Origin of the sequence: Rothia sp. HMSC08A08 (assembly GCF_001808385.1) — a bacterium.
GTDB classification, from domain to species: Bacteria; Actinomycetota; Actinomycetes; order Actinomycetales; family Micrococcaceae; genus Rothia; species Rothia dentocariosa.
Genome location: NZ_KV793079.1, coordinates 104,016 through 154,545 on the forward strand (window position 1 = coordinate 104,016; position 50,530 = coordinate 154,545).

The 50,530-nt window shown below is 54.6% G+C and carries 44 protein-coding genes and 2 pseudogenes; 11 read left to right on the forward strand and 35 right to left on the reverse strand.

The annotated features are described in order from the left end of the window. The first annotated feature begins 309 nt into the window (after positions 1–309). Positions 310–906, forward strand: a complete 597-nt coding sequence (locus tag HMPREF3164_RS09230) for a TetR/AcrR family transcriptional regulator (protein WP_070450659.1) — start codon at positions 310–312, stop codon at positions 904–906. A 124-nt stretch (positions 907–1,030) separates the two neighbouring features. Here HMPREF3164_RS09230 and HMPREF3164_RS09235 read toward each other — a convergent pair whose 3' ends face one another. From HMPREF3164_RS09235 to HMPREF3164_RS09245, 3 genes are all read right to left on the reverse strand, one after another. Further along, positions 1,031–1,780 (reverse strand): DUF6891 domain-containing protein, encoded by a 750-nt coding sequence (locus HMPREF3164_RS09235; RefSeq protein ID WP_070450661.1) that lies wholly within the window; start codon positions 1,778–1,780, stop codon positions 1,031–1,033. Positions 1,781–1,959: 179 nt separating this feature from the next. Next, positions 1,960–3,621, reverse strand: a complete 1,662-nt coding sequence (locus HMPREF3164_RS09240) for a glycerophosphodiester phosphodiesterase (protein WP_070450662.1) — start codon at positions 3,619–3,621, stop codon at positions 1,960–1,962. Positions 3,622–4,023: 402 nt separating this feature from the next. After that, positions 4,024–4,536, reverse strand: coding sequence for a PTS sugar transporter subunit IIA (locus HMPREF3164_RS09245; protein WP_041321625.1), 513 nt, complete (start codon positions 4,534–4,536; stop codon positions 4,024–4,026). Positions 4,537–4,884: 348 nt separating this feature from the next. Here HMPREF3164_RS09245 and HMPREF3164_RS09250 point away from each other — a divergent pair, with 348 nt between their 5' ends. Beyond that, positions 4,885–5,487, forward strand: a complete 603-nt coding sequence (locus tag HMPREF3164_RS09250; RefSeq protein ID WP_048753563.1) for an arsenic metallochaperone ArsD family protein — start codon at positions 4,885–4,887, stop codon at positions 5,485–5,487. A 115-nt stretch (positions 5,488–5,602) separates the two neighbouring features. Here HMPREF3164_RS09250 and HMPREF3164_RS09255 read toward each other — a convergent pair whose 3' ends face one another. The 4 genes from HMPREF3164_RS09255 to fbaA form a co-directional block, all read right to left on the reverse strand. Beyond that, positions 5,603–6,322, reverse strand: a complete 720-nt coding sequence (locus tag HMPREF3164_RS09255; protein WP_239664813.1) for a hypothetical protein — start codon at positions 6,320–6,322, stop codon at positions 5,603–5,605. Positions 6,323–6,337: 15 nt separating this feature from the next. After that, the gene (locus tag HMPREF3164_RS09260) at positions 6,338–7,144 is read right to left on the reverse strand and encodes a hypothetical protein (RefSeq protein ID WP_048755363.1); all 807 of its coding nucleotides are present in this window, start codon (positions 7,142–7,144) and stop codon (positions 6,338–6,340) included. 272 nt (positions 7,145–7,416) lie between these two features. Then, positions 7,417–8,166: a hypothetical protein gene (locus HMPREF3164_RS09265; RefSeq protein ID WP_048755364.1), complete on the reverse strand. Its 750-nt coding sequence runs from the start codon at positions 8,164–8,166 to the stop codon at positions 7,417–7,419. Between the two features lie 174 nt (positions 8,167–8,340). Further along, complete coding sequence (gene fbaA, locus HMPREF3164_RS09270) at positions 8,341–9,366, reverse strand: class II fructose-bisphosphate aldolase (protein ID WP_048755365.1); 1,026 nt, start codon at positions 9,364–9,366, stop codon at positions 8,341–8,343. A 207-nt stretch (positions 9,367–9,573) separates the two neighbouring features. Between fbaA and HMPREF3164_RS09275 the strand changes: the two genes are divergently transcribed. From HMPREF3164_RS09275 to HMPREF3164_RS09285, 3 genes are all read left to right on the forward strand, one after another. Next, on the forward strand, positions 9,574–9,879 hold the full coding sequence (locus HMPREF3164_RS09275) for a hypothetical protein (RefSeq protein WP_013398058.1): 306 nt from the start codon (positions 9,574–9,576) through the stop codon (positions 9,877–9,879). 370 nt (positions 9,880–10,249) lie between these two features. Next, positions 10,250–11,833: an amino acid permease gene (locus HMPREF3164_RS09280; RefSeq protein ID WP_048755366.1), complete on the forward strand. Its 1,584-nt coding sequence runs from the start codon at positions 10,250–10,252 to the stop codon at positions 11,831–11,833. A 176-nt stretch (positions 11,834–12,009) separates the two neighbouring features. Then, positions 12,010–13,050, forward strand: a complete 1,041-nt coding sequence (locus HMPREF3164_RS09285; protein WP_048753558.1) for an ornithine cyclodeaminase — start codon at positions 12,010–12,012, stop codon at positions 13,048–13,050. 106 nt (positions 13,051–13,156) lie between these two features. Here HMPREF3164_RS09285 and HMPREF3164_RS09290 read toward each other — a convergent pair whose 3' ends face one another. From HMPREF3164_RS09290 to HMPREF3164_RS09315, 6 genes are all read right to left on the reverse strand, one after another. After that, on the reverse strand, positions 13,157–13,897 hold the full coding sequence (locus tag HMPREF3164_RS09290; RefSeq protein WP_070450664.1) for a TrmH family RNA methyltransferase: 741 nt from the start codon (positions 13,895–13,897) through the stop codon (positions 13,157–13,159). A gap of 123 nt (positions 13,898–14,020) precedes the next feature. Next, positions 14,021–14,602, reverse strand: coding sequence for an orotate phosphoribosyltransferase (gene pyrE, locus HMPREF3164_RS09295; RefSeq protein ID WP_070450667.1), 582 nt, complete (start codon positions 14,600–14,602; stop codon positions 14,021–14,023). A gap of 161 nt (positions 14,603–14,763) precedes the next feature. Beyond that, positions 14,764–15,474: a C4-dicarboxylate ABC transporter permease gene (locus HMPREF3164_RS09300; protein WP_070450669.1), complete on the reverse strand. Its 711-nt coding sequence runs from the start codon at positions 15,472–15,474 to the stop codon at positions 14,764–14,766. A gap of 197 nt (positions 15,475–15,671) precedes the next feature. Next, positions 15,672–16,463 carry an HAD-IIB family hydrolase gene (locus tag HMPREF3164_RS09305; protein ID WP_070450671.1) on the reverse strand — a complete coding sequence of 264 codons (792 nt, stop codon included), beginning with the start codon at positions 16,461–16,463 and terminating at the stop codon, positions 15,672–15,674. Further along, the gene (locus HMPREF3164_RS09310; RefSeq protein ID WP_070450673.1) at positions 16,460–17,965 is read right to left on the reverse strand and encodes an anthranilate synthase component I family protein; all 1,506 of its coding nucleotides are present in this window, start codon (positions 17,963–17,965) and stop codon (positions 16,460–16,462) included. The genes HMPREF3164_RS09305 and HMPREF3164_RS09310 overlap by 4 nt, the downstream gene beginning before the upstream one ends. Positions 17,966–18,142: 177 nt before the next feature. Further along, entirely contained in the window at positions 18,143–18,475 is a 333-nt protein-coding gene (locus tag HMPREF3164_RS09315; RefSeq protein ID WP_070450675.1) for a rhodanese-like domain-containing protein, read from the reverse strand. Positions 18,476–18,719: 244 nt separating this feature from the next. Between HMPREF3164_RS09315 and HMPREF3164_RS09320 the strand changes: the two genes are divergently transcribed. Then, positions 18,720–20,174, forward strand: a complete 1,455-nt coding sequence (locus tag HMPREF3164_RS09320) for a peptide MFS transporter (RefSeq protein ID WP_070450677.1) — start codon at positions 18,720–18,722, stop codon at positions 20,172–20,174. Positions 20,175–20,317: 143 nt separating this feature from the next. Here HMPREF3164_RS09320 and HMPREF3164_RS09325 read toward each other — a convergent pair whose 3' ends face one another. Continuing rightward, entirely contained in the window at positions 20,318–21,514 is a 1,197-nt protein-coding gene (locus tag HMPREF3164_RS09325; protein ID WP_070450679.1) for a Fic family protein, read from the reverse strand. Positions 21,515–22,071: 557 nt separating this feature from the next. On the opposite strand from HMPREF3164_RS09325, the gene HMPREF3164_RS09330 reads away from it, so the two are divergent. From HMPREF3164_RS09330 to HMPREF3164_RS09340, 3 genes are all read left to right on the forward strand, one after another. Continuing rightward, positions 22,072–22,596, forward strand: a complete 525-nt coding sequence (locus HMPREF3164_RS09330; protein ID WP_070450681.1) for a DUF4242 domain-containing protein — start codon at positions 22,072–22,074, stop codon at positions 22,594–22,596. Positions 22,597–22,631: 35 nt separating this feature from the next. Next, positions 22,632–23,714: an acyl-CoA dehydrogenase family protein gene (locus HMPREF3164_RS09335; protein ID WP_070450683.1), complete on the forward strand. Its 1,083-nt coding sequence runs from the start codon at positions 22,632–22,634 to the stop codon at positions 23,712–23,714. Positions 23,715–23,885: 171 nt separating this feature from the next. Then, a complete protein-coding gene (locus tag HMPREF3164_RS09340; protein WP_070450685.1) occupies positions 23,886–25,220 on the forward strand; it encodes a uracil-xanthine permease family protein in 1,335 nt (444 codons plus the stop codon). 114 nt (positions 25,221–25,334) lie between these two features. Here the strand turns inward: HMPREF3164_RS09340 and HMPREF3164_RS09345 are convergent, their stop codons facing one another. The 9 genes from HMPREF3164_RS09345 to HMPREF3164_RS11235 form a co-directional block, all read right to left on the reverse strand. Further along, entirely contained in the window at positions 25,335–25,877 is a 543-nt protein-coding gene (locus HMPREF3164_RS09345) for a hypothetical protein (RefSeq protein ID WP_006888496.1), read from the reverse strand. A 685-nt stretch (positions 25,878–26,562) separates the two neighbouring features. Next, entirely contained in the window at positions 26,563–26,874 is a 312-nt protein-coding gene (locus tag HMPREF3164_RS11095) for a DUF6355 family natural product biosynthesis protein (protein ID WP_141744127.1), read from the reverse strand. A 15-nt stretch (positions 26,875–26,889) separates the two neighbouring features. After that, entirely contained in the window at positions 26,890–27,183 is a 294-nt protein-coding gene (locus HMPREF3164_RS11575; protein ID WP_371440324.1) for a DUF6355 family natural product biosynthesis protein, read from the reverse strand. Between the two features lie 552 nt (positions 27,184–27,735). Continuing rightward, positions 27,736–28,938 (reverse strand): type II toxin-antitoxin system HipA family toxin, encoded by a 1,203-nt coding sequence (locus HMPREF3164_RS09360; RefSeq protein WP_048753525.1) that lies wholly within the window; start codon positions 28,936–28,938, stop codon positions 27,736–27,738. Between the two features lie 2 nt (positions 28,939–28,940). Continuing rightward, positions 28,941–29,255, reverse strand: a complete 315-nt coding sequence (locus HMPREF3164_RS09365) for a helix-turn-helix domain-containing protein (protein ID WP_048753615.1) — start codon at positions 29,253–29,255, stop codon at positions 28,941–28,943. 211 nt (positions 29,256–29,466) lie between these two features. Next, on the reverse strand, positions 29,467–30,300 hold the full coding sequence (locus HMPREF3164_RS09370; protein WP_070450687.1) for an HAD-IIB family hydrolase: 834 nt from the start codon (positions 30,298–30,300) through the stop codon (positions 29,467–29,469). Between the two features lie 14 nt (positions 30,301–30,314). Then, the gene (locus HMPREF3164_RS09375; protein ID WP_080513858.1) at positions 30,315–30,893 is read right to left on the reverse strand and encodes a YbhB/YbcL family Raf kinase inhibitor-like protein; all 579 of its coding nucleotides are present in this window, start codon (positions 30,891–30,893) and stop codon (positions 30,315–30,317) included. 32 nt (positions 30,894–30,925) lie between these two features. Further along, positions 30,926–31,861 (reverse strand): carbohydrate kinase family protein, encoded by a 936-nt coding sequence (locus HMPREF3164_RS09380; protein ID WP_070450689.1) that lies wholly within the window; start codon positions 31,859–31,861, stop codon positions 30,926–30,928. A gap of 131 nt (positions 31,862–31,992) precedes the next feature. Continuing rightward, positions 31,993–32,172 carry a hypothetical protein gene (locus tag HMPREF3164_RS11235; protein WP_168160766.1) on the reverse strand — a complete coding sequence of 60 codons (180 nt, stop codon included), beginning with the start codon at positions 32,170–32,172 and terminating at the stop codon, positions 31,993–31,995. Here HMPREF3164_RS11235 and HMPREF3164_RS09385 point away from each other — a divergent pair. Further along, positions 32,153–33,595 carry a glyceraldehyde-3-phosphate dehydrogenase gene (locus HMPREF3164_RS09385; protein ID WP_048755381.1) on the forward strand — a complete coding sequence of 481 codons (1,443 nt, stop codon included), beginning with the start codon at positions 32,153–32,155 and terminating at the stop codon, positions 33,593–33,595. The two genes, HMPREF3164_RS11235 and HMPREF3164_RS09385, sit on opposite strands and share 20 nt — an antisense overlap. Before the next feature lie 162 nt (positions 33,596–33,757). On the opposite strand, the gene HMPREF3164_RS09390 is transcribed toward HMPREF3164_RS09385, so the two are convergent. The 12 genes and pseudogenes from HMPREF3164_RS09390 to HMPREF3164_RS09435 all read right to left on the reverse strand — a co-directional run bounded on the left by HMPREF3164_RS09390 (position 33,758) and on the right by HMPREF3164_RS09435 (position 49,764). Next, a complete protein-coding gene (locus HMPREF3164_RS09390; protein WP_048755382.1) occupies positions 33,758–34,546 on the reverse strand; it encodes a carboxymuconolactone decarboxylase family protein in 789 nt (262 codons plus the stop codon). 124 nt (positions 34,547–34,670) lie between these two features. Beyond that, complete coding sequence (locus HMPREF3164_RS09395; RefSeq protein ID WP_013398083.1) at positions 34,671–35,255, reverse strand: NAD(P)H-dependent oxidoreductase; 585 nt, start codon at positions 35,253–35,255, stop codon at positions 34,671–34,673. A 372-nt stretch (positions 35,256–35,627) separates the two neighbouring features. Beyond that, a pseudogene (locus HMPREF3164_RS11580) lies at positions 35,628–35,750 on the reverse strand (hypothetical protein); the annotation flags it as partial. 218 nt (positions 35,751–35,968) lie between these two features. Next, a complete protein-coding gene (locus HMPREF3164_RS09400) occupies positions 35,969–37,081 on the reverse strand; it encodes an MFS transporter (protein ID WP_141744128.1) in 1,113 nt (370 codons plus the stop codon). Positions 37,082–37,520: 439 nt separating this feature from the next. Further along, positions 37,521–38,738: a putative glycoside hydrolase gene (locus HMPREF3164_RS09405; protein ID WP_013398084.1), complete on the reverse strand. Its 1,218-nt coding sequence runs from the start codon at positions 38,736–38,738 to the stop codon at positions 37,521–37,523. After that, complete coding sequence (pelF, locus tag HMPREF3164_RS09410; RefSeq protein WP_048755385.1) at positions 38,735–40,423, reverse strand: GT4 family glycosyltransferase PelF; 1,689 nt, start codon at positions 40,421–40,423, stop codon at positions 38,735–38,737. The genes HMPREF3164_RS09405 and pelF overlap by 4 nt, the downstream gene beginning before the upstream one ends. Positions 40,424–40,455: 32 nt before the next feature. Then, positions 40,456–41,814, reverse strand: coding sequence for a hypothetical protein (locus HMPREF3164_RS09415; RefSeq protein WP_239664803.1), 1,359 nt, complete (start codon positions 41,812–41,814; stop codon positions 40,456–40,458). Between the two features lie 504 nt (positions 41,815–42,318). Continuing rightward, entirely contained in the window at positions 42,319–47,196 is a 4,878-nt protein-coding gene (locus HMPREF3164_RS09420) for an NAD-glutamate dehydrogenase (RefSeq protein ID WP_246822668.1), read from the reverse strand. Positions 47,197–47,628: 432 nt separating this feature from the next. Then, positions 47,629–48,258 carry a zinc-binding dehydrogenase gene (locus HMPREF3164_RS11430; RefSeq protein ID WP_239662006.1) on the reverse strand — a complete coding sequence of 210 codons (630 nt, stop codon included), beginning with the start codon at positions 48,256–48,258 and terminating at the stop codon, positions 47,629–47,631. A 77-nt stretch (positions 48,259–48,335) separates the two neighbouring features. Further along, positions 48,336–48,608, reverse strand: a pseudogene (locus tag HMPREF3164_RS11435) (alcohol dehydrogenase catalytic domain-containing protein); the annotation flags it as partial. A gap of 255 nt (positions 48,609–48,863) precedes the next feature. After that, positions 48,864–49,265 (reverse strand): ImmA/IrrE family metallo-endopeptidase, encoded by a 402-nt coding sequence (locus HMPREF3164_RS09430; RefSeq protein WP_048755387.1) that lies wholly within the window; start codon positions 49,263–49,265, stop codon positions 48,864–48,866. Further along, positions 49,258–49,764 carry a helix-turn-helix domain-containing protein gene (locus HMPREF3164_RS09435; RefSeq protein WP_070450695.1) on the reverse strand — a complete coding sequence of 169 codons (507 nt, stop codon included), beginning with the start codon at positions 49,762–49,764 and terminating at the stop codon, positions 49,258–49,260. The genes HMPREF3164_RS09430 and HMPREF3164_RS09435 overlap by 8 nt, the downstream gene beginning before the upstream one ends. 219 nt (positions 49,765–49,983) lie before the next feature. Here HMPREF3164_RS09435 and HMPREF3164_RS09440 point away from each other — a divergent pair, with 219 nt between their 5' ends. Beyond that, positions 49,984–50,235 carry a hypothetical protein gene (locus HMPREF3164_RS09440; protein ID WP_048779555.1) on the forward strand — a complete coding sequence of 84 codons (252 nt, stop codon included), beginning with the start codon at positions 49,984–49,986 and terminating at the stop codon, positions 50,233–50,235. Positions 50,236–50,530 lie beyond the last annotated feature (295 nt).

The window sequence follows — 50,530 nt, forward strand, 5'->3', positions numbered from 1 at the left end:
GACGGGTAGGTTCGTCTCCATGGCTTTAGTGGGCCACGTGAAGGCGAGAATCACGATGCTGACGATGACGGATGCCAGCGTGGCGATGGCGATAACTTTACGCCAGGATGAGGGCGTAATCGCCTCCGGTGTGCGTGCCATGAAACTCTCCAAACAAAATATATGTTTTGTTTATCAACACGTAAGACTCTACTCTGAATAAAGACCGGATGCAAACACAATAATCATTTTGTTTATAATCTCACAACAGAGAATAAACATTCTATTTTTATCTAGCGCAAACTCCTCGGAAAGGTATAGTCTTAAGGCATGCCACGTCTGACCGAAGCCACTAAACAGGCACGTCGACGCCAAATTATCGACGCCGCCTTCACATGTTTTACCGCCAAGGGGTACACTCACACCTCCATGACGGACATCATCAAAGAATCCGGGCTCTCCTCGGGTTCCATCTACTCGCACTTCAGCGGCAAAGGCGACATTCTTTACGCCACTGTTCAACAGCGTATCGATATGATCGCCGCAGCTTACGGGGAACTCAAAGACCCCTCCCCGCGCGATATTATGCGCATGATCTTCGCCACCTCAACCGTCGAAGCGAACTTCACCTCGATGCTGCGCATCCGTCTGGAATCGTTTACCGTTCCCGAGGTGCAAGAATCCACCAACACGCTTTTTACCACTCTGCACGATATCGTTGCCCAATCGCTCATCCCCTGGGGTCAGCGGTATCTTGAGGCAGAGAATAAACGCAAACCTTCTGCCGACGAACTTCAAGCCTTCGTCAGCGACACAGCGGATGCGCTCATCCTCACTTTCCAGGGGTTTATGGTGCGCTCAACCCTGTCCCCCTCGACCGACCGTGAGCACCTTTTCCAGATTGCGCTGAGCCTGCTGCCCGAATAACCTCCCCGAGAGCACCGGTAAGAAAATACAAAAAGCTAGAGGGGCGCATCCCGTATAACATACAGGATGCGCCCCTCAACTCGCGCGCGACTCCTCCGGCGGACCGCACGCACGGTTTTATAGCTTACGGAATCTCGTAGACCTCAACGTTATCGAGGCGCGGGCGGGTATCGTAGCTACCGTTCCAGGTCACCTTAACGCCGTAACGTTCCAGCGTGGGGATCACGGTGTCAAGCATCAACGCGAGTGATAGTTCCTCATGTTTGCGGGTGACGGCCGCGCGCTGCTCATCACTGAGTTTCTTCCACGCCTCTTCATCAGAGGGGTACGCCTCAAACGAGCCGAAGCCAATGTAAGTGCTCCCGCTTTCCGCCAGATTCTCGGCATCCTGCTGGTGATAGTAGATATAGCCCTTCCATCGGTCAGAGCCCTCACGCTCATCCCAGATTTCGGCGCTGGCGCAGGTTCCGCAGCACGAAAATTTACCGCGCGCAAGCACGCCGTGCGCCTCCAAATCAGCGAAAGCCGCAGCCAAGTTGCCAGAATCACCCGTAACACCCAAACGCTCGGCGAGCGCACGGCGCTCCCTCACGACTTTCTGAGCGTATTGTTCAATATCGTGGTAGAAGTCGCCTTTGACCTGCGATTCGCCTAGAAATTCTTCGAGGCAGTCGTTGAGGTAATCCGCATATTCGCTGGCGTCCTCGCCGGTGAGGAGCAGGAGCATGATTGCATCTTCAAAGTCTTCTCGTGCTTCTTCGGGCAGTTCCCATGAGGTGGGAACGGGTGGAGTGAGTTGCCATTTAAACCATGCGTCCCGAGCTTCGGGGCTCACAGTCGTTACAGCTTTTTTATCGGTGAATGAAGTTGTCATGCCCCTAGAGTAGCACCTAGATCAGCATCGCCTTAACCCCGCCCGAATTGCTACGGTAACCTGTACCTGACGTCAAACAGTTTTTGTGCACTGCCCAACTTATTCTTGGCGAACCCGCGGCGGCTTATCCATCTAATTTTCCGGGTGAATAAGCCGCCCAGGCAGCCTGATTCAAAGGCTTATACCCAAGACTCACGGGCAAGTGCGCGGGTGAGCACGAGCGGACCGCCGGTTGCGTTGCCGTGGTAGCGGCCGAAATGCACGTAGGGGCCGCGGTAGGCGGCATCATGAATCTGCGCGGAATACTGGCCGTTAATCACAAAGTAGAAGTACTTGCCCTTCACCACAATTTTGCCTTCGATGCTCTCGTTGGGCTTGATAGGCTTTTTCAAACTCATGGTGTGCAGAACCTTACCTTCGCGAGACGCACCCGGCCCGCCGTCAAGACGAATCAGCTGTGCAAGATCGCCCGTCCGGTATTTGCCGTGCTCGTCCCGAACCTTCGCGCCGGGGCGAAGAGCGAGCACATAGCAGCCGTCCTCGGATGCACCCCGGAACTTCCCGGCGATACCGAGCGGACCGTCGTGGCTGCGACCGAACGCCATGTACCCGTAATTCCAGGTGGTTGTGGGCAGTTTCTTATCCCAGTGCATAGCGAATTCGAGGGTGTACTGTTCCCTGTCAGTGGCAGCAGCGAGCGGCCCCAGCAGCAAGGATTCGTCGTAATTCTGCCGGTGCACGATTGCCCCGCGGGTGAAGTCGGGATAATCCTGGGCGTTGGTGATGCTAGAGGGCAGCATACCGTGCTCCCGACGGCCGCTCTCAACGTTGATCGTGGCCTGTTTTTTCCATCCGCACACCCATGACGGGTCGGGACTCATAAACCCGCGCACGCCCAGGCTCTTGTAGTGTTCGTAGGTGCTTCGGCGGTGCACCTCCCAAACAATCACGGGCTTGCCGAAGCCGACAATGGCACGCACCTTATCATCCGCCATGGAACCGTACCCGGGACCGCGCACGGATTCAAAGTAGGGCACGCCGAGCGCATCCACGTTGTTGGATCCCGCCAGCTGACGGATTCCTTCAAGGCTGTCGTTGGCGTCGAAGTAGCACCAGGTCTGGCAGCCCGCGGCTTTCGCTTGGGCCAGATACTTTGAGTTGGGGTTGAAACCGCCGTGACCGTCGCGGTACATCTTGATCACTACACGATGCGCCAGCCCGCGTTCTTTGATAGCTTTCAACAGATGACCCTGTGCGCGCCAGTCTTTCGCTTCGATGAAGAGGGGAAGGCGCTTGCCGGTGGGGGCGTTGTTGATCGCATCCACGGCCTCTTCAAATGTGGGAATCTGCTCCAGCGGTGTACCTTCACCGAGAGTCTTGCGCATATTGACGTAAACGCCACGCAGTTTTTGCAGGGTAAGATCACGTACTTTGCGATTAAGTCCGGTAACGCGCATCAGCGATTCATCATGAATGCAAACGGGAATATTATCAGCCGTGGTTCGCAAAGAAATTTCGATAGCATCGGCATTTCTTGCAGTTTGAGTATATGCGTATGCGGTGTGTTCGGGATTAATATCGCCCGAACCACGATGTGCTACAAAGAATTCTTTTTGTCTAAGAAAGGTCCAGGCCGCATGTTCCGGGTCAAATTCAATATCTTCATCGAGGATAGGCTGCTGTTCATCATTGACAGGCTGTTCCTTCTCGCCGGGAAGACTTCCTTGAATTCTCGCCTCTGCTGCGGATGCGCCCACCACGGGCATCATAGCGGCGGCAGCGCCAAGCGTGGTGGCGCCAAGAACGGTACGTCGGTTGAGTTTCTGCGAAGAAAGGCTCATGGGTATGAACTCCCAAATACTATATGTTGCTGAGTGAATGAATAGGCGGATGCGTTAAAAAACATTTTCTTGACGCGTCACATAAATAGCATAACTATTTTTTACCTGTAAATCACTTTTGCTTGAGCGAGAAAATTTATCTTTGTCAAATATTTTCCCACGCCTATTTCTTCGAGACAATATCTTTTGCCCGTTAAAAAGTTTTTGTTAAAAAAATATGGTTCCACCGAAAATCGGTGAAACCATATGAGAAAACCTCTTTCGTGAGGTCTGCTCGTCGGCAGCTGCGGCACAAGACCTTACGTAAAGCGAGGCTGCGTAAAGCCGGAGCATCGTGCCAGACAGAGCGAGAAAACCAGCGCCTTCTGCCCTGTCGAAGCATCACAAGGCTCTACGCGTCTTCTACTTCTTGGTCGCTTCCGCCACGTGATCGCCCGCGTTGACGGTGCGGCGCTCTTCGGAGTCCTTCACAATATTGAATTTGGGGGTGTTGGTCACCATCACCATCGTCTCCTTGGAGGGAATACGATCCTTAATGGCCTCCCAATCAACCTCAATAATGGGGGCGCCCGCCTCAACCTTATCGCCCACCTTAGCGTGCGAGGTAAAGCCTTCGCCATTGAGATCTACAGTATCGATACCGATATGCACCAGCACCTCGCCGCCGTTATCGGTGCGCAGCATAAAGGCATGCATGGTGTCTTGAATCAAGGCGATCGTACCTGCCGCAGGGGCAACGATCATATTCGATGTAGGGTTAACGGCGTAGCCATCCCCCATGACACCCTGCGAAAATACGGGGTCAGAAACTTCAGACAGCGGAAGGTACTCTCCCGTCACCGGTGCCACATAAATATCAGCGGTTGCGGTCGATTCCGTCGGTGCCGCTGCTTTTTTCTTCCCGAAACCAAACATAAGATCTCCTTTGATGTAGTAAACACCCGAAAGATGTCGTTTGTGTAACGACACAGGCAAATACATGTATTTTCCCTTTAGAATACCGTACTCGTCAGGTTTTTGTTACTGTGTCCACCACAGGTCGAGGGATTTTGAAAAAATATTCCCAGCCTGCATAATATGCCGAATTTCCAGAGTATATTTCATGATGCAGTCGCTCAATCAGGCGGCAGACACAGCACTAGAGCTCTGGAGGATTTCGCCGATCGCTCAGTATTTTTGTAAGCCCTCCCTGCATAGGGTAAACACGAGTACACTTAGAGCATATTGAAGGCTTGAACCCTAACAACGAGAAAGTGTTCCCGCATGAGTGAGCAAACCGAAGAACTAGCCGGCACCATCCTTGAGGTTTTCATTCCGGGTCCGGGCGAGAATCCTGAGGACCCTAACGATATGGAACGAACCCTCTTTTTGGGCGCTGCGCAGGAAGCACTCGATTCGGGGGTAGATATTGAGGTTTACTCAACCGATAGTTACCCTTCAGCATTTGAGGAATGCGAGCCCGTCGCCGAGCAGATTGCGATGAGCGGTGCCGACGTTCTACCGATTATGCTCGTCAATGGCGAGGTCAAGGTCTCGTTTATGTACCCGACCGCCGAGCAGATTACGCGCTTCTCGAAAGCCCACAAGGTCAAAAAGCCGAAGGCGAATGCGGCTGCGGCGGCATGCGGCCCGAGCGGTTCCTCAGGCTTCACTCCCATTCCCGATTTGGCACCCGGTGCTCTGCGCGAACCCGCCGGTTTCGCGGCGACCCTCGCCGGTAAAAAGCCCCAGGTGGTAGGTGGTCCCGATATTGGTAACCGCGTGAACCTCATGGGCGGCGACACCGGCGATGGCATTCCCTCTGAGGGTTCAGTCGCCACCAAATCCGGCGGATGCGGATGCGGTGGCTGCGGATGCGGCGGCTAAAGCGCGCATCCCCGCACGAGTAGTTCCCGCCCTGAATATGTTTAGATGCGAGTGCCCCGGACTCCTTGATAAAGAGTCTGGGGCACTCTCATATGTTTTCACAACTGGCTACCGGCTACATTAGAGGATCCGGCGGGTTCTGAGGCTGTGCATGCTGAGGCTGTGCGGTTTGCGCTTGTACTCCCTGAGTCCAAACCGTTTTATTCTTTCGGCGGCGGGAATATTCTTGATTCGCCATGACGATAAAGACGATGCAGAGGGCTACGTCTATGAAATATAGAACCCAGTAGAGGTACGCCAAGCCATTGGCGTACTGGAAGAATTCATCCATATGGGTGATCACATCAATTAGCGTTGGTATTTCTAGAGCTTGACGGATCAGACCAATAATATTGATGCCCAAAATAAATCCCAGCGCTTTAGACCTGAGGTAGAAGATACCGGCGAGTATCTGAAGGCCATAATATGCCAGAAATGCACACATCAATGGAATGTGCAGAAAATCTTCTGCATCCCAATACTCGAATCCATACTTAGCCATAAACTCCACATAGTTATATAGACCCCACACGGAAATCCCCAGGCTCACCAGCATGAACGCGATACGTACCCCGTACAGCCAACGGAATGGAAATTTGGGGTCTGCCGTCGTCACGGCTATGGACGCTTCCGTTTGGTTCGCGGCTCCCGGGTGCGCATACTGCCCCGGTACCGTCGAAGCCTGATCGTCGGAAGACTGCGACGCCGCCCAGGGTTTTACCGCATCCTGTGGATTCTGTCCGGCAGAGTTTTTTCTCGATGATTGCTCGCTCATAAGTTCAAAACTATCACGCATATCGTTCACATCCCGCTATTTTTCTGCCTCTTCGTCACTGAGACTGTTGTTTGAACTTTCCTTACTATCGAGGTCTGCGATATTTAGGGGTCGGGCGGCAGGTTTAGTTTTTGCCGTCCCTGAACCCATCATTTTCACGAAAACAATGCTCACCCCAAGGTCAAAAAGAACCATAAGACACCCAAAGGGGTTATCGTATGCAACGGTAACCATGGTCATCGCGAAAGAGAATACAAGACCATAGTTATTCACCTTTTCAACCCAGGGGTAATCTTTGTGCCGTATAAATTTTGCGCAGGCGCGGGTCTGTACAGCCGTAATATATACTGCATAAGGAATCATCAGAAACCCAAGAATTGCTATATGGGATAATGGCCGTTCAACCGATAACAGATTTACAGAAGTTTCTTCGCGATATGAAGTTGAATACCGCGCCATAGAGTTTATCCACGAATAAGCTATAACTACTATCGGAATATACGCCAGAGCTATACGAAGAACATAGAATATCTTGAGATTCTCAAGCCCTAGGGGTTTTGCCGCAGAGACTTCCACTGAATCGTGCGCCTTCTCCGGCGATTTTACGGGACTTCCTGAACTTGTGGGATTTTCCGGCTTTTCGGCATCTTTTTCCGGCTCTCCACTAGGGCGGATAACAAGTTCCTCATCCCCCAGCTGACCGTAAAGTGCTGTATACGCAGGAAGTTCATGACCTGCCGAGGCGCTATTGGCTACATCCGACCAAGGAACCTTGCGGCTGCTTTGAGCTGCAGGCGCATCGCGAGCAGAACTATGGGGTGAAAAGTCATGGTCAGTACTCATATTTTCACCCTAGGATTACACCCTGGATATTCTATGAAAACCCCCTGAACATTCTCAATGAATATATTCCTTACACATTTTCTAATGCTAAAAGGCTCTTTACGTCAATAAAGCATCGGAAAACCTACTCCATTGACATAAGCAGATACGGCGGCTAAAGCGCGCATTCCCGCACGAATAGTTCCCGTCCCCCATGTTTATATGAGAGTGCCCCGGACTCCTTGAAGGAGTCCGGGGCACTCATGTATTTCACAACCTACGGAGTATAGAGACTACATTAAGGGCGGCTCCGGCGGATTCTGAGTCTGTGCTGTCGGTGCCTGTGCTGGCGCTTCAGGGTTGTGCGGCATGACGGTCGGCGGTACAGAAGTATATGGAGCCGCCGCGTAAACAGGCTGAGCTTGAGCCGTCTTCATTTTCTGGCGGCGAGAATATTCGCGAATTGTAATGACAATAAAGAATATGCACAGGGCTACGTCAATAATGTACAGTCCCCAGTCTAAGTACGTTGAAGCTTCGGCATATTCAAAGAAAATATCTAAGCGCAGAAGATTCTCAATAAGTTTAGGTAGCGAGGGCAACTGGACGATTAAACCGAGGATATTCACGCCCAGAATATAGCCAAGCCCTTTGGACCGCAGGTATAGTACTGCCGCGATAATCTGCATGATTTCGTAGACCGGATATCCAATAACCTGCGCCACTTCGATAAAATTTTTGAAAGCAAACCACATATAATCATCAAGCATTATGGTAATAAGGATGTAGAAACTCCGTACACTAAACCATAAACTCGCCGCCATGATTATGATGCGCACCCCATACAGCCAACGGAACGGGAATTTAGGGTATGCCGTCGTCACGGCTATGGACGCCTCCGTTTGGTTCGCAGCTCCCGGGTACGTATACTGTCTCGGTACCGTCGAAGCCTGATCGTCGGAAGGCTGCGACGCCGTCCCAGGTTTTACCGCATCCTGTGGATTCTGTTCGACAAAGTTTTCTCTCGATGATTGCTCACTCATAAATTTAAAACTACCATGTACACCGTTCACGACGGCGACTATTTTCGCCGGATTCGCCCGGCAGACCTCTCACACACATACTAAAAAGGCTCTTTATTCCAATAAAGCGGTGGAAAACCCGCTTTATTGGAATAAAGAGCCTTCTGATGCCGGGGCAAACCGGCTAAGCATTACCTACTTGTTCAGCGAGGTGCCTGCCGAGCCGAGCTGCTGGCAAGCCTCAACCACGCGAGCTGCCATGCCCTCTTCAGCCTTAGCGCCCCACACGCGGGGGTCGTATGCCTTCTTGTTGCCGACCTCGCCGTCAACCTTGAGCACGCCGTCATAGTTGGTGAACATGTGACCGGCGACCGGGCGAGTGAAAGCGTACTGGGTATCGGTATCAATGTTCATCTTGATCACGCCGTAGGAAACCGCATCCGCAATCTCCTGAGCGGTCGAACCGGAACCACCGTGGAACACGAGCGAGAACGGCTTCTCCTTACCGTACTTAGCGCCGATCTCGTCCTGAATCTGCTTGAGCAGTTCGGGTCGCAGGTGCACGTTACCGGGTTTGTACACGCCGTGCACGTTACCGAAGGTCAGCGCCGCAATGTAGCGCCCCTTCTCGCCCAGACCCAGAGCCTCAACGGTCTTCACCGCGTCATCAACGGTGGTGTACAGGGTGTCATCAATAGCGCCTTCAACGCCGTCTTCCTCGCCACCGACGGCACCGATCTCAACCTCAAGCACGATCTTTGCCTTGTTGGTGCGCTCCAGAAGCTCAGCCGCAATTTTGAGGTTCTCGTCAAGATCGATAGCGGAACCATCCCACATATGGGAGTTAAAGATGGGGTCTTCGCCGCGCGCCACAGCCTTTTCAGACTCGGCGAGCAGGGGAAGAACAAAGCCATCCAGCTTGTCCTTGGGGCAGTGGTCAGTGTGCAGTGCGATGTTCACGTCGTACTGTTTGGCGATCTCACGAGCGTATGCCGCGAATGCCAGGGAACCAGCGACCATATCTTTCTTCGATGCTCCCGACCAGTACGCTGCGCCACCAGTGGATGCCTGAACAATACCGTCAGAACCAGCCTCAGCGAAACCGCGAAGAGCGGCGTTGAGGGTCTGCGAGGAGGTGACGTTTACTGCCGGGTAGGCGAAGCCTTTTGCTTTCGCGTTCTCCAGCATCTCTGCGTAGACTTCGGGGGTTGCAATAGCCATGCTGACTCCTTGACTAGGGTGCGGGAAAACGTAAATTCCCGTGGTTTTGTCGGCGTGTCTGAACGCCATCTACAGAGACTATTTTACCAAGGGGGTTAGGGTTTTCTGTAGACTGAAAGCGCCGGTTTTTCGGCTTATTTCGGGCTTTGATGAGGCATTTTAGTCCGTAGTTGAGAGTCATTGTCATCATAATGAGGGGGACGCCGAATGGGTGAAAATAACCCTAAGAACGCACGGCTGGCACGCCTGCAAGAACGCCGCGCGGCGATTCAAGCCCGCATGGACGCGCACGTCATCGGCGGCGGACCCGTCGCCAAATCCCTCGCCCTCATTGAACGGATGCGCGCCGAAGGTGCCACCGATCTTGAGATCGACACCACCCTCGCCAAGAAGAAGCTCCCCTCCGTCATCGAGGTGGGGCGCAAATCCGCGCTTCACGTACCCGGCTGGTGGCTGCTGACCCGCCGCAAGAAGCGCCTCGACCGAAAGATTCACGCACTAGGCGGCAGCTAAACCCACGACAAGCGAGCGCCGTCTCCTCGCATCCTGTACACCCTGCCTGTATACATACACGCATTTTTTCTGTGAGCCAGGGATAATTTTATGTTCCCTGCTATAGCAGGGAACAAACTGTATTTATTAAATTCCAATAACAATTTTCGGAATATTCCCGGCATCACAGCAGTACGTACATTATGCATTGACACGCATATTATCGGGGTGTGCTCCCCGTAACATTCTTATACTTGGTCTGCTATAGTCTTAAAAAACTCCATGCGGTTTCCGGGATTTACTATATATCCGCATGGAACAATACCGTATTGTGGCGCCTGAGAAGGTACACCATCGTTCCCGCTGGGCGCTGCAGGTCATAAGGAAAAATATGAGTCTCGATTCACCTAAAAAACCTATGACGCGACCAGACCACGAAGACGCCTTCGCTCATGAGCAGGAAGGTCTGCACAAGGGGCTAGGCGCTCGACAACTTCAAATGATTGCGATCGGTTCCGCTATCGGTACCGGTCTATTCTTGGGGACAGGCGGGCGCCTCGAAAAGGCCGGTCCTATGCTTGCGATCATTTTCGCCGTCTGCGGGTTCTTCGGCTATCTGATCCTGCGCGCACTGGGCGAGCTGATCCTGCACCGCCCCTCCTCTGGTTCGTTCGTCTCATACACCCGCGAATTCTACGGCGAAAAGGCGGCGTTCGTCTCCGGCTGGCTGTACTGGCTCAACTGGGCCATGACAGCGGTGGCGGATGCGACCGCAATTGCTATCTACATCTCCTGGTTTGGGCGATATAACCAATTCTTTGCCGACCTACCACAATGGCTCACCGCCTTCATCGTGGTGATTGTGACCGTGTCCCTGAACCTAGTCTCGGTTAAGCTCTTCGGCGAGCTGGAGTTCTGGTTTGCACTCATCAAGATTCTGGCACTGCTGACCTTCATGGCGGTTGGTATTTGGTACCTCATCTTCGGACAGCCCATCAACGGCGTGCAGCCCGGTATTCCGCTGATTATGTCACATGACGGGCTCTTCCCGCAGGGTGTTCTTCCGGCGTTAATTGTTGTGCAGGGCGTTGTGTTCGCATACGCCGGTATCGAACTGGTGGGCACCACCTCCGGCGAAACAAAGGACGTCAAGAAGATTATTCCGCGCGCTATCAACGCTGTGGTGTGGCGCATTGCCATCTTCTACGTGGGCGCCGTAGTGCTGCTGTGCCTGCTCATGCCGTACACCGTCTACAGCGATGACGAGTCGCCCTTCGTAACCTTCTTCGACAATATTGGCGTGACCGCAAGTGCCCCAATCATGCAGCTGGTCGTGATTACCGCCGCCGCATCGTCGCTGAACGCAGGCCTGTATTCGACTGGTCGTATTCTGCATTCGATGGGTGTTGCCGGGTCTGCGCCGAAGTTCGCAACTAAGGTTTCTAAGTCCGGCGTTCCGGTGGCGGGTATTCTGCTGACCGGCGTGGTGGGGCTTTTCGGTGTAGTCCTGAATTTCATTGTTCCCGAACAGGCGTTTGAGGTCGTCCTTAATATTGCGGCCTTCGGTACGATGGCGTCCTGGGTTGCTATTTCGCTCTCGCACCAGAAGTTCCTCAAGCTGGCCAAGGAAGGAAAGTACACACGTCCCGAGTACCGTGCTCCCGGCGGGCGCTTTGCCGACTGGTCGGTTCTGGCTTTCATGGCTATTGTTATTGTGCTGATGGCACTCGACTACCCCGTGGGCACATGGACTCTTATCTCGCTTCTTTTCGTGATTCCGCTGCTCATTGTTGGTTGGTTTGTGGTGCGTGATCGCGTGAATGAGATTGCGCGTGTTCGTGAGGGCTTCACGGGCGCTGTTCCGGTGATTGCGGCTCCTCCGATGGCGCGTAAGCTCTCGAATGAGGGCGTGTACAAGAATTACTTCACGGAACTTGCCGAACACGACGATGATTCGGATGAGGATCGGAAGTAGCTTTTTACACACATTATTTTCCGGATATTGCACACACTACGCTGACATAATGTCATGCATATTGTCAGCGTATTCCGGGGAATATTATATACATCACAGTAATAATCTATACATTTGACCGCTGATATACTGGTTCAGTATTTCATGTCAGCCTCTCACGACTAAGGAGATTTATCGTGACCGACCACAGGGTTGAATTTGTTGATGTTGCATCCATGGCACAGTGGATTCAGCGTGACGGCGTTGGGAATATTATTGCCGGTATGGTGAATTTCTTGGAAGAAGATTTCAAGAAATGGCAGAGCTTCGATAAGATTCCGCGCGTGGCATCCCACACCCCCTTCGGCGTGATTGAGTTAATGCCGACCTCAGATAACATCACCTATTCCTTCAAGTACGTGAACGGGCACCCCTCAAACCCTGCACGTGGATACCAGACCGTAACCGCGTTCGGTCTGCTGGCTGATGTGGATAACGGATACCCCGTCTTCCTCGCGGAGATGACCCTGCTGACCGCCCTTCGTACCGCCGCTGTTTCTGCCATGGTGGCTAAACATCTAGCACGCAAGGATTCGCGGAAGATAGCAATGATCGGCGCCGGTTCACAGTCCGAGTTCCAGGCCCTTGGGATGCGCGCCGTCCTCGGCATCGAAGACCTTGTGGTGTACGATGTTGATCCTGCCGCTATCGAGAAGTTCCGCCGTAATCTGGAGCCGCTGGGGTTCAGGATTCATGCCGCATCCAGCGTGGACGAGGCCGTTGCAGATGCCGATATTATTACCACCTGCACCGCCGATAAGCAGCAGGCAAAGGTGCTTCTAAATTCGCAGGTGAAGCCCGGCGTGCATCTGAATGCTATTGGAGGCGACTGCCCCGGCAAGACCGAGCTGGAGAGCGAGATTTTGGATCGTTCGACCGTGTTCGTGGAGTTCCCGCCGCAGACCCGCATCGAGGGTGAAATTCAGCAGAAGGATCCGGACTTCCCCGTGGTGGAGTTCTGGAAGGTGCTGACTGGCGAGGAACCCGGGCGCGTCTCGGATGAGCAGATTACTCTCTTCGATTCGGTGGGCTTTGCGATCGCTGATTTCTCGGCGCTGCGCTATGCACGCGAGGCAACCCGGGGAACCGATCTGCAGCAGTTCATTGACCTGGTGGCGAACCCGGACGATCCGAAGGATCTTTTCTCGCTCGTGAACGTGAACGTTCCGGTGGGCTAGGGGTTCACTCCCCTACACAACACCGCGAGCAGGTGGTTTTTGGTTCGAGCAGGTAGGATTTTCCTACCTTTTCGGCAAAATCCTACCTGCTCGCGGTGTATTTGCTTTAAGGTTTCTGTCCGAAAACGTGGCGGCGCACCCAGGCGTGCATCGCGATCCCGGCGGCGGTTGCCGCGTTCATCGACCGGGTTGAACCGAATTGTTCGATCGAGAGCGTATCGCGTGCGGCGGCGTGAATTTCCTCCGACAACCCTGGGCCTTCCTGCCCAAAAACCAGCACACAGTTCTTCGGCAGATCGTAGGTTTCAAGCGGCACCGAATCCGGAAAAATATCGATACCGATAATGTCCAGCCCTTCGCCCTGCGCCCACGCCACAAAGTCCTCAATCGTGGGGTGATGCCGCACATGCTGATACCGGTCGGTCACCATCGCACCGCGTCGGTTCCAGCGTTTCTTACCAATAATGTGCACTTCCTTCGCCAAAAAGGCGTTTGCGGTGCGCACCACGGTACCGATATTCAGATCGTGCTGCCAGTTCTCGATCGCGACGTGAAAATCATGGCGGCGCGTGTCAAGGTCGGCGATAATCGCCTCCATGCTCCAGTAACGGTACTTATCCACCACATTGCGGCGGTCGCCCTCGCGCAGAAGCTGTTCATCCCAATGCTCACCCTCAGGCCACTCACCCTCCCAGGGGCCGACGCCAACCTCAAACCGGGGAGTTCCGAAAGCCTCGCTTTCGGGGTACTCCTGCGGTGTATTCTGCGGCTCTGCAGACTCGTTCACACGGGAATCCTGCCCGGAATCTGAGGGGTCAAGGGGGGTCTGATGGCTTGGGGAACTCATGGTTTCTTTCTGATGGCGCGTACATATAGTGCCGGATGCGCGGCGAATGAATCTGGGCGGCGGGCGGTGCGGCGATGCCCGCACGCCACTGGTTGCCAGCACGCACGGGCATCTACAAAGCCCCTAGTCGAGCCCTAAATCATCCTTGGAGTAGGCGTAGAAGCAGGGAACCCCGGCAACCTCCTCGATATGTTCTTTCGCCCCGGTTGCACGATCTACGATGACGGCGACGGCGACGACCTCGGCGCCCGCTGTGCGCAGTGCATCCACGGCGGTTAACGCGGACCCGCCGGTGGTGGAAGTATCTTCGACAGCAACCACGCGGCGACCCTCAACGCTGGGCCCCTCAACCTGGCGACCCATGCCGTAGGACTTTTGCGCCTTACGCACCACAAACGAATCGATAGCGCGGTCCTGATCGCCCGCCGCGCGCATAATTGCGGAACCAACCGGGTCGGCGCCCATCGTCAGACCCCCGGAGGCCTCAAATTCGATGCCGTTACGATCGAGCAGATCGAGCATCACCTGACCGACCAAACGCGACGCTTCGTGATGCAGGGTGATACGGCGCAAGTCGACGTAGTAGTCGGCTTCTTTCCCGGAGGCAAGAGTCACTTTACCGCGCACCACGGCAAGCTCGGAGATGAGCTGGCGCAAACGTTCGCGGGCTTCTTCGATGGGCAGGGTTTCGGAAAGTTTAGTCATATTTCAAGTTTAGCGGGTTACCCCGGGCACGGGCTGGCGGTGGGTGTCCAGGGCTATGCCTTAGGTGCCTTAGGGGTGCGTCCCGGCTCTCTGCCGCGTAAAAAAGGCTCTTTATTCACATAAAGAGCCTTTTTAGCACCTACTGCCCCTAAATATGCAGGTTAGTTCTGGTGCGGCGCCTGGGGCTGAACGGGCTGCGCCTGTACGACTGTGGGCTGAGCCATCGGATTCTGTGCCAGACGGTACGCCTTGGAGTCACGCATAAACCTGTTGGTCCCGGGCAGCCACAAGAAAACAATCAGGGCAACGTTAGCAATAAACAACACCACGTAGATCACAATGAGCGTGGAAAGGGAAGACGTAAAACCGGGCGCGAGCGATGACCTTTCTTCATTCATGCCGCTCAAAGCCGCCGATGTGATAAACGTGTGCAAAACAATACCGGCAAGAGCCAAAATAGCGATAACGGTCATGACGATACGCGACCAGTTGTATCCTCGGTAGATGAAAACACCGAACAGGACGTACAGAATAATGCTGAGGAACAGCGGAAGAGAAATAAAGGACACAAACGATTCTAGAGTACTGTAGTTTCTGAGTGACTGCCCGCCATTCATCGCAGCCACAGTCTGCAGAGAGCTCATGGCAGACCTCATGGTACCGAACTCAACGAGGCGTAAGAGCGCGCACGCCAGACTGACTATAAAAGCGGTCATAGCCAACGCCGTAATTTTGGGTCGAATGGCTGGTATTGAAGCTGCAGAGGCGTAAACTGTCGGTGCGGGCTGCATCATAGGCTGCTGAGAAGAAGTTTGCTGAACAGACGGGGAATTCTGCGGTTTTTCTTGACCGGACGTAATGTTTTCACTCATCGGTAATGCTCCTTCAAATATTGTGTGCGGAAAGATGGCTTTGTGAAACCACCTCTAGAGCATAGCCGAAATTATGTGAAATAGGGGTATTCTGCGATGGTTCGTCGGATTTCAGACTGCACCGAACATGCCGCATCAAAAGAGCCTTGATAGTGAATAAAGCGTTAAAAACTGCTTGATATAAATAAAGAGCCTTTTTACAAGGCGGGCGGGGACGCGAGTGCGCGAATGGCGGCGGCGACCGCATCCGGATGCGGGTCCACCGTCAGATCTGCGAGCGGCAGCAAGGATTCATGCGAGCCCACCGCAACCGCATACTGAGCACTCTCAAGCAGCCCTACATCGTTCATGTCGTTCCCAAACGCGATATAGGGGTCGGGTTTTTCGCCCGGACGCGCGCCAAGCGCCTGCGGAAGAGCCGAAACTTTATGCACTCCCCCGGGTGCCAAGTCAATACTCGTGGTGGCATCCTGGTGCTTAGTCACATGCAGGTTTAGGCTCGCAATAGTCTCTTCAAGCTCGGCGTAAAGATGCGGATTATTGATGTCAAGCAGAATTATTTTGACAGGATTCTCCAGGTCTTTCAAAGAAACTAGGCGGTCGGTTCCCTCGGGGTTTAGCCGCTCCACGAGCACATGCGCATCGGGCAAATCAAAGGCGTAAGAGTCCAGGGAATCCGCAATATAGTGCAGTCCATGACGTTCGATAAGGTCCCGAATTTTCGCATAACTATGCGCATCCAGGTGTTCCCGCGCCCGCAGCTGCCCGTCCCGATACAGCAGCGAACCGTTCGCGCCGATCAGCGCCAGCCCGCTATGCGTGCGCACATCCTCAGAGAGCATGGGCAGAATATCGCGCACCGGTCGGGCGGAGGCAAAAACTATGCGGTGTCCCGCCCGCAGCAGCGCATAGATTTCGCGCTCAATGGCGGGCTCAATCACCATGCCGTTAAAGCTGGTGGTGCCGTCAATATCGAAGACAAAATTCATAATATTCCTGGGCTTTCCCGGTCGGTCGCGGCGACGCTCTGCTTACTCACACCCTTTTCAACGATGCGCCCCACACTCGGCGGAAGCGCCGCACGCAGTTTCGTCAGCATTTCTTCGTACTCGGCGTTCGGGTCTGAATCGGCGACAATCGCGCCGCCAGCGGCAAGGGTTATAAGCCCGTTATCGTGCGCAACCAAGGTGCGTATGACAATAGAGAGATTGGCACCGCCATCCGCCGAGAAGAATCCGAGAGCACCCGAGTATACGCCGCGGGGGCGCGCCTCTAGATCCTCAATAATATTCATTGTTGAGGGCTTGGGTGCGCCGGTCATAGATCCGCCAGGGAAGCACGCCGCACTGGCATGCACCGCGGAAATTTCGGGTTTAAGACGCGCAGTGACGGTAGAAACAAGCTGATGCACCGTTGCATAACTTTCCACGCTCATGAGTACAGGAACCTGCACGCTCGCGGGGTCACTCACCGTCGAGAGGTCGTTGCGCAAAAGATCGACGATCATCAGGTTCTCGGCACAGGTTTTCGCATCGTGCCGCAGCCAGTGAGCCGCGGCGGCGTCATCCTGAGGATTCGCACCGCGCGGGCACGTCCCTTTAATCGGCTTCGTTTCGGCGTTTCCGTGCGTATCAACCATCAGAAAACGCTCAGGAGACGAAGAAAGCACAGAGAAATCGCCGCACCGCAAATAGGCGGCATAGGGTGCGGGATTGTGCCTGCGCTGAGTGCGGTACAGCTCAAAAAGCTGATCTGGCGTGAGAGGATGTTCTACCCGCGCGGTACTTTCGGCGCTCAGGCACACCTCATAACTATTCCCCTCGTAAATATGCCATTGTGCGCGCTCAATATCTGCGCAATAGCTTTCACAATCCGGGGCTTCAAAAAGCAGATGCTCCACATGCTGGATCAATGGTTTATCGCCACTAGGCGCGTTATTGCTCTGTGCCTCGTCGCGCAAAGAATCTTCCCGCGCCAGTTCGCGCAAACGCGGCTCGATTTCCTCAAGCCAGGGTTCATCACCAAGCAGCCACGCGCGGCGGGTTTCATGTTCATAGGTCAGGTACCGCACGGCGGGCATCCAGAGAGAATCCGGGGTTTGCGCCGTGTGCCGGGGTGTGTATCCGATGCGCCCGGGGTGCAGGGCGGCACGCGCCTCGTACCCGAAATAACCCACGTAACCACCGCGCAAGCCTTCGGGCAGCTCGGCGATATTGTCGGGTTCAGCCATGCTGGCAAGCGCAGTGTCGAGGGCATCCCAAGGTGTCGGGTTTGTTGCCTCGCGTGCGTTTTCGATGCGCAACACAGCCGCCCAGTGCGGGACGACCCCTACATACGAGACGCGAGACATGGGCGATTCTTCTCGTGCAGAATCAAGCCAATAGGCGTACCGAGCACCCGCAGCGATCACGGGGTATGCAGCCTCGGGCGTTATCTCGAAGTCGAGGGCACGCACGTGCAGCGTTGGGTATTGATCGTGCTGAAGAATCACGTTTCCTATTGTAGAGTGCTTTACCGTCGGTCTTGAGCGGCGTGGTTTTGACCCGAATACAAAGGATGCGGCACCAGCAGCCATTTCGGGGGCTGGGGTGCCGCATCTTTATATGTCGTTTTGGCTATATACACTAGTTAAACCAGATATATTCCAAATTTTTAGGGTATAGCGTCATTAGTGAACGACGGCAGGTTCCTGCCCGTTTTCGCTTTCCATGGGCAGCTTTGCGGTGAACCAAGCACTTGTTCCGCCAGCAATATTTTTCGCCTGGTATCCGTTCTGGCGCAGGTATTCAGCCGCACGATTTGAGCGCCCACCACCGTGGCAGATTACATAGAATTCTTCATCTTTGCCGGGCAGCTCTGCAAGTCGTTCGGTCAGCGTTCCTAGGGTGATGTGCTGGGCACCAGCAACGTGGCCGCCTTCCCATTCGTAGTCTTCGCGCACATCAATAATCTTGGCACCGGCAGGAACATCGGCAGGGGTTACCTGGGGTACGTTATTCATGGATTCTCCTCTGTAGTCTCGTGAGATACATTATCAACTCTACAAAATTTTGAGGTCATAAGGCACGCGCGCGTGCACGCAATACACCCCAGCCCCACCATTAGACATGAGATTTCATGCAGAGTAAATACGGAATTTATGCCTAATTTCTGCACAAACATCTGTATACATATGCATTTTACAGGTATACACTAAGGAAATATAACCTAGAACACTTCCGGTCTGTGTATTCTTGGGAGGCTTTATGGTAGCCACGCAACCAGCGGCGCATAAGCCGCGAACATTCTTTGGGCATCCGCCGATGCTCGCCAATCTTTTCACCGTGGAAATGTGGGAACGGTTCTCATTCTATGGGATGCAAGCTCTTGCTCTCTACTACCTGTACCACTCTATCGAAGACGGCGGATTAGGGATCCCCAAAGAAGCAGCCACCGGCGCTATGGGAGCGTATGGTGCAACCGTTTACCTCATGGCGATCCTCGGCGGTATTTTGGGCGACCGCGTCCTAGGCCCCGAACGCACCCTCTTTTATTCCGCTATCGGTATTATGGCGGGGCACATTGTCCTTGCGGTCATGCCCGGCGCAGCTGGCGTGATCACCGGTCTGCTTCTGGTCGCGATCGGTTCAGGGTGTCTCAAAAGCAGCGCATCGGTTCTGGTCGGTTCGCTCTACAGCAAAGACGACCCCAAACGCGAAGCGGGGTTCACGCTTTTCTATATCGGCATCAACATCGGTGCGCTTTTAGGCCCGGCACTAACCGGCTGGGGATGGGGTTGGCTAGGCTTCCACTTCGGCTTCGGAATCGCGGCTATCGGCATGGCGGCCGGGCTTATTCAATATGTACTCACTCGCAAGAACCTGCCCGAGTCGGTGCACGAGGTAACCGTTCCTTTCACCCCACGTCAGAACGGTATTCTAGCCGGTGTTCTGGCAGGTATAGCTCTCATAACATTCCTGCTGGTCATGATGGGCTGGATGACTACAGGCAACCTCGCCACGTGGGTGGTAAGCGCCGTCGGCATCGGGGCCATAGCTCTCTTTATTCAGTTGCTCACCGCCAAGAACGTAACCAACACCGAACGCTCGCGGGTGTGGGCGTTTATTCCCCTCTGGATTGCCAACGCTATTTTCTGGGCGCTCTACCAGCAGCAGTTCACGGTCATTCCCATCTATTCTGATGAGCGACTCGACTGGCATATTCTGGGCATGGATCTTCCTCCGACCCTCGTCAATTCCCTTGCCCCTATTTTCGTGATTCTTCTGGGGGCGGGGTTCGCCGCCATGTGGACGAAATTGGGCGATCGGCAGCCGCGCACAACCACCAAGTTCTCACTCGCGCTCGTGATTATCGGCCCGGCATACTGGGTTTTCCTCACGCAGGTGGGTGTCTCTCGCGTGGCGGTCTACTGGATGGTTATCATCATGTTCATCTTCACTGTTGCCGAGCTTACGATTTCGCCCACGGGTATGGCGCTGACCACCAGGCTCGCGCCCGAAGCCTATAAGGTGAACATGATGGCGCTTTACTGGACCTCGCTGGCGATGGGTACCGCATTCGCGGGTTGGTGCGCGCAGTTCTACAGCCAAGACACTGAGGCTTCTTACTTTGTTTGGGTGGGTGCCGTTTCGGTTATTGCTGGTATTGTCCTCTTCCTCTGCCGTGCACCCATCCAGAAACTTATGCGCGATGTGAGGTAGTATTCCGTTTTAGGCATATATAGCGGTGGGTGCATCTTCAACACTTGAAGATGCACCCACCAGTTTTAATTTCTGTGGTTTGACTTGGGTATATGCCGCCTACGTTATATTCCAGGAGGGGTATAGAGCCTCTCACAACATGATTATTCAGCCTGGATGCGCCGCCCGGCACGCGCCGCGAATGCATCAAGCGCATCGTTAAGGTGAGGAACCGTCCATACGCGCTGACCCGCAACAAAGGTTTTCTCACGGCGTATCACCCCCGCTTTCTCAAGGGTTGCGATAATGCGGTATATCGTTGCCGGTGCCACAGACGTATTCTGCTCCACCATCTGTACCGTAAAAGCCGGTTCGGTGCAGCAAAAATCGGCGACCGCCTTCAAAGCGGATGTTGTTCGACGTGCTGTTCCCAGAATTTTATCGCGCAATCCGGAGATATCCTCTGCCAGAATACGAGCGTTCTCGACAGCAGCATTTGAAGCTTGAATAAAGCACCGGATCATAGGCTCTATATCTCCAGCGCGGTATGCGGTAAGCGCCGCAATATAGTCTGCGACGTCATGCAGAAGCCCCGAAGAAATTGGCAGCACAACATGTTCGGTGACTCCACGGGCCATGAGCAAAGCCGAAATAAGCGCCCGACCGGTACGCCCATTCCCATCAGTAAAAGGGTGAATAGTCTCAAATTGTGCATGAGCGATGGCAGCCTGCACCAGCGGGTCAAGATCACGACGCGCCATAAATTCAACGAGGTCATTCATGGCGGCGGGTACTAGCTTCCAGTGCGGTGCCACATAATCTGCTGTTACAGGCGACTGCCCGCCAACCCACACCCACTGTTGGCGGAATTTCCCGGCGTCATCTAGGGTGCCAGCCGTCAATTCATGGTGCATATGCACGATAGATTCAATGGTCAGGCTCTCTGCCGCCCCTAAAGCTGCCTGCATGGCGCGAACATTGCGTGCCACCAACTCGGCATTATGCCCCACGGCAGAGCTGGAAGCGCCCACCACCGCCAACGATAACCTACGTGCTGAAACCGTCAGGTTTTCAATCTGCGAACTTGATGCCGATTCACCCCGCAAAAGCACCGCCGCAAATGGCACACCACCTAACGCCGCATGCTGCTCGTCGAAGCGAGTAATCGTGCGCGTGCAGTCCTGCACCAGAGTATGTAGCTGCGGGGAAAGCTGAGGTGTTTGCTCGGCGATGCGCGGTGTAACGGCACTTTTAAACTCGCCAGTGTTCCGCTGACGAGCACGACGGGATACGAGTGGGTCACGATGCTGCCACAGAGGCTGCTGTTCCCAATCAAGAGAAGCCCATGAGATGGCTGGCATACCCCACGCTCCTTTCTGCTGCATGATAGGGAATGCCCTAAAAAATGAGGTAAGTACGGGCAGTTAATGAGAATTTGAACCTCTATTTTCTCATTAAGAATACTATTGAGAAAATAGAGGTCTCATTTCTCGCTAGGGCAAGCTACTGCACGCTATTTAGCCAGCAGGGGCATAAGGGCAGAATAAGCCCCTCATCAGCAGATCTGACAAAACACGTATTTTCACTAGTCAGATAGTAAATAGAGGCATTCTACGCTACCAAAAGTCAGCCAGTTACGCTACCAAAAGTCAGGTTTTGCTCGCTGCGTATCCTAACCGTCAGGATCTTAAACCCGCCCCGAACATTAGACGCCGTATAAATATTCCCGTCACCGCTGTAACATGACGTTTTGTGTCTCCGCATTACTTCATGTGACGGGTGAAGGGTTCTTAAATCTTCGTTTTAGGACTCATAGCGAAAAACATTATGCGCCGCGCCCGCGACCGGTTTAGGGTATATGCCAGACCCGCCGCACAGGCAGGTAAAAGACAACGTCCTATCTAAGGAGAAAACAGACATGGCACTGTACCTGATCGAGCTGACCCCAGCAACCGCATCCAAGGACGAGGCAACCGCACTCATCGAAACCGTTTCTAACTCCCTGAACGAAGGCGCGGAGCTCATCGAAACCCAGGTTTCCGCCGATCACAAGCTGATCTTCGCTATCATCGAGTCTGAGAATACCGCGTTCGCACCCGCCCTCACTGCGGCCATTGGCGAGCGCGCATCCGTGGTTGGCCCCGACGAGGTTCGCTTGGTGGGCGCAGAACTCGACGACATCAAGAAGCTCAAGAAAGATGCAGACTACCTGGTTGAGTGGGATATTCCCGCCGAAATCACAATGGAGCAGTACCTGACTCGCAAGAAGGCGAACGCACCCAAGTACGCCGAGGTGCCCGAGGTTTCCTTCCTGCGAACCTATGTGCGTGAGGATACCGCCAAGTGCCTGTGCTTCTATGACGCACCCGATGAGGATGCGGTACTTCGCGCCCGCAAAGCCGTGAGCACCCCCATCGACCGTCTCTTCAAGCTACACGCATAAGCACACCTGCACATTGCATATAGGAGCTCTCTACCATGTCTGAATTCACTCTTGAACCTCTTGAGGATTATCCTCAGCGCGAGCGCGTGCTTGCGCTTGCCGCCGAACACGCAGATGCCGTCGATGCCGGTGAGCGTTCCCCGTTTGAGAATCTGCGCGAGATTGCGAAGGATGGTCTGCTGACTCTGGGGCGCACCGGGTCTTTGCTTCCGCAGGTTTCGGTTGCTTTTGACCTTGCTTCGCAGGATGCGACAACCGGGTTCTCGCTGTGGGCGCATCGTTCTACGATTGCGTTCTTTGATGCGGTGAACCGTGAGCTGCCCGAGGGTTTGGCTGAGGCCACGACGAGCGGTACGAGCGCGATGGCGGCAGCGTATAAGGAGGCTTCGGGGCTTGCACCGATCAAGGTTTTGGGCACTTTGGTAGAGGGCGGTGTGAAACTCAACGGCACGGTGTCGTGGGCTTCTAACCTGTACCCGGGCGGCGTGATTGTGCTGCCGGTAGCTGTGCAGAATGCGCAGGAGGGGCATCCGAACCGGTATATTGTGACGGTTCGCCAGGATGTTCCGGGGTTGAAGGTTGTATATCACCGTAACCTGCTGGCGCTCAACGGAACCGAGTCTGGCACGATCATTTTTGAGGATGTTTTTGTGCCGACCGAGGATATTCTGACCGATAATTTTGAGGGCTTCCTTAACGATGTGACCGCGCCGTTCTTGCTGGTGCAGTCCGCATTCTGCTTGGGTCTTGCCGCCGGTGCGCTGGTGGAGGCTTCGAAGCATCTTGAGGCTTCGCAGGGTATTTTCAGTTCTGAGTTCCCGCTGATTGTAGGCGAGTACGAGAGCTTGCGCGATGAGCTGGTGCGTTTGGCGCGTGAGCCGCAGCGTGCCGAGCGTCGCGATTTGTTGAGCTTGCGTCTAGGTGTTTCGCATCTGGCAACGATTGCTACGCATTTTGAATTGCAGGTTGTTGGAGGCGCCGGTTACGTTGCTTCCTCGCCGACTGCGCGGCGTTTACGTGAGGCTTCTTTCCTGCCGGTGCAGTCGCCGACTGAGGGACATCTGCGTTTCGAGCTCTCAAAGTACGACCACTTAGAGGATTTGCAGGCGGCACTGTAGCGGCAACCTGCCACCGCCTCCCCCAACCCTAAAAAGGCTCTTTATTTGAATAAAGCGGCAAAAAACACTCTTTATTCAAATAAAGAGCCTTTTTACAATGCGCACACCAGGCTCAACAGGTGTAAAATTACTGGGAATTTTGTCCTCACCTTCACCTGGAGATCGCATCCCATGAACACACAGAAATCCGGTTTTGGCTGGCGTCTGCACGGCGACGGCAGAAGTATTAAACCCGGCTCGGTCGTGGCGCCGAGCGAACGCCTCGCCTGGCCTATTACGATCGGCATCGGCGCCCAGCATGTGGTGGCGATGTTCGGCGCAACCTTCCTCGTCCCGCTGCTGACCGGTTTCCCGCCCGCAACCACGCTGTTCTTCTCGGGTGTGGGCACCGTCTTATTCCTGCTCATCACGCGCGGGCGTGTGCCTTCGTATCTGGGCTCTTCCTTCGCATTTATCGCACCCCTGGCGGCGGCGACAAACCAGCACGGCCCGGCGGGTGCGCTCGGCGGCATCGTCATGGCGGGCCTGTCGCTCTTCCTGGTGGGTGTTATTGTGCAGTTTGCAGGTACCGGCTGGCTGACGAAGCTCATGCCGCCCGTGGTGACCGGCGCGATCGTGGCGCTCATCGGCTTCAACCTGGCACCGAGTGCGAAAGCGAACTTCATGAAGGCGCCCATCACCGCGCTCGTAACCCTTATCTCGATTATCCTGATTTCGGTGCTGTTCAAGGGTATTATTGGTCGCCTCTCGATTCTGTTGGGCGTGATCATCGGGTATGTGACTGCGGTTGTGCGCGGCGAGGTAGACTTCTCGACCATCGAAAAGACCGTGCAGCAGCAGGGCATTATCGGTCTACCGCATTTTCAGAGCCCCGAGTTCCACTGGGAGCTTGCCGGGCTGTTTATTCCCGTGATTCTGGTGCTGGTTGCTGAGAATATTGGGCACGTGAAGTCGGTGGCGCTCATGACGGGCGAGAACCTGGATGAGTACTCGGGTCGCGCGCTCATGGCGGACGGTTTAGCGACCACTGTCGCCGGTTTTGGCGGCGGTTCCGGTACGACCACCTACGCCGAGAATATCGGTGTCATGGCGGCAACCAAGGTGTATTCGACGGCGGCATACTGGGTAGCCGCGATTTTCGCGATCGCTCTCTCGCTTTTCCCGGCGTTTGGCGCGGCAATTGCGACCGTTCCGGCGGGTGTTCTTGGAGGTGCCGCAACCGTGCTCTACGGCATGATCGGGATGCTCGGCGTGCGCATCTGGAGCGAAAACCGTGTGGATTTCTCAAATCAGATTAACCTGACGACCGCCGCTGTTGCACTGATTGTGGGCATCGCAGATTACACCTGGGAGTTCTCGGGCTTGTCGTTCGCGGGTATTGCACTCGGCACGGCGGCGACCTTGATTGTGTTCCACCTGATGACGTTCATCGCCAAACGCACTAGGGCGGCGGGCGACCCGCTGGAACCCTTCACTGACAGGGACCACGACGAGCTGGGACACTAACTGCTGGGCTTGCCCACAATCCCTTGAGTTCCGGGAGCGTTTTCTTCATTCGGGAGCGGTTAAAGTGCTCCCGAATGAAGAAAACGCTCCCGCTTTTTGTCCCATCAAGAAATATCAGTAGTTTGCCCTCCGGTTAGCAGCGTCCTCATGAGCATGAGCAACAACGAGCTTGAAGTTCTCTTCGGAGTCCTTCATGTACTCAACTGCGGGGCGATTATCGTAGAATTTCGACGGACGAGCAAGCCAAAAAGCTACACCCCACTCGGTAAGACCGCTATCTAACAATATTTTAATAACCTGCCGAACCTGCGGATCCACTGCCCCGTCTTTGAACTGAAAAACCGGATATCCGTTACGCCCCGCCTTGTTTTTGAGGCGCAGAATATTGTTCTTGCGCACCCTATCGTTGAGGGCCTGCAGACTGATGCCGCCAAGGTATTCGCGGGTGCTGCGGCTGTCCTTCACCTTGCCAATATACTTCCCAGACCCCCGCGCACCCTTGCGCACTTCAACCGTATGCGAGAGCGCGTTCGAGAGCTCCTGCATAGACTCGGCAGTGGGAGTGATTTCACCCCGATCGATCTGTTCACGGATGCGCCGCTCAGTATCGTGTAGAACACCTGTGATGAACTCTTCGGTCGCTAAACTCTTAGGCATGATGCACTCCTTCCCTTGTACACACCACCCTATCAGCTTTATATGGCTTTATAAAGCTGATAGGTGCAAGAATTCTTGCACTCGGCAATGTTAGAGTGGGAAAGATGAAGACGAAATCGAACTACCTCATGACCCTACTCATTATTATGTGCGGATTGGATCTTCTCGACTGGAACATAAATATCCCTGAATACGTAACAGTTCCGACAGTTCTCATCATCTTCATTCTTGTCTTTGCAAAAATTGTATACGACTTCTGTGTTACTAAAAAAATAGCTCTTAACCGTGCGTACCCTATAGATTTTCAGACTTCAAGTTCTTATCAAGAATTTGGTAACTTGCGCTTAGAGCCACCCCTTGAATCATAATAAGCATAATGAAAAACAACTTAACTGTCTAGAAGTAAGCGTGATTGCCTAGTTAGAATAATTAAATTAATACAGAACTTTACCCTGCACTCATTAGCCACACTCCCATCAACCGTCTGAAAATATTTTGAGTACAATCATCTACTCTGATACCAAGCAGTAATGAGACTGCCACTTCAAATTTTTCGCTTTAGATTATATAATGTATCCTTTAATGATTAAATAGTTAAGAATGTATTGGCGGAGGTAAAATATTACCCCCGCCAATACTCGATTGCTTAAGCTTTAACATGGAACCGCAAAATTACGGTATACGATTAGCACGGATCCGTAGCATACGCGAAAGTTATAGCACCAATGGCAGGATCTGCAAATAGCCTGGTTTCTCCAGGAGTAACACATATATCCCGTTCAGCATATGTATGTTGAACCTTAACACCCATATTGCCATCACCACAGTGGTTATAAGTTCCGGCTTCAGCATATTCATCCGGAAACCACCACGTTTCATCGGCGGTCCATCCACACGGGGACGCCGCATGAGCCGGAGCAGCAGAAACAAAACCTGATATTGCAAAAAATGTAGAAGTGATCAGAGCCGCAGCAAATATTTTGGACTTACTCTTCATGAGAAATAAAGCCTCCTAACATGAGCCTATTGCGTATGCATTAGAAATTTTCTTATGCATACTCGTGAACCCAAGACGTGTGTCACCCGGCTGAAGACAAAGCTCTTCCCCTCCTTGTGCTGTATCCACGTGGACTTTAACATTGGAGCCGTCATTAGTACAGTGCCCATAGTGTGCAATTTCTCGCTTGCCTCCGAATGGATCTACATCGAAAAAGCCAAAAATTGACAAATGCGCCCACGAGTCATGCTCTTCCCACTCAGTAAAGTACCCACAAGGATGAGAATGTGCTGGTGGCGAAAGCACCACAAGTACACCGCCAGCTAGGGCAGGTGCAAGAACAGAAGCTATAAGCCTTTTACCCTTCAACTTTAACCCTCCAAAATGAATGTTATAATAAAAATATGAAGACAAAAACAGACTATCTAATGGCGTTCCTTATTGTTATCTTTGGATTGGATATATTGGATAGGCATACAGATATACCCCAATACATACTAGTTCCAATAATCCTTTTCATCATTGTAGTTGTGTTTGTGCAGATCGTTTATTATTCCTTTTTCAAAAGGAAAAACTCGGATGATGAGTATAAAAAATAACTCTGATTCTCGATATAGGCATATTTTTGACCCGTGTCAAATATCTGGCAAAAAATAAAAGTAAATTTTATCTACACAAATACTTAACTTTAATTTAAATATTAAGCATGTCAGCTTTATATAAATTTATTTCACGATCTATAGAGGCATTTCATAATGCTATGCTTATACTCCAAGGGTTCATGCATTATCTATACTTTAAAAATATATTTATATTTTATCGCTAAATAACTCTCTGAAATACACCGCTTATCATAAACTTCTAATCCCTCAGTTCCCGCACTGCTTGTGTTGCACGCTCAAAACGTGGGCGCATCACAGAGGCGCTGGGCGCATCCACCCCATAGCCGCGAGCGCGTTCCGGGGCACGTTCCAGCAGAGGAGCTACGGTTCGCAGCCAGCCGTGCGCATCCTGCTCAGATACTCCAAAAAGAGAAAGCGAATCTTTAGAGACAAGCGCAGAAGGTTCATATGAGGGATCGCCGAAGAGAGCCAGCTGATGGGTATCACCGTCAGGGGTTGGATTCATATCGAAACACGGGGCTATTCCCCATTCACGCCCAAACCGCAAAAACCCGTGGTTACGCAAATGGTCGTCGGTATTCCCCACAAGCACCCCAAGCATAGCGCGCTTCCACAGCTGCTCGGTATCTGCGCCTTCTTCTCGGGCATATTCCACCACATCGACCCAGTCCCCGCCATCGCCGTCGGACGCTTCCAGTGCCGTCATCGCAGAAATATAGGGGATGCGCTGCCGACTGTCCTGCAGGCGGTCAAAACGACGCGCCACATAGATATGCCGATCTTCACCATTAATATCGGTAATTTTCAGCAGGCGCGCTTGCGGCACGATAATACCCAGATCAGCGCCCAGGCGGTTGAGAGTGTACTCCCACCCCATGAGATCCCACTCATCACCCACAGGCTTAGGAAACTTTGCGAGCCACAACTCGCCATTGATCAGCACATTTGCCTTTGGGCAGGCGCCGCCTAGCGAGCCGGTAGCACGGAAAAGACGCCGCGCCTGAATATCATCTACGGCAGACGGATCAAGCTCTATAGCATCCGCTGTCGTCAGCAGTTCGGGCAAATCCAGCTCATGGGGTATACCCGTACCATCGGAGCTTAACGGGGTATCGTCTATCCAATATCGTAAAGACCCCTGCCGCCCGGCATCATCTACCCCCAGAAGATAGTCGAACTCACTGAGCGAGGTGCGTTTTCGTGCACGCTGCAAGAGTTTACGTCCCCACCTGTCAGGGGCAGAATCGCTCAGCCCGCCCAACCCATCAAGGGGCTGTGCGCCAGCAACAAGAGGGAGCGATGGGGCAAGAGCGTAGGCGGCAGGATTCGCTAGATATGCTGCATCGTAGTGAAATACTCCGGTTCCACGGTTGATGAAAAGACGACCAGCGATTACCTCACGGTCGCCTGCCACTGTCGTAACCTGCACTGTTTCACTCATAGTTACCAGCCCATTTCGCTTTTAGGGATGCGCACCGACTTGGGTAGTTTTTCGCTGGCACGCAGGCGGCCGACATCCGTGAGGTACGGGTCGGTAGCGGTGACGACCGCATCCAGCATGCCGAGCACCCGCAGCACACGAAAAAGTACGTCAGTACGCACCGATTCGCCCTGCTCAATGCGCCGCAGGGTCACGGTCGTAATGTCTGCACGTTGCGCAACCATCTGGGCGGTCAGACCCATCAGTTTGCGTTGGATGCGCAGCTGCTCGCCTATCGTCCGCGCGGCCCGGCGCACTTTGGTGGGAATATACGCCATAATCTCCATACCCTCATATAGAAAGAATTATTTCTAGTATAAGCGATAATAGAAAGAATTATTTCTATATAGACGACCGTTTCATGCCCAGTACGTACTTTCGACGGCTCCCTCATCCAAAAAAATACGCCTCTCATCCAAAACTTTTTAGATGAGAGGCAAAAATTTAGATGAGGATTTGAATGAGGCCGCATGGCATGCAGTCGCGAGGCTACATCGCTCGGTACTGTGCCTCACCGCGCCCCCGAAGCATCGACTCGATCACCTGCGCCACGCCGTCTTCCCCGAAGGGCGGGCAGGTGCGCCCCACCTTCTTAATCAGCGCAGGCTCGCCGGATGCCATCGCATACCCGCGACCCGCCCAGCACAGCATTTCGGCATCGTTAGGCATATCGCCAAAAGCCATCACCTCATGCGCCTCAATACCGTGCCTTGCGGCAAATTGGGCGAGAGTGCGCCCCTTATTCACGGTCTTCGAGCCCATCTCGATCAGCGGCTCGCCCACAACCCCGCGCGTGACCGACACCAGCTCACCCACGGTCTGCGCTACACGCACATGCAGAATATCGGGGTCCATACCAGGCACCCGAACCAGATATTTAATGATTGGAGTATCGCCGAGCGCCACGAATGCCTCCGCCATAGAGGATTCAACCACGCGAGCGCCCTCAAGCACGTCTCCCCCGTCGTGCGGACCCTGAATGTAGACGGTATCTACGGTTTCGAGGGTGTAGGTGACCTCGGGGAATATCGGCTCAAGCCGAGTGTGGGCACGCTCGATCACAGCGGGTTCGGCGCCGTTAACCGCCTCTACTTCGTTGGCGCCCAGATGATACACTACGGCACCGTTCGAGCAAATGGCGTAGGAGTCAAAATCGGTTTGTTCCCGCAGCGGGGTAAGCCAACGGCTCGGGCGCCCAGTCACGAACACGATGTCGATGCCCGCCGCACGCGCCGCCTCTAGGGCGTGCAGGGTGCGGGGGCGAAAACGAAAATCAGGCCCGATGAGCGTGCCGTCCAGATCGCTGGCGATGAGCTTAATCATGCGAGAATAAGCGCCTACTCCGCCGGTTCTGCGTAGGTGACGGTTAAGAAGGCGCGCGCGATGCCGTGGAAGAAGAGGTTGAAGTTCACGACGGCGGGCGAGGTGTTTTCGTCTACCTCAAGTTCGGGTACGTCCACGGCAGTCACGCAGAATATGTAGCGGTGCGGCCCGTGCCCTGCTGGAGGTGCAGCACCCACGAATCCGGGGGTTCCGGCGTCGTTGCGATGCGCTATCGCCCCGGCGGGAAGCGCCGCGCCACCCTGACCGCCGACGATAGCGCCCGCGTTGGTCTCAAGCGCGGTAACCGATGCGGGGATGTTTGATACGGTCCAGTGCCAGAACCCGCTGGGGGTGGGCGCATCCGGGTCGTAGCAGGTGACAACGAAGGATTTGGTCTCTTCGGGGAATCCCGACCAGCTCAGCTGCGGAGACTGATCCTGCCCGCCGGGCACGCCGAAGAGCGCCGAGAGCATGGCGGTGGGCGCGGCGGCGCCGTTTTCAAGGTCGGTGGAGGTCAGGTTGAAGAGCGGCAGGTCGGGCAGCCCGGCGTAGGGTTCACGCGGCAGGGGTGCGGTGCCGAGGTTGTTAGTCACGGTAGTCCTCCTCGTTTGGTTGGGTGGCTGACTTAGCCGTTGAGTACGGCGTTAAGTTCTTCGCGGGTGGGCGGGTTCGCTCCGGAACGCGAGACGGTAATTCCCGCCGCCGTTGCGGAGAATCGTAGCAGATTTTGAATATCTTCGCGGGTGAGTGCGGCAAGTTTGGTGCGTGCTTGGGCACCGCTGATGCCTCTGTCGAGGAGTGCGGCGATCAGCGCCGCCATGAGCGAATCGCCCGCGCCTACGGTATCTGCGACCTCCACGCGATAGGCCGGTTCTTCAATCCCGTTGGGGTATGCACGGGTGTAGGCGATCGGCCCGCCTTCACCGCGGGTTATCACCATCAGCTCTACGCCGAGGTCGAGCCAGGCATGCGCGGTTTCTGCAAGGGAACGGTCAGGATATAGCCACATCAGGTCTTCGTCACTTGCCTTCACCACCGACGCGAGCGCAGCAAATTTTTCTGCCCAGCTCTGGGCGAGGGCACGGTCGCTAATAATGGTGGGGCGGCAGTTTGGATCGTAGCTGATGAGGGCGCTTTCGCGTGCCGCCGTGAGTGCTTGAGCAACCACGTGGGCGCCCGGTTCGAGCATCGCCCCGATAGAGCCGGTGTGCAGCGCTTCGCAGCTGGGGGCTAGGGCTAGAATGTCGTCGGCGTAGCTGTCGAGGCTCCAGTCGATATCGAATTCGTAGCGTGCCGCGCCGTCTTCCCCAATATACGCCTGCGCGGTTGAGGTTCGTGCGGCGCGCGGCTCGAAGGGTACCTGCACTTTGGATGCGCTCAGGTGCGCGGCGATGCTGGCGCCGTGTTCGTCGGTTCCGTAGTGGCCGATAAACCGGGTCTTGTGCCCTAGACGCGCGGCGCCTACGGCGACGTTGAGGGGAGATCCGCCGGGGTAGGCGTGCATGGGGGCATCGTTGCTGTGGACGACGTCTACGAGTGCTTCACCGATGACAGTTAACATGTCTCAATTCTACTCAAGGTTGCCTCGCGGTGGAGTGTGTTTCTGTGTGTTATCCCCGTTGTTTTCGCTTCTTGTGTGAGGGCTTGTGTGGGCTTTATTGGCTTCGGGCGTAGTGCATTGTGCAAAGCGTGCTAGATTTCACAGATTCGACGGCGTGAGGGAATAAAACCATTCGCCGCAGAGGTTAGACTTAAAGCAGAGTCGGTTGCGTGCTGCCCGATAAGCTGGGCATGCGCATCGGCGCGAACAACAAATTCCGACGAAGACGTCCATTGAGGAAGAAGGTCAAGAGTGACGACTCCCGAAAACACTCACGAGCAGTGGATTGCCCGCGAAACCCAGGCCGAAGAGATGATTCCCCTCATCGGTAAGCTAAACCGCGAGAACGGTGTAGTTCTTAATATTCACGGTCGCAGCCTGGTTAATAAGTCCGTTATTCAGCTGTTGCGCCTGCATGATGGTGCCGCGAAGGTTGATGGAACCCCGCTGAACCCCGAGCATACGCTAGAGCTGGTTCAGGCACTTTTTGACCTTAACCTTGGTCCCTGCTCGATCAACATTGCGGCTCTGCATCGCCAGCATGTTGATGCGGGCTCCCCCGACTTCTCCATGTGGTTGCCCGAGCAGGTTGGCGCATCGGTTGGTAAGAAGGGCGAGACCGTTAAGCAGCAGGATGTGGTGCTCTATGGTTTCGGGCGCATTGGCCGTCTGTTGGCGCGTATTCTGCTGGAGCGTTCCTCATCGCTGGGGGCAAACCTGCGTCTGCGTGCGGTGGTGGTGCGCAAGAATACCGAGAACGATCTTGAGAAGCGTGCTTCTTTGCTGGCGCGCGATTCGGTGCACGGTCCGTTCAAGGGCACGATTAAGGTAGATGCCGAGAACGACACCATTATTGCTAACGGTCTGCCGGTGCGTTTCATCTATTCGTCAGATCCGACCACTGTGGATTACACCGAGTACGGTATTGAGGATGCGCTTCTGGTCGATAACACCGGCCGCTGGCGCGATGTTCCGGGGCTGACCCAGCACCTTGAGCGCCCCGGTATTTCCCGCGTTCTGCTGACCGCTCCCGGTAAGGGCGATATGAAGAATATTGTCTTCGGCGTGAACGATAGCATCATTACCGACGACGATAAGATTCTTTCGGCGGCATCCTGCACGACCAACGCGATTACCCCCGCGCTGAAGGTTCTTGATGACGTGTACGGTGTGGAACGCGGTCACGTGGAGACCGTGCACGCTTTCACGAATGATCAGAACCTGATCGATAACTTCCACAAGGGTGATCGTCGCGGCCGTTCGGCGGTGCTGAACATGGTGATTACCGAAACCGGCGCGGCACGTGCTGTTTCTAAGGCACTCCCCCAGTTGGAGGGCAAGCTGACCGGTAACGCTATTCGCGTTCCCACCCCGGACGTTTCGATGGCTATTCTGAACGTGAAGCTGGCTAAGCCCGCCGGTTCTAAGGATGAGCTGAACGAGGTCTTCCGCCAGGTTGCCCTCAACGGTGAGCTTCGCCGCCAGATCGGTTACTCCGATTCGCATGAGGCCGTCTCCACCGACTTTGTGGGTTCCCGTAACGCAGGTGTCGTGGATGCGCTTGCCACCGTCGTCACCGACGACTCAGCCATCCTGTACGTCTGGTACGACAACGAGTTCGGTTACTCCTGCCAGGTAGTACGCGTGCTCGAACGCATGGCTGGCGAAGAAGCACCTTCGTACCCCACAAAATAAGGTTTGAGTAGTACATATAGCCGAATAGCTATATAACTTGATAAGAATATACGGGTGGCTCCCTGACATATTTTCAGGGAGCCACCCGTATATTTTTATGCGCCGACCTGCGAACAGAGCCACCTTTAAACCCCTGGTTTCACCACTTCGCGCGCATCGTCATTATGCATTATTCTCCGTTAATACTTTCCGCAAACTGGCGATAGCATTTAGGGCGGCGGGGAATCCTGCATAGACCGCTATCTGAATCATCAGTTCCACAAGTTCGTCTTGAGTGCCGCCTACATTCAAGAAGCCGTTGATATGAACATGCAGCTGAGGCACGCACGTTCCTAAAGCGCTGCACGCAGCCACAGAGACCAGTTCGCGTTCCCACAGGCTCAGCCCGGGTCGAGAATAAACATCGCCAAATGAGTACTCGACAATGTAGCGGCCTAAATCTGGTGCAATATCTTGAAGCGATTCAACCACAGCCTCGCCACCAGCTCCATCTACACGCTCAAGATACGAAGAGCCTACCTCGAAACGCTTGTCAGGCTCGGTGCTATGCGTATCTAAGTTCACGTCAATACCGCGTTCGGTGAAAACCTTACGGGCAACAGAGACGGCATTTAATGCAGCGGGGAAACCAGCGTATATGGTCACATGGATAAAAGTCTCGATAATCTGTTCAGGAGAACAGCCCACATTGAGGGCACCATTAATGTGGAATTCCAGCTGCGGAGCTGCATTCCCAAGTGCGGCCAGAGCAGATATGGTGATGAGCTGGCGGGCCTGATCGGATAAACCTTCCCGATCAAAAACATCTGCATACCCAAACTCCACGACAAACCGTTCTAAGTCAGGCGAAAAAGAAGCTAAGCTATCAAGAATAGATCCGTGAGGGTTCTGCTCTACCCGGGCAAGTACCTCTTTCCCACGCAGATAACGTTCATTGTTTTCAGCAGCCATAATCTTAACTACCTTCCTGGTGATGACATGATGCGATAGAGAAATCTGCATCCGATTCTATGCGGTCAGCTTTCACGTGATGCCGCCCTCCCTAATGCTTATGAGGGTATGCAGGCTTAAACCCTTACGCCCGACCGAAGACCTCGTTGAGGTGGGCAGTATAGTCAGCGATATACTGTTCGACCTGCGGATTTTTAATCACATCATTGCAAATAAAGGTGGGTAATTGGGTAGTCCCCAAGAACTCATTGGCTTTATGAAAATGCATGTAGAGGGCATCTACCCCGACTCCCTCGAAGAAGTCACCCTCCCGGATAAAAGCTTCGCGAGGCGCGTTCCATGTCAGCGACAGCATATGCCGCCGCCCCTGAAGAAGACCGCCCGTGCCGTATCCTTCAGTGGGGTTGGCGCTGCTGCGACCGTCATTAGCGTACAGGGTGCCCGCGCCGGTGGTAAACACCTCGTCCATATATTTTTTCACGGTCCACGGCTCATGCATCCACCAACCGGGCATCTGCCAGATGACCGCATCCATCCACTGGAATTTTTCTACTTCCTGGTGAATATCGTACCCGTCGTCAATCACAGTTTCTCGCACATGATGACCGAGCGCCGATAACGTATCACGGGCTGTTTGATGCAGGGTGTGGTTCAGGCGACCCGCCGAGTGTCCAAATGCTTTACCGCCGTCGATCAAAAGAATATTCACTGTAATTCACTCCTTAAACTCAACACCACGAGAACGGCTGGCTGTATTCCAGCCGCTTGTTCCACAGTACAGGGCTGCTACGCTGTGAATCAGCCCGTTTCTTGACATGAAACGGACTTTATTCCGGTATGCTCTCCACCATGTGGAAACGAATAGGCGGTATTCCAACCCGGACAGGGTACAGAATACCGCCGTATATACGCTATAGCAAGAGACCTTAAAATTACCGCTTACGGTAAATAACCCCGCGGTGGCCGCCTTCTAGGTCGAGACGGCGCTGCGGCAGACGGTCAAAAGTTGTACATCATCCACTGCTCACCGTCTATACGTGCACTGACAATGTATCGCCCGTCGTGCGGTGTGATGAGGCAGTCACCGTGGGCGTTGCTCTGCATACTCTGGTCTTCTAGGCGGGGTGCTGGGGCACAGTCCGCCGAAACCCGCATCAACAATCCACGTCCGGTTATCGAACATTACCTCAAGCAGCATATATGTGCGTGCACCGTATTCATCTGGTTTAGATCCTTAAACGTGACCGGTGAGCGGACGGGCGGGGTAGCCCAGGAGCATGAGCGCATCCAGCAGGAGTAGATTGAGTTCTTAACAGTAGCCCCCGCGCCGTTGCAGCACGAGTTTATAAAAGATACTGTCACTATCATGTGACACAGACTGACCCAGCGCGACGCTCAAGGTGTATGCACATTTAGGCGTCTTTAGGTTCTTTTCGTCACCAAGAACAAGGACCCGCTGAGCGTAACCAGTATTGAAATAAGGAGGATGAGAATATGTGAGATATTCCAGATGCCTCCGATACCGTAGAGCAGCATTCCGAGGGGAACCGCCACTGAAGAGACAATACTGTCTATATTGGCGAACGACTGCAGTTCATCCTGCTCTAAAGAGGTTTGCACCTTCACATCCCATGACACCGCAGCGGCGGATAAGGTCAAAGATGCGGCAAAGGTGCACATGAAGATCACGATAATCTGCGTTCCGTACCCGTACAGATAGACTTGAAGACCCAAGAGAACGGCGGTAGCCATAGCAAGGTAACGCCAGGAGATTTTCTTCCAAACACCCATCAGGATGCTTGCCGAACCTGCTATAGAGCCCAAAGCAAGGGAGGTTGCAACAGCGGCCCAGGATTCCTCATTCAAACGTGAAATCATCTGATGCGGGCCTTCAGCACCCGAAAACCCTAGAGCTAAAGAGATTAACGACCACGCAGCTATTCCCGCTACGATCCATCGGGGAAAACTAACTTTTGCCAGGGAGGAAGCACCGGAAGAAGACCCATGATCGTTGGCAGATGTTGATCCGTTTTGCCCTACAGCCTTCATGAGGAATATGAGTAAAAATATTCCGACCATAAAGGTAGCAGAGTCAATGAATAAGATAACGGGAAACCCGTAGACAAGATATATGAAGGTGGATACTGCGGGAGCTAAAATTCCAAAAGCATCCGTGAAAAAATTACTAAAAGCATTGAAGCTCGTAAGAATATCTTCGGCAACAAGTGTAGGAGTTAGCGTATACCTGGAAGGAACAAAGAAAGAAGTTCCCAATCCGTAAATGCATGATGAAATACACAGAGACAGTATGGAATTGTAGCCTGCTATGACCCAAATTCCGAGAATGAACTGTGCTAAGAACCTGATAACATCTGCGTATATCATGGTCCTGATAAGGGGGAGTATATTACCGTACCTGCGGTACAGCACTGACCCAAAAAGACGTGCACCCCAGAGACTCAATAGAACTGCAGTAAAGCCGTATCCGCTATTCTCAAGCTCAACGGCAGAGAGCGCAAAAGCAATCGGTATCATCGAATCACCAAGAGTTGAAATAACTATTGATGATAAGAAAATTGCCTCATGCTTACTATATTTAGCTATTTTCAACACAAGCAATGTCTTTCTTGATATAAAATTTTAAAATAATGGGTTTTCACCATAAGAAAACCCGCTGCATTATTCAAAAACATAAAATCCACGATATATTTCATGGCAACCTCCTCTAGAGTGATGCAGATCTATAATCTGCGTTGTAGATATATACTACATACACTGTCTCAGAACGTGCAAACGCTTACGCAGAGTTGAAATACCTCCACCCTGCGCGCAATATATCCCAGACATAAATATGCAACGAAGATAATATCCAGGAATACATACCCGAGTTTTATACAGATAAACGGCGGTATTTCGTGCTATATATCAAGCACGAAATACCGCCGTATATACGCTATAGCAAGAGACCTTAAAATTACCGCTTACGGTAAATAACCCCGCGGTGGCCTTCTAGGGTGAGGGTGGCTGGTGCCGCGTTGTTTTGCGCATCTACAAGCCCTTGATCCTGCGGCACGCGCACCATCGTGGTGCGATCGCTCGTATTCAGAGCCGCCCAGCCGTGCGTGAAAGCACGGGTCTGCACACTGTCCTGAGCCTCAATCTCACCGGATGCAGCCCCCAAGTCAAAGGACAGCTCGGGCGCGTTCGGAGTACCGTCATAGGCATCGTGCTGAGTTGCGTTGATGCCGGTGAAGCGACCGCCTCCAAAAACCCAGAACCCAGCCAGACCATACAGCAGATTCTCATCCGTGCCGCTAATCGGCGATGTCGAGTACCCGTGCGGGGTGCGCAAAATCGTGACCTTAGGAAGGGACTGCTGGGTATTCACAGCGCCGTAGGCATCGCCCGAGCGATCCTGCACCGCATTCAGCGTTACCAGACCTTCGGCACCGCGCCCAATATGGTTTCCCTGCATGGTGGCGTAGGCGCCGCTGAGGAATTCTTGTGCGCCCCAGCCGAGCCACACTTCCTCAAACCCGCCGCCGTAGGCACTATGGCTCTCCCATTTGCCCCAGCGCAGGCGCGATTCGGCAATATTAGGCACCAGGATTTTGCCGATCTTATTCAGCTCAATACCAGCGAAGGAGATCAAGAAATCGAGATGCTGCCGAATCGTGGTGATGCTTTCAACGCCCTGAATCGGCAGGTTCAGTCCGTAATAATCATTCTCTACGTCGTTATCAGCCATCACGCCGTCAAAGGGCGAGTTACGCAGTTCTTCCACCACGGAGTGCACCCACTGCCAGCGGTAGTCGGCACTCCACACCGCCATCTGGTAGTGCTGCCAGTACCCCGACCACTCGATCAGAGAGCCGTCTAGACGGCGGGCGAACAAATCCTTACCGGTTGTGTTCAGAAGATCTTGCGCATATTTATAAGAGACACCCGAAGAGTAAATGGGGCCGGGTTCATAGGCGCGACTGGAAGAAAGGCACTTATAGGCGAGCACCACCATATTAGGTGACTGCTCTTTGAGGTAGCGTGCCGCATCCAGCTCCCAGGGCTGCAGAATAGCTACCGCATAGTTCTGCGCCGCAAAGGCCAGCTGCTCTTCCGATATAGGGTCGCCGCCGTATCGAATCCAGGCACCAAATTTCCCGGGAGTGCCGGCTCGTAGAGAATTATCGCTCATTCTTCAATCTGCTCCGTAACTCGCTGAGGTATTTTACCTAGCTTACGGTATATCTGGTCATAACGGTCCATAACCAGGCGAAGTTGGAAGAACTTTACAACTCGGTTGTAAGCGTTAACACAGTACCGCTCGTAGATGCTGGGTTCCTCCATCATGGTGCGAAGCGCCTGCGTGAAGCCTTCAACATCGCCCGGAATGGTTAGAATACCGCAGTTACCTATTTCACTGCCATCCGAGGTGACCAGCACATCATCAATCAGCTGCGACATACCGCCCACGTCGGTACTCACCAGCGGAATGGATGCCGCCATCGCTTCCAGCGCCACAATGGGCTGACCTTCGTTGTAGCTGGGCATGAGCAGAACGTCGAAGCGGTCCAGCATTTCGCGCACCTTCACGGTGCCGTGGAAGGTAATGAAGTCGCCCATATTGAGCTCTTCGATCGTGCGCACGCACAACTCATAGTATTCCGGCATGTGGTTCTTCGGTCCGAGCACATCCAGGTGGAAGTTGTCGAGCCCGGCATCACGCAGCAGCGCAAGCGACTTCACGAGGTCTGTGAGCCCCTTAATGGGCACCACACGCGCAATAAACACGAACCGCCACATGTGCCCGCGACCCTCCGCCAGGATGCGCGCCCGGGCAGTCTGACGCCCCACATACGCCGGGTACACACTCTCGATGAGCATACCGTTTGGCAGCACGACCGCGCGGTCTTCTTCACCCTCGTTGTACTGGTCGATGGGCGCGCCGATGCCGCGCGCCTCCTCAATCGCCTTGGGGTACAGATAGGTCACCATATCGGCGCTGGGGTAGCAGAAACGTCCCATTTCCAGGAACCAGACGCACCACGCGGTCTCTTCGAGCGTGACGGGACCCAACTCGGGTTTATCGCGCGGCTCCTTCAGGAAGGCGTAATCCGTGGTGACGGGCTTGGCCATATTGCGTTCCAGCTTGGTGTTGATAGTATCGCGCACATACAGGTTGTGTTCGGTCAGCAGGAAGCTGGTGCCGTAATCGCGCGCACCCGCAGCGCCCAAAAGTGAGGCGTAGCCGGTGGTGTGGGCATGGTACACGCGGGCATAGGGCAGGCGCTCATGCAGCAGGGCGTACACGATAGAGACGAAGTTACGGATCTCCCAGAAGAGTTCGCCGAACGGAACCTGTGCGAGGAAGCCCCAGTTACCGACTGCCTCCATAAACTCGCGGGTGCCGGTGAGGGCGAAGAGTGAGTAGGTGCGGGTGCGGGGGTTAATTCCTTCATCGTAGAACGACCAGAGCGGGTTTACATCGCCGTGTATAAGAGCATCGAAAGCACTCATAAGTCTCGCCACCAGTTTCTTGCGTTGGCGACGATTCATCTTGAGGTTTTTCGGATTACATTCTTGGGCGAATTCTTCCTTATGCTCCTCTAGGCTCAGGTAGATCACCTTCACCCATTTGACGTTTTCGGGCATACCGTACAGGTCTTTAAGTTCCTGTTTACTATCCCAAGAAATATGAATAATTCCGAAGCTGATGCTCGGGTTTTCCACGATAATATCGTGAACCACTGCGGAAACCCCGCCCTTGAGGTAGGGGTAGGTCGATTCCATCACCAGCGCAACATCGACCTCAGGATAATCAGGGTCGGGTGTTCGGGGTCCCGGCGCGGGCAATTGCAGCGGGGCATAGTGGTTACGCATTGCGGTGTTTATCAATGTATATGACCTCTCATCTACCAGGCTAGGGCACGACGCCAGAAGAGTGAGTATTCGGGATTAGCCCAGGCACGACGGTAGAGTATCCATGTGACGAGGGCGAGAATTGCTTCGCCGATAATGATGGGCAGATAACCGCCATCGTTCGGGATGATTGAAAAGGCGACAGTGACGATCAGCAGGTGTACCGCACCGATAATGTGCACAGTCTTAAACATGGTCATGTATTCCAGCTGATAGATGAAGAGCGCCATCGCCAGGAACAACCATGCCACCGTCAGTCCCGCATAGGCGAGCGGGAAGGTGTTCGGTACGAAGATATACATCAGAATGCCCGTAATGACCGAGCAGATAACTGAGACAATCAACGTGTTGCGCACGGAGGCGTGAGAAATACGCACTACAGCGTGCGCCTCCGGCTCAATTTCATTGAAGGGAAGTTTATTGAAGAGGGTCCACAGACGCTGAATAGAGCCGTTCACACGGTTAGATTCAACCACGAAGAAGTAGTTGTAGGCGATCACGCAGGGAACCAGGCTCATATAGATGGCGATAACGTCGATCTTGCCGTTCGTCACCAAGAAGAGCACGTATTTATCAGCCCAGAGGATAGAACCGGTCAGCAGGCCGCGAATGACGTCGCGGTAGGCGGCTCCTAGGGGAAGGCGGCTGAAGTGGAACAGCTGCTTAATTTCACGCCCAATACCGCTGAACAGAATGGCCGACCCTACCAGCGGAGGCAGGAACCACACGGTCGGCAACGTCAGCAGAACAATCGTGTAGCCCAACCATGCGAAGAACCACAGCGGACGGTTTTTCGCCACGTTCGGCACAATAAGCAGCTGCGCATACGCAACGTTCAGCATACTCAAAAAGAGGAAGGATACCAGCGCCACCATATCCCAGTGCAGCACAAGCACCACGGGAATGGCGAAAAGGAACGCGATGGGCAGGCCCACCAGATAGAGGTAGCCCCAGTGGCGGCTAAACGCCCTCAGCTCGCTAATATGCTGATATTTCGGGTCGGTATCGAGAGTAGCAAGAAGTTCTTGCGCCTCTTTGGATTTGTGATCCCGTTTGAGAATTGCCGCTTCTTCCTGAACTTCGCGGCGCGCATCCTCAACTTTCAGATGTTCGGATTCGAGGGCGCGGTAAATAGGCATGCATACCGCCTGGCTTAACCAGGGAACCACGATGGATGCCGCCAGAATAATCTGGATAAGCGGAACCGACCCCACATAGTTCTTGCTGAGAATGGGGGTTACGAACGGGAACGCGACTGTTAGGAGTGCAACGGGAGATACATAGAGAAGAAAATTGTAGAGGAGTCTCCAACTCCAGCGGTTTTTCGGGATGTCTGCATGGTGGGAAGACAAGACGGGAACTTCTTTCGGCGCTATTCTCACCTAATGCCTATATGTATATTGCCCCTGTACCTGTGGTTTAAGGGCAGGGATGGGCTACGCGCAGGAAAAACTGCGCTGAGTAACTAGGTGATCGGTTTTCGGGATTTCAACCCCTTGTATTGTATACGTGTAAACTATTTTTGACACGCAGCCCGCAACTGGGATTTATGCCACATATTCCCCGCTTTTTAAGGCAGGGGAAGCCGCATACGTGCATCACAAGGTTTCACTACTACTTGAGTATAGCGGTACCGAACCAAGTTTGCGGGGTTTACCGTCAGATGTGCACAAAAATACCTCACGCACCATGCGCTGAAATACTTAAAAATCCCTGATAAATAGCGGAATATCGGCTAAAAAATATTCTTCATTTTAATCAGCATCACACCGCGACACGACGACAAAAAGCTGTTCCCTGCCCCACCCACACGCGGGCGGAGAGGGAACAGCTTTTGTTATCTCTCAAGAAGAGATTTAGGACGCGCTCGACAGGGTTCGCAGCGCCACCGAGATCACGGCTAGGCGCGGGTGCGATGCGCTGTCGGGCTCGGCATTGCGAACCTCTTCAAAGATGCGGTCGATATTGCCCACACGGGTCGGGTGGTTCTTAATCCAGGAATCCAACGCCTGCAAAGCCCCCTCGGGGTTGCTTGGCGCGTGGCCTGCGTCTTCCTCCGCCACCGACGTTGCAAGCTCTGCGGCGGTCTCGTAGAGGCTGCCGCGCAGGGCCTGGCGAGAGAGGGTCTCCCAGCGGTCGTTACGGGGCAGCTCGCTAATGAGGCCGAGCAGCTCATCAACCTTGAAGCGGTCGTAGGTTGCGAAGTAAATCGGTGCCAGCTCAACCGCCTTGAAGTCGTTATCGCGTGCAGAGCGAATAACATCCAAGAGAGCGTACCCCTCGAAGCCGCGAATCCAGATAACAATAAGTTCTTCGGGAAGACCCCAAGCCTCGCCGGCATCGCGCTTGGAACGAACCCGTGCGCGGGAAACATCCGAGAGGTATGCGGGCAGGTTCTTGCGAAGCTCCACCACATCGCCAAAGCGTTCCAGCAGGGAGCTGAGCGGGTTGCCCGCAACCACGCCGCGCTCGGCGATAAACCAACGCACCACGCGGTCAAGAACACGCTGATCATCGTGCAGCACGGTGTTCCATGCATCCAGGGCGGTGTGTGCGGGCAGTTCGCGGTGCAGTTTCGCGGCCTTACCCAGCTCGAAGAGCTCGCGGGCAACGATGAAGGCGCGGGCGACCGCATCCACCCCAACGCTGGTTTCTTCGACCGCGCGGTAAGCGAAGGTGATGCCACCCAGGTTCACCATCTCGTTGGCAACGCGGGTGCAGATAATCTCCTTGCGCAGCGGGTGCGAATTCAGGTACTCGCCGAAACGCTCCACCAGAGGTGCCGGGAAGTATTCGCGCAGCAGGCCCTCCAGGTAGGGATCGTCTGCGAAGTCGGTCTCTTCCAGAGCGTGTGTGAGGTAAATCTTCACGTAGGCGGCCAGCACGGAAAGCTCAGGGCGGGTCAGCATCTCGCCGGTGGTGTCAAACCGTGCCTGCAGTTCCTTATCGGTGGGCAGGAACTCGACGGCGCGGTTCAGACCGGCGTGCTTTTCGAGGTCACGCATCAGACGCTTGTAGACGTCAATGCCCAACGTGCCGTAGTTGAATTCACCCTGCAGCAGAACATTCTGCTCAACGTTGGTTTCAAGCACCTTGGCGCCGACTTCGTCCCGCAGGGATTCGATGAACGATGCCCGCTCATCCGGCGAAAGCTCGCCGCGTGCCACTAGGCGGTCCACCAGAATCTTGATGTTCACCTCGCGGTCACTGGTTTCCACACCTGCGGAGTTGTCAATGGCGTCGGTATTGATGATGACCCCGTTGCGTGCAGCCTCCACACGGCCCAGCTGGGTGAAGCCGAGGTTGCCGCCCTCGCCCACGATCTTGGCGCGCAGCTCGTTGCCGTTCACGCGCAGGGCGTCGTTTGCCTTATCGCCCACCTGCGCGTTCGTTTCGGTAGATGCCTTCACGTAAGTACCAATACCGCCGTTGTAGAGCAGATCAACCGGAGCCCTCAGAATCGCGGAAAGCAGCTCGGAGGGTGCCAGCTCGGTAACATCGTCCTCAAGACCCAGCACCTCGCGCACCTGCGGGGTAATCTCAATGGACTTCAAACCGCGCGAATACACGCCGCCGCCCTCAGAAATCAGCTCGCGGTTGTAATCCTGCCACGAAGAACGCGGCAGCTTGTACAGGCGCACGCGCTCCTCGAAGGAGACGGCGGGATCCGGGTTTGGATCCAGGAAAATATCGCGGTGGTCGAAGGCGGCGACCAGGCGGGTTTTCTCGGAGCGCATCAGGCCGTTGCCGAAGACATCGCCGGACATATCGCCAATACCCACGGCGGTGAATTCTTCGCTCTGGCAGTCGTGACCGAGTTCGGCAAAGTGACGTTTGACGGATTCCCACGCGCCGCGGGCGGTAATGCCCATCGCCTTGTGGTCGTAGCCAACCGAGCCGCCGGATGCGAACGCATCGCCCAGCCAGAACCCATACTCGGCGCTGATCGCGTTTGCGGTATCCGAGAATGCGGCAGTCCCCTTATCGGCGGCAACCACCAGGTAGTAGTCGTCACCGTCGCGGGCGATCACGCCCTCGGGGCGGACTACGGTCTCGGTGCCGTCGGTGGCAACGGAGAGGTTATCGGTCACATCCAGCAGGGAGCGGATAAAGACCTTGTAGGATTCGCGACCCTCGGTAATCCAGGCGTCGCGGTCCACGGCGGGATCGGGCAGCTGCTTGGGATAGAAACCACCCTTGGCACCGGTTGGAATAATGACGGCGTTCTTGACCATCTGTGCCTTGACCAGGCCCAACACCTCGGTGCGGAAGTCGTCGCGACGGTCTGACCAGCGCAGACCGCCACGCGCCACATTGCCGAAGCGCAGGTGCACGCCTTCCACGCGCGGGGAGTACACGAAAATCTCGAACTTGGGGTGCGGAAGAGGCGCAAAATCGATCTGCTCGGGCGCAATCTTGAACGCAAGCGCTTCTCGACCCAAGTAGGCGTTGGTGCGCAGAATAGCCTTGAGAATTTTCAGGAGCGAGCGCAGGTAGCGATCGGCATCCAGGGTCGGGATCTTGTTGAGTTCTTCGCGAATCTGTTCCAGGATTTCTTCGCGTTGAGCTTCGCGCTGCTCGTCGGTGAGCCCATTGTTCGGGTCGAAGCTGGTGTGGAAGAACTGGACGTAGAGCTTTGCGATCTGCGGGTACGCCATCAACGTATTTGACATGAACGACGGCGTGTAGCCCAGACCCAGCTGAATCAGGTAGTGGTTGAAGGCGCGGAATAAGCGAACTTCTTTCCAGGTGAGCCCGTGTGCCAGAATAAGCCGGTCCAGGGTGTCGGAGTCGCGCTCTCCCAGCAGGTAGGCGTTGAGCGCGTCCTCGTAGAGCGTTGCAACAGCGTGCGGGTCTACACCTTCGGGGAACTGCACACCAAAGTCGTACAGGTATCCGTAGTCCTGCCCATCTTCGGGCGCGAACTCGTAGGGCCTTTGGTCAACGACGACCAGTCCCATATTCTGCATCACCGGGAGCAGCTCGGTGAGGGTATGCGGTGCTGACAGGTAGGTCTTCAGACGGGTGGTAGCTAAGTCGCCGGTCTCGACTTTGATAGCGGCGGGCCTCTGGGTATCGCCCGAGAGAGATTCAAAAATCACAATATCCTCGATCGCGTTTTCTACTTCGTAGTCGGCGCGGTAGGTTGCTGGCGCGGCTTCCGCCCAGGCGGAGGCGAGCCGGCGTCCTTCTGCACCGGGTTTCCAGCCCTCAAGCGCGGCGGCGGTAGCCTCTCCCCAGGAGCGGGTAGCGGCTTGCAGGCGCTTCTCAAGGGCGCTTACATCAACATCCGGCACGACGTTCGGGTCGGCGAGCCGGATGCGGAAAAACACACGCGCCAGCGACGATGCCGAGAGGTAAATCTGGTAGTCGATGGCGGTTAAATCAAATTCTTCGCGGAATACCTGCTGGATGCGGGTGCGCACAGAGGTGTTGTACCGATCGCGCGGCAGATACACCACCGCAGAGATAAACCGTGCGAACTGGTCGGGGCGCAGGAAAAGGCGGGTCTTGCGCCGTTCCTCCAGACCCATAATGCCGCGGAAAGTTTCGGTGAGTGTATTCACCGTGGCGTGCATGAGCTCAAGGCGCGGGTAGTCTTCGATGAAGCCGATGAGCATCTTATCGGAGTAAGAGCCGGGGTGGAATCCCAGGCGACGGCGCACCATGGCGATACGCTCGCGAATGAGCGGGGTTTCTATGGCTGGCAGAGAGTATGCCTGGCGGGTAAACAGCCCCAGAATCACGTATTCGCCGACCACGCGTCCGCTCGCGTTGAAGCGGCGCACCCCAATGTAGTCGAGGTAGTCGGTACTCTGAATGGTGGAGCGGGTGTTCGCCTTCGTAATGTAGAGTGGGCGCGGCCTGAGCGCGCGGGCGAGGGTGTCGTTTTCCAGCCGGATGCGGTGCTGTCCTTCGGTAGACCGCAGGATACCCAACGCCGAGTGAGGGCGGTCTGCCAGTTCGAGTACCCCCGAGGAGCCGTCGAGCAGGCGCTCTTTGATACCCATAAAGAGGAAGTTACCGCGGGCAAGCCAGCGCAAAAAGTCCTGTGCGATTTCGATGCGTGAGGAAGGTTCGTTACCGCCGGGATGTGCGGTGAAAGATTCTTCGCCTTCGCCGAGGGTTATGCCGCGCAGCGCATCCAGGGATTCGGCGATGGTATTCACGCGCTCGGCCATGGCTTCGGCATCGGTTTCGCAGGCTTTAATATCGTCGAGGATTTTCAGGGCGGTAGCGCGCAGGCGGTCGCTGTCTTCGTCGTTGAGCTTGCGGGTGAGGCGAATCGCGATCCAAGACTCGATCATGGGATGCGCCGTGAGCTTGCCGTCCTTCGCTGAGAGCACGGGCAGCCCGTAGGTTGCGGTATCGCCGCTGGCGAGGTTACTGGCGCGACCGGCGCCGCGTGCCGAGAGAAGTTTTCCGTTGGGGTCGCGATCCACGATGAAGATGGGGTGGAAGAGCGAGTAGACGCCGCCGAAGTCTGAGGCGATTTCAGCGGTGAGGGAACTGACGAGGTACCCCATATCGTCGGTGACGACGAGCAGCGTGGTGGAGTATTCGTCGTTGTGCACTGTGACCGCAGGGGTATTGGGTTCGCGCGTCTCAGCGAGCGCACGGTGCGCTCGCGCTAACTCTTCTAGTTCTTCCGTTGAGAAGACTTCTCGGTCTTCAACGGGGCTGTTCTGGTAATACTGTTCAATCCACGCATCATCGCCAGACCAGCGTTTCATAGCGTTGTCATTCACTGACAAGGTATGCCTCCGAAGTTTGTATCACTTCTCTGTGACGTTCTGTCTGTGTTTTATACGGCGTTGTGTGTAATCTCTTCCTAGCTTATACCCTGTACACCGGTGCAGGCTTCCATTTTAGGGAAATCCGGCAGGAAAATATTTTTATTGTGGAGATAAATCACATATGCTTCTGCTCTAAGCAATATTTGAGGCTTTTCGCGTTGTTTTTGAGGCATTAAACCCGTATTTATGGTGTTTGCATGTATTCCGGTGTCTGTCATGTTTTTAGCCGGAAAGCTGCATGCAATGAGGGCCTTTATTCCGAGTGCGTGTCATGAACACAGTTCCGGGAGCGATGGTTTGCCTTGGAAGTGCATCCTTCAAAGCCTTAACCATCGCCCCCGGAATTTTTATCTATCCTCCCGTTTGGTCTTATTCCCCGTATGGTTCGTGCCTGAAGACGAACTTTCCGATAGTTTTACCGGCGCGAAGCCGCTCTAAAGCCTGGGCACCGTCGCGAATATCGACTTCCTCCTGAATTGGCACCGTCACCTCGCCGGATGCAACCAACGCCAAAGCGCGGCGCAGATAGGCAGTAGCGATATCGGGGTAGGCATTGGAGAGCAGCCCGATGTTGAAGCCCATCATGCTGATGCCGTCGAACCAGAAGGTATTGGTGCCCACCGTCTGATCCCCGTCTTGAGCGGCGTTGCCCACCACGATCAGCCGCCCCTCAAAACGCAGAAGTTTAAGGAGTTCGGGGCGGGCACGCCCAGAAACCGGGTCGATAATCACGTCGAATTGCCGCCCGCTCTTATCCGCAAGTTCATCGCGCAGCCATACCTCGTCATAGCCGAGTTCGAGGGCGAGTCGGCGTTTTTCTTCGGTACTGACAATGCCAACCACCTTTTCGGCGCCCATGAGCTTGGCGACCTGCCCGAATTGCGTGCCCAGACCGCCCATAGCGGCCTGCACCAGCACGTGTTCGCCGGGCTGCAGACGCGCCGTGCGTTCGAGCGCTGCAAGGGCTGTAGGGGTATTAGCAGGAACGACCGCCGCCAATGCCGGTTCATACCCGCAGGCAGGGGTGCCACAAGGTTTGCCTGCGCTAGGCAGATTTGGCCGAAGCCGCCTCCTGAACCCAACAGAGTCAGCGGAGCCGCAACCTTATCTCCCACACGCAGGCCGGTTACTCCTTCACCGAGGGCATGGATGCGCCCCGCGGCTTCGATACCCGGTGCCCAGGGAAGCGGAAGCTCTGCCATGCCTTCGGCGAGAAGCGCATCGACATACCCGACTCCCGCGTATTCTGCGCGAATGGTAACCTGCCCGGGGCCTGGGGTGGGTTCGGGCGCGTTCTGGTACTGCAGCCCGTCGATGCCGGTGTACTGCGTGATGTTGAGGGCTTTCATAAGACTATCCTTTCTATAGCAGATACCTTAATAGTAACAGCTATCTGTTATAGAAGATACAGAAACGCATCCCTTACACAAAGAATGGGTGCTGGCAGCAATACACTCGCCCGTAAAGCGGGAGCATTTTCTTCATCTGGGAGCAATCCGGGAGCACTTAAACTGCTCCCGGATGAAGAAAATGCTCCCGAAATTTCTACGCACCCGAATACCCGAAATAGCGCTGCTTCTAGTGACCGCGAGCCCTCGCTAAAGCTACGCCTGCGCCACGGTAAGCGGATGCGCATCCAAGTAAATCACCAAAAGCTCTTCGGTCACGTCAAGCTCATAGGCAAGCGCGGGCAGGTTATCCGGGTAAAAGGCGGCGGCGCGGCGCAGATCCTCCGGGTCGATCAGATTTTCTGCGGCCAACAGGTCACAGCTGCGCTCACGGCGGGCGCTATAGGATGCATCCCAGGCGTCGTGCTCATCTCCGCGCACGGCGTGCACGAGTTCATGGGCGAGTACGGAGCGTTCTTGCCGGGTGCGCATTCCTTCGCGCAGGGTAATGGTGCGGCTGGCGTGGTCGTAGCGACCGAGCATCCCGTGCCCGGGCGTTCCCCAGACGATATCGACCCCGAGCGTATGTGCATGAGTGTAGGGATCGTAGCTAGGCACCAAAGAATCCCTCCTCACTGTCGTAGATTTCGCCGCGCTTTGCAGCCAGGGCGTAGTCCTCTGCCGTATATTTGCGCTCCCCTTCGCCGGATGCACCGCTCGCGGCACCCGCGACTGCTCGCCCAGCTTGTGCGGATGCGGGAGCGGGTACCTCCACGGGGGTGGCGGGAGGCACTGTGGCACGCACCGACTGTTCCCGAGTTTGCGCCGCCGTCATGCGGCGCAGCACCTCGCCCATTAAGTCTTCGTTGGAAACATCGCGAATAGACCCGCCCACCCGCAGAGATTTGGCGCGAGCGGTGGTGATAAGCCTGCTTTCGACCATGAGGTCGAGCAGGTCAAGCCCGAAGCGGTCGGCTATCTTGACGAGGGTTTCTACATCCATTACTCCAGCGCCCGAGAATCGCCGCTGAATAGCGTTGGGGTTCATGCCGAGTTCGGCGGCGAGTGCCCGCTGGGAGAGTCCTGTCTTGTATTTGATGTAGTCACCGATAGCCATGCCACCAGTCTAGCAGACTGATTTATTTTTCGGGTCATAAATATTACAAAGTCATGCATTCTGCCCGTAATTCTAGGGTTTTAATCGTATTTTGCATTAATAATTCAATCAAAACGCATGACTTTTTCTATCGTTTCGGGTATGCTGGCACAAGGTCCCACAGCATACCCCTCCAGATAGAACCTGCCCCCGTATCTCAACCAGCAGAAAGGACGAACTATGACACGCATACAAAAACCGCGCCAGCAAAAACGACGAGCAATTCAGCGGTTCAATTGGTTTAAGCATCTCAACGCGATCATTCCTGCGGTAGCCACTCTTCTGCAGGTGTACGGTCTGCTCAGCCATGAGCAGGCGAGCGCCTGGGCTGCGCTGGCATTAACCATCATCAGGTTGTGGTTAAACTGGCGCGCAGAACGGATCTCGCACGCAGCTGAGAGCACCTCACATTCCGTGTCACAACGCAGGTAGTACGTGCGATCTCCAAAAGCGGCGGAAAAAAACGCCCCGGCATTCTGCCTCTGCTAGAGAAGAGATTGCGCACCATGAAGGCATCTAAAATCTATCCGAGATTTTAGACCATGAGCTTTCTCAAGATATAAGTTCCCGCAGATTCCCCGCGCCTACAGGGGGCCTGCGGGAGCTTTATCCGTCTTAAACATGCTTCCGATAGGTAAACTTTTATACTCGCGGTAGCATGAGTAGCAGACTACCCTACAAAGACGGAGATCCTATGCGTACCCCTCGTACCAGCATCATCATGCCG

Coding starts and splice junctions, on each gene's coding strand:
- HMPREF3164_RS09230 (WP_070450659.1), top strand. CDS start 310: ATGCCACGTCTGACCGAAGCCACTAAACAGGCACGTCGACGCCAAATT.
- HMPREF3164_RS09235 (WP_070450661.1), bottom strand. CDS start 1,780: ATGACAACTTCATTCACCGATAAAAAAGCTGTAACGACTGTGAGCCCC.
- HMPREF3164_RS09240 (WP_070450662.1), bottom strand. CDS start 3,621: ATGAGCCTTTCTTCGCAGAAACTCAACCGACGTACCGTTCTTGGCGCC.
- HMPREF3164_RS09245 (WP_041321625.1), bottom strand. CDS start 4,536: ATGTTTGGTTTCGGGAAGAAAAAAGCAGCGGCACCGACGGAATCGACC.
- HMPREF3164_RS09250 (WP_048753563.1), top strand. CDS start 4,885: ATGAGTGAGCAAACCGAAGAACTAGCCGGCACCATCCTTGAGGTTTTC.
- HMPREF3164_RS09255 (WP_239664813.1), bottom strand. CDS start 6,322: ATGCGTGATAGTTTTGAACTTATGAGCGAGCAATCATCGAGAAAAAAC.
- HMPREF3164_RS09260 (WP_048755363.1), bottom strand. CDS start 7,144: ATGAGTACTGACCATGACTTTTCACCCCATAGTTCTGCTCGCGATGCG.
- HMPREF3164_RS09265 (WP_048755364.1), bottom strand. CDS start 8,166: ATGAGTGAGCAATCATCGAGAGAAAACTTTGTCGAACAGAATCCACAG.
- fbaA (WP_048755365.1), bottom strand. CDS start 9,366: ATGGCTATTGCAACCCCCGAAGTCTACGCAGAGATGCTGGAGAACGCG.
- HMPREF3164_RS09275 (WP_013398058.1), top strand. CDS start 9,574: ATGGGTGAAAATAACCCTAAGAACGCACGGCTGGCACGCCTGCAAGAA.
- HMPREF3164_RS09280 (WP_048755366.1), top strand. CDS start 10,250: ATGAGTCTCGATTCACCTAAAAAACCTATGACGCGACCAGACCACGAA.
- HMPREF3164_RS09290 (WP_070450664.1), bottom strand. CDS start 13,897: ATGAGTTCCCCAAGCCATCAGACCCCCCTTGACCCCTCAGATTCCGGG.
- pyrE (WP_070450667.1), bottom strand. CDS start 14,602: ATGACTAAACTTTCCGAAACCCTGCCCATCGAAGAAGCCCGCGAACGT.
- HMPREF3164_RS09300 (WP_070450669.1), bottom strand. CDS start 15,474: ATGAGTGAAAACATTACGTCCGGTCAAGAAAAACCGCAGAATTCCCCG.
- HMPREF3164_RS09305 (WP_070450671.1), bottom strand. CDS start 16,463: ATGAATTTTGTCTTCGATATTGACGGCACCACCAGCTTTAACGGCATG.
- HMPREF3164_RS09315 (WP_070450675.1), bottom strand. CDS start 18,475: ATGAATAACGTACCCCAGGTAACCCCTGCCGATGTTCCTGCCGGTGCC.
- HMPREF3164_RS09320 (WP_070450677.1), top strand. CDS start 18,720: ATGGTAGCCACGCAACCAGCGGCGCATAAGCCGCGAACATTCTTTGGG.
- HMPREF3164_RS09325 (WP_070450679.1), bottom strand. CDS start 21,514: ATGCCAGCCATCTCATGGGCTTCTCTTGATTGGGAACAGCAGCCTCTG.
- HMPREF3164_RS09330 (WP_070450681.1), top strand. CDS start 22,072: ATGGCACTGTACCTGATCGAGCTGACCCCAGCAACCGCATCCAAGGAC.
- HMPREF3164_RS09335 (WP_070450683.1), top strand. CDS start 22,632: ATGTCTGAATTCACTCTTGAACCTCTTGAGGATTATCCTCAGCGCGAG.
- HMPREF3164_RS09340 (WP_070450685.1), top strand. CDS start 23,886: ATGAACACACAGAAATCCGGTTTTGGCTGGCGTCTGCACGGCGACGGC.
- HMPREF3164_RS09345 (WP_006888496.1), bottom strand. CDS start 25,877: ATGCCTAAGAGTTTAGCGACCGAAGAGTTCATCACAGGTGTTCTACAC.
- HMPREF3164_RS11095 (WP_141744127.1), bottom strand. CDS start 26,874: ATGAAGAGTAAGTCCAAAATATTTGCTGCGGCTCTGATCACTTCTACA.
- HMPREF3164_RS09360 (WP_048753525.1), bottom strand. CDS start 28,938: ATGAGTGAAACAGTGCAGGTTACGACAGTGGCAGGCGACCGTGAGGTA.
- HMPREF3164_RS09365 (WP_048753615.1), bottom strand. CDS start 29,255: ATGGCGTATATTCCCACCAAAGTGCGCCGGGCCGCGCGGACGATAGGC.
- HMPREF3164_RS09370 (WP_070450687.1), bottom strand. CDS start 30,300: ATGATTAAGCTCATCGCCAGCGATCTGGACGGCACGCTCATCGGGCCT.
- HMPREF3164_RS09380 (WP_070450689.1), bottom strand. CDS start 31,861: ATGTTAACTGTCATCGGTGAAGCACTCGTAGACGTCGTCCACAGCAAC.
- HMPREF3164_RS09390 (WP_048755382.1), bottom strand. CDS start 34,546: ATGGCTGCTGAAAACAATGAACGTTATCTGCGTGGGAAAGAGGTACTT.
- HMPREF3164_RS09400 (WP_141744128.1), bottom strand. CDS start 37,081: ATGATACCGATTGCTTTTGCGCTCTCTGCCGTTGAGCTTGAGAATAGC.
- HMPREF3164_RS09405 (WP_013398084.1), bottom strand. CDS start 38,738: ATGAGCGATAATTCTCTACGAGCCGGCACTCCCGGGAAATTTGGTGCC.
- pelF (WP_048755385.1), bottom strand. CDS start 40,423: ATGCGTAACCACTATGCCCCGCTGCAATTGCCCGCGCCGGGACCCCGA.
- HMPREF3164_RS09420 (WP_246822668.1), bottom strand. CDS start 47,196: ATGAAACGCTGGTCTGGCGATGATGCGTGGATTGAACAGTATTACCAG.
- HMPREF3164_RS09435 (WP_070450695.1), bottom strand. CDS start 49,764: ATGGCTATCGGTGACTACATCAAATACAAGACAGGACTCTCCCAGCGG.
- HMPREF3164_RS09440 (WP_048779555.1), top strand. CDS start 49,984: ATGACACGCATACAAAAACCGCGCCAGCAAAAACGACGAGCAATTCAG.